Consider the following 55,515-nt stretch of genomic DNA (forward strand, 5'->3'; position numbering starts at 1 on the left):
AGCCCGGAGCCCGGAGCCCGGAGCCCGGAGCCCGGAGCCCGGAGCCCGGAGCCCGGAGCCCGGAGCCCGGAGCCCGGAGCCCGGAGCCCGGAGCCCGGAGCCGTCATCCCTTGGAGGCTCCCAGCGTCAGACCCCGGACGAACTGTTTCTGGAGCAGGAAGAAGATCACCAGAGTGGGGATCGCGACCAGCACCGAGCCGGCCGAGACGAGGTTGTTGTCGGTGAAGAACTGGCCGCGCAGGTTGTTCAGCGAGCTGGTCACCGGGAACTTGTCGCCGGTACGCATCAGCACGGTGGCCCAGAAGAACTCGTTGTAGATCCAGGTCACCTCCAGCGTGGCAAGCGCGGCCAGGGCCGGCCGGCACAGCGGCATGGTCACCTGCCAGTACTGCCGCCACACGCTGGCCCCGTCGACCATCGCCGCCTCGTACAGCTCGTGCGGCAGCGCCTTCATGTAGTTGCTCAGCACGAAGACGCAGAAGCCGCACTGGAACGCGACGTTGACCAGGATCAGCCCCCAGTAGCTGTCGTAGAGCAGCTCCGAGTCGCTCATCCAGGCCGGCAGCGGGACCTCGGTGAACATCCGGAACAGCGGGATCAGCAGGGACTGCTGCGGGAGCAGGTTCGCGGCGGTGAAGAGCCCCAGCAGCGCGATGTTGAGCTTCCAGCTGAACCGGGCGATCACGAACGCCACGCACGAGGCGAGGAAGAGCGTGAGCAGCACCGCCGGCACGGTGATGTAGATCGAGTTGAGGAAGTGCTTGCCGAACTCGGCGGTCCGCCACGCGGTGACGTAGTTGTCGATCGTCCAGCCGCCGAACGAGACGTAGCCGTGGACGGCGGTGTACTGGTAGGAGCGGAACGAGGTGAGCACCGCCCAGAACAGCGGGAACAGCCAGCCGACGGCGACCGTACCCAGGAAGAGGTGCAGCACCACCCGGGCCGGCCGCAGCGGCCGGCGGCGGCCGGGGGAGACGGCGGCGGTCATCGCTTGTCCTCCCGCATGACGGTCCAGAGGTAGACGGTGATGAAGATCAGGGAGACGGCCAGCATGATGGTGGCCAGCGCGGAGCCGAAGCCGATCCGGCTCGCCTCGCCGACCACGTTCTGGGTGACCAGGGCGGAGATCAGCTCCAGCCCGTTGCGGCCCTTGTTGATCACCCAGACCAGGTCGAACGCGCGCAGCGACTCGATCACGGTGACCACCAGCACGATGATGTTGATCGGGCGCATCACCGGGAAGACGACCCGGAAGAACGTGCTGGTCTCCGAGGAGCCGTCCACGGCGGCGGCCTCCCGCAGCGACGGGTCGACGCCCTTCAGCCCGGCCAGGTAGAGCAGCATGATGTAGCCGACGTGCCGCCACCCGGCGGCGACCAGCACCGCCCAGATGTTGACGTTCGGGTCGCCGTACCAGTCGGTGTCGCCGCCGAACACGCCGTTGAGCAGGCCCTGGTCCCGGCTGTAGATGAGCTGCCAGATGAAACCGACCAGCGCCAGCGAGAGCACCACGGGTAGGTAGAGCGCGGTCTGGTAGAACCGGCTGCCGCGCAGTTCCTTGTCCAGCAGCACGGCGAGGAACATGCCGAACGGGGTGGCCACCACGAAGAGCGCGGCCAGCCAGAGCAGGTTGTTCTGCACCGCGGGGACGAACGGCGGGTAGTTGTTGACCACGTCGTCGTAGTTCCGCCACCCGACCCAGTCGATCTCGCCGAGCGGGCCGATGCCGTCCCAGTCCGTGCCGGAGAGCAGCACGGTCGCCGCCGCCGGCAGCCAGACCAGGGCGAGGACGAGCAGCAGGGGTACCAGCACCATCAGCGTGATCACCACGCGGTCGGTGCCGGACAGGAGCCGTAGCCGGCGACCGCGACCACCGGTGGTGGTCGCGGCCGGTGGCGGCACGGCGCGATCCGCGTGGATCAGGGGCAGGTCGGACATGGTGTCCTTCCCCCTTCCGCCGTCAGCTGGTGAAGATCGACTTCTTCTGGTTCTCAACGCTGGTGAGCATTCCGCTGATGTCCTTCGGGTCCTTGATGAACTGCTGAAGGGCTGGGATCATCACGGTGGAGGCGAAGTCCGGCCGGGTGTCCCGGTCCAGGAACTGCGCGATCTCGGTGGCCGAGCCGACCAGTTCGGCGGCCTTCTTCTGGAGCGCGGTGTAACCGGCGGTGTCCGCGCCGCTGTTGGCGACCAGCGTGCTCGGGTCGTTCTTGACCGTGACGTTCGCGGCGTCCTTCGAGCCCAGGTACGTCAGCAGCTTGGTGGCGGCGTCCTTGGACTTCGGCTTGCGGGCCATCATGTAGCCGTCGATCGGCGCGTCCAGGGCCTTCGCCCCGATCGTGGAGTCGATCTCGGGGAACGTGAAGAAGTCCAGGTCCTCCAGGTCCGCGCCGCTGAACTGCTGGGCGACGAAGAGGCCGAGCAGGTACATGCCGCTCTTCTTCTGCTGCACCGACTGGGCGGCCTCCTGCCAGGTGCGGCCCAGCGAGTCGGGCTGGTGCAGGGGGAGCAGGCCGGCCCAGGTGTCGAAGACCTTCTTGACCCTGTCGGAGGTCCACGCCTCCTTGCCGGCCATCAGGTCGACGTGGAACTGGTAGCCGTTGATGCGCAGGTTGAGGATGTCGAACGTGCCCATCGCCGGCCAGCCGTCCTTGTCGGCGAAGGCGATCGGGTTCAGGCCGTCCTTCTTCATCTGCGCGCCGAGCGTGGTGAGCTGGTCCAGCGTGGTGGGCACCTGGTAGCCGCGCTGCTGCCAGACCGACTTGCGGTAGAAGACCGCCCACGGGTAGTACGACGCCGGCACGAAGTACTGCTTGCCGTCGTCGCCGGTGGACGCCTTCTTGAACGCGTCGGAGTAGCCGTCGAGCTTGCCCCACACGTCGCTGAGGTCACCGGCCAGGCCCTTGGCCGCGAAGAACCGCATCCGGTAGCCGGCGAACCAGGTGAACACGTCGTCCGGCTTGCCCTGCAGGTAGTTGTTGATGTTCTCCTGGAACGTGTTGTGGTCGACCGTGTTGACGTTGACGGTGACCCCGGAGGACGTCTTGAAGCCGTCCATCACCTTGGCGATGACGTCCTTGGGCTTCGGGTCCGACTGGTTCGAGCCGAGCGTGACGCTCTTCGCGTCCGCGCCGGAGTCGGAGTCGGAGTCGCCGCAACCGGCGAGCAGGCCGGTGCCGAGCAGCGCGCCCGCGCCGGCCGCGCCGGCCAGCAGCGAGCGCCGGGGCAGGCCGGCGACGGACGAGGGGACGAGCCGGGCGAGGTACTCGGCTTGCGAGCGGGGACGGGACATGGTGCCTCCTGCGGGGACGAGGTGCGCTACGAGATCCACCGAGAATCCACACGTCCGAACAGAAATAGCCGGTGGCGGTTGAAGCTACCCCTTGGTTCGACGCTGTCAAGAGGGCAAAAGGACGGCGACAACCGTGCTGTGGCAGGGGAAAGGCGCGGTAAACGTTGTAATTGCTGTCGATGTTGGAAAGTGTTGACTTGGTCGCCGTTCAGGGGCACCCTCAGCTCTCATGCGGAACTGGCACGGCGAGGGCATCTGGTACGGCGCCGACTACAACCCGGAACAGTGGCCCGAGGACGTGTGGCCCGAGGACGTCGAGCTGATGCGCCGCGCCGGGGTCAACCTGGTCTCGGTCGGCATCTTCTCCTGGGCCCTGCTGGAGCCGGCCCCCGGCGAGTACGAGTTCGGCTGGCTGGACCGGGCGCTCGACCTGCTGCACGACGGCGGCATCAGCGTCGACCTGGCCACCGCCACCGCCAGCCCGCCGCCCTGGCTGGCCCACCGGCACCCGGAGACGCTGCCCCGCCGCGCCGACGGCACCGTGCTGTGGCCCGGCGGCCGGCAGGCCTACTGCCCCAGCTCGCCGGTCTTTCGGGACCGCTCGCTCGCCTTGGTCGAGGCCGTCGCGACGCGGTACGCCGCCCACCCGGCCGTCGTGCTCTGGCACGTCTCCAACGAGCTGGGCTGCCACAACGTGCACTGCTACTGCGACGTCAGCGCCGAGGCGTTCCGGCGCTGGCTGCGCGAGCGCTACGGCGACCTGGACGCGCTCAACGCCGCCTGGGGCACCGCGTTCTGGAGCCAGCGCTACCACGCCTGGGCCCAGGTGAACCCGCCGCGCACCGCGCCGACCTTCGCCAACCCGACCCAGCAGCTCGACTTCCTGCGCTTCTCCTCCGACGAGCAGCGCGCCCAGCTCCGCGCCGAGCGGGAGCTGCTGAACCGGCTCGTCACCCAGCCGGTCACCACCAACTTCATGGTCGGCACCGGCATCAAGCACATGGACTACCACTCCTGGGCGGACGACGTGGACGTGGTCGCCAACGACCACTACCTGAACGCCGCCCACCCGCATCCCGAGGTCGACCTCGCGTTCGCCGCCGACCACACCCGTGGCGTGGCCGGCGGCGCGCCCTGGCTGCTCATGGAGCACTCCACCAGCGCGGTCAACTGGCAGCCCCGCAACGTGGCCAAGACGCCCGGCCAGCTCCGCCGCAACAGCCTCGCCCACGTGGCGCGCGGCGCCGACGGGGTGCTCTTCTTCCAGTGGCGGGCGTCCCGGGCCGGCGCGGAGAAGTTCCACTCCGCGCTGCTGCCGCACGCCGGGCCGGACACGAAGGTGTTCCGCGAGGTCTGCCGGCTCGGCGCCGACCTGCGCGCGCTCGCCGAGGTACGCGGCAGCCGCGTCGACGCCGACGTCGCCGTGCTCTTCGACTACGAGGCGTGGTGGGGCGTGGAACTCGACTCCCACCCCAGCGTCGACGTCACCTACCCCGACCGGGTGACCGCGTTGCACGGCGCGCTCTGGCGGGCGGGCGTCACCGCCGACGTGGTGCACCCGAACGCCGACCTGTCCCGCTACCGGCTCGTCCTCGTGCCGACGCTCTACCTGACCCGTGACGCGGACACCGACGCGCTGCGCCGCTTCGTCTCCGCCGGCGGCACCGTGCTGGTCACCTACTTCAGCGGCATCGTCGACGAGCACGACCACATCCGGCTCGGCGGCTACCCGGGCGCGTTCCGCGACCTGCTCGGCGTACGCGTGGAGGAGTTCTTCCCGCTGCGCGCCGGCGAGACGGTCCGCCTCGACGACGACTCGTGCGCCGACGTGTGGACCGAGTGGCTGCACGCCGAGGGTGCCGAGGTGCTCGCCGCGTACACCGACGGGCCCTTGCCGGGCGTGCCGGCGCTGACCCGCAACGTCGTCGGCGCGGGCGCCGCCTGGTACGTCGGGACCCGGTTCGACGACGCGGCCACCGACCGGCTGGTGGCCCGGCTGCTCACCGAGGCCGGCGTCCGCCCGCCGGTGCCCGCGCCGACCGGCGTGGAGGTGGTCCGCCGCCGTTCGGCGGACCGGAGCTGGTTGTTCGTGGTCAACCACACGGACGAGCCGGCCCGGCTGCCGGTCTCCGGCGCCGAGCTGCTCACCGGCGACCGGTGCGACGGTGACCTGGTGGTGCCGGCGGGGGAGGTGGCGGTGGTCCGCGAGGGGCCGGTCTGATGCTCGCCCAGCAACGGCAGAGCGCCATCCTGGAGCTGATCCGCCAGCGCGGCGGCGTCCGGGTCAGCCACCTGGTCGACCGCTTCGGCGTGTCCGACATGACCATCCGGCGCGACCTGGAGGTGCTGGCCGAGCGCGGGCTGATCGACAAGGTGCACGGCGGCGCGACGCTGGCCGGCCCCGGCTCGACCGAGGAACCCGGCTTCGCCGCCAAGTCGGTGCGGCAGCGGGCCGAGAAGCGGGCCATCGTGGAGCGGGCCGCCGGGCTGGTCGAGCCGGGCATGGCGGTGGCGCTCTCCGCCGGCACCACCACCGCCGCGCTGGCCGCCCGCCTTGCCGAGGTACGCGGGCTGACCGTGGTCACCAACTCGATCCCGGTCGCCGACGCGCTCTACCAGAATCCCCGCGCCGACCAGAGCGTGGTGCTCACCGGCGGCATGCGTACCCCGTCCGACGCGTTGACCGGCCCGGTCGCCGAGGCGGCCATCGCCGCGCTCAACGTGGACCTGCTCTTCCTCGGCGTGCACGGGATGAGCCGGCGCACCGGCTTCACCACGCCCAACCTGCTGGAGGCAGCGGTGAACCGGCGGCTGATCGGCGCCGCCCGCCGGCTGGTCGTGCTCGCCGACCACACCAAGTGGGAGACGATCGGCATCGCCACCATCGCGCCGCTGGACGAGGCCGACGTGCTGATCACCGACGCCGGCCTGCCCGAGGCGGCCCGCCGCGAACTCGCCGAGCAGGTCGGCGAACTGCTCGTGGTGGCGGTCGGCTGACCCCGCCCCCGCACGGCGATCATGACGTTGGCGGGGGCAAAAGGGACGGACCGTGCGGTCAACGTCATGATCGACGATCCGGCGCAGGAGGTCCGGGCGTGCCTCTCAGACACTTCTCAGCGACGACGGTTAGGGTCCCCTCACCAAGCGTCCGACGGTCCATGTCGGAGCGCCGTCCCCGCGGGAGTGACCGATGGTCTTCAAGAAGATGTTGAGCGCGTTCGGCGTGGGCGGCCCCAGCGTCGACACCGTGCTCGCCAACCCGAACACCCGGCCGGGCCTGGCCTTGGACGGGCACGTCAACCTGGTCGGCGGCGACGCGCCGGCGCGCATCGAGCAGATCACCGTCGGCCTGGTCACCCGGGTCGAGATCGAGGGCGGCGACAGCGAGTACGCCGGCATCATGGAGTTCCACCGGATGCCGGTCAGTGGCGCGTTCGAGCTGGCGCCCAAGCAGCAGCTCGCCATCCCGTTCCAGATGCCGGTGCCGTGGGAGACCCCGGTCACCGACGTCTTCGGCCAGCGGCTGCACGGCATGACCATGGGCCTGCGGACCGAGCTGGCGGTGGCGCGGGCGGTCGACAAGTCCGACCTGGACCAGGTGTCGGTGCACCCGCTGCCGATCCACGAGCGGATCCTCGACGCGTTCCAGGCGTTGGGGTTCCGGTTCAAGCACGCGGACCTGGAGCGCGGCCACATCTACGGCGTGCCGCAGACGCTGCCGTTCTACCAGGAGATCGAGTTCTTCGCCGCGCCGCAGTACGCGCAGACCGTCACCGAGGTCGAACTGACGTTCGTGACCAGCCAGCAGGGCGTCGAGGTGATCCTGGAGTGCGACAAGCGCGGCGGCTTCTTCAGCGCCGGGCACGACGTCTACGGCCGGTACGCCGTCCCGCACAGTGACGCCGCGCGCACCGACTGGGCGCAGGTCGTCGACGGATGGCTGCGGGAGACCACGTCTCGGTACGGCGGCCTGCGCGCCCAGGGCTTCGGCGCCCCGCACGGTGCCCCCGGTCACTACGGTCCGCAGGGTCACCACGGCCGTCGTGGCGGCGGCATGGGCGGCATGATGGCGGGCGCCGCGCTGGGCGTCGCCGGCGGTCTGGTGGCCGGCGAGATGATCGAGGACGCCTTCGAGGGCGACGACGGCGGGGACTTCGGCGAGGAGTGACGGCACAGGGCGACGCCCCCGGGACGGATCCCGGGGGCGTCGCCGGTCGCGCGGCGCGGGTCAGTGCCGGCCTCGACGCTCCTTGCCGGAGCGGCGCGCGCTGCCCGCCTTGGACAGACCGCGGCTGATCAGGTACGCGCCGGTCAGCGCGGTCAGGTACCACCAGGCCTGGTTCGGGTTGTTGATGTTCAGGCCGTTGGCGGTGGTGCCCTTCCAGAACGCGGCGATCACGACCACCGCGGCGGCGGCGGCGTACACCCAGAACTCGGTGGTGAGGAACGCCTGCTTCGTCTCGGTGCCGGGAGCGGGCATCTCCTCCCGGTGGCCGTCGTGCATCGACGGCATCGGACGGGTCGGCGACTCCATCATGCTCGACCGGTTCTGGACGTCCGACATCGGCCGGTTCATCGGCCTGGTGGATGCGGCCTGCGTGCTCATCTGGTCCTCCTCAGGATTTGATGAGTCGTACGGCACCCTCGCCCCGCTGCCGCAGGTCGGCCACGGCACGGTTCGCACACTGTGGCGGGGGCACCCTCCGTCTACCCGCCCCCCGAGACAAGCTAACCGCCGGCCCCGGCCGTATCCCCGGCCCGCACCCGCACCGCGCCCGCGCCCGCACCTTCTGCGCCGATCTTGGACTTGTGGTGCCATAGTTTGACCGTTTTGCCGGTTATTGAGGGTGCCACAACTCCAAGATCGGCGAACGGGGCGCGCGGCGGGGCGGGACGGTTTCAGCCGTCGGGGGTCGGGCACGCCACACCGATAACCACAACACGAGCTGCGAGGTGGTTGACGTGCGTGAGGACGACATCCGGCAGGACGCCGCCCGGCAGGCCGAACAGCGGGTCGCCGGCGGCGTGTACGGCGAGGGCGCGCTGGACGAGGTCACGGTGCCGCCGACCGACGAACAGCGGGTGATCCAGGAGTCGGATCCGGACGACCCGGCGCACGTGGCGGTCGACCCGGCCGTGCTGCGTGACGGCGGGCCGACCCGGGGCCAGGGCGCGGTGACCACGACCGGCGGCACGGCCGGCCCGGCCAGCGTGCGTCGGGTGGCCCGGCAACCGGAACGGCACCGGGGCAAGGTGGCGCCGACCACCACCGGGGACGCCACCACCGGCGGGCTGAGCACCCCGGCCGGCGGGTCGACGAGTGACGCCTCGGCCTCCGGCGCCCAGGTCGGCAACTTCACCGACGAGGGCGCCAACCCCGGCTGAGCGGATTGTTAAGAAGGGGCCCCTCCTCTACCGAATGCGTTAAGGAGGGGCCCCTCCTTACGCCCGGAGGATGCCGAGGCGCTGGGTGGCTCGGGTGAGGGCCACGTAGAGGTCGCTGTGGCCGCGCGGGGACTCGGCGACGATCCGGTCCGGGTCCACCACCAGCACCGAGTCGAACTCCAGGCCCTTGGCCTGCTCGGTGGTGAGCACCACCACCCGGTTCGCCAGTTCCGGCTGCTCGCCGACGGTCGCCTCGGGCAGCGCCGCCACCACCGCCGCACCCAGTTCGGCCACCCGCCCGGTCGGCACGATCACGCCGAGCCGGCCGTCGACCAGGTCGGCCGCCTCGCGGGCGCTCGCCTCGACCAGTTCGGCGACGAGCCGGTCCGCCGTGACGGTGCGGTCCCACGGCGGTACGCCGGTGGCGCGTACCGAGCGGGGCGGGCGCAGCGCCGGGTCGATCTCGGCGAGCACGTCGGCGGCGACCGCCATGATCTCGGCCGGCGTGCGGTAGCTGACGGTCAGCTCCGCCAGCCGCCACCGGTCCGCCACGTACGGGGCGAGCGCCTCGCCCCAGGACGGCGTGCCGGCCAGCGCGCCGGTCTGCGCCACGTCCCCGACGATCGTCATGGACCGGCTCGGGCAGCGGCGCATCAGCAGCCGCCAGGCCATCGGTGACAGTTCCTGTGCCTCGTCCACGATGACGTGCCCGAACGCCCAGGTGCGGTCCGCGGCGGCGCGTTGGGCGGTGGTGAGCCGGTCGGACTCCTCCTGCCGTTCGGAGAGCCGGGCGGCGTCGATCAGGTCGGTCACGCCGAGGATCTCGCCGCCGTCGGCCTCGTCCTCCACGTCGATCGAGCGGGAGCCGCGCCAGATCTCCAGCACGCCCTCGGCGTACTCGCGTTCCATCGCGCGGATCCGGTCCCGGCGGGCGGCGGCGGCGCGTTCGTCCTCGCCGAGCAGCTCGGCGGCCTCGTCCAGCAGCGGCACGTCGGCCGGCGTCCAGCCGCCGGGCTCCCGGCGCAGGGCGGTCCGCTCGGCGTCGGTGAGCATCGGCGCGGCGGTGGCGAGCCGCTCCGGCGACGCGAACAGGTCGGCCAGCAGGCGTTGCGGGGTGAGCACCGGCCACAGCTCGTCCAGCGCGGCAGCGATCTCCGGCTCGTCGCGCAGCTCGCGCCGGATCTCCGCCCGGTCGGCCTCGGAGAGCAGGTTGTCGCCGCCGAGCGGGTCGGCGCCGATCCGCTCGGCCACCTGGTCGGCGAGCGCGTGCACGATCTCGATGTCGAACAGCGCGCGGGCCAGGTTGTGCGGGCGGCCGGCGCGGCGGACCCGGTCGCGGGCCTGGCGGACCGTCTCCGGGTCGAGCGTGAGCACCTCCCGCTGGGGCAGCTCGACGGTGATCGGCTCGGCCGGCACCCACTGCCGGTCCCGGACCGCGCCGGCGAGCACCTCGGTGAGCACCGCGCGACCCTTGAGCGCCGCGGTGGTGGCCGGCTCGGTGCGGCGGGCGTGCACGCCGGGGAACAGGTCGGCCTGGGTACGCAGCAGCACGCCGGTCTCGGCCAGCGCCGGCAGCACCTGGGAGATGTAGCGCAGGAACGTGGCGTTCGGGCCGACCAGCAGCACACCCCGGGTGGAGAGCTGCTGGCGGTGGGTGTAGAGCAGGTACGCGGCCCGGTGCAACGCCACAGCGGTCTTGCCGGTGCCGGGCCCGCCCTGCACCACCATGACGCCGGGCAGGTCGGCGCGGATGATGCCGTCCTGCTCGACCTGGATCGTCTCGACGATGTCGCGCATCCGGCCGGTGCGCCCGGCGTTGAGCGCGGCGAGCAGCGACGCCTCGCCGGTGACCTCCTCGTGCGCGGTGGGGGAGGCGGCGGTGATGTCCAGCACCTCGTCGTTGAGGCCGGTGACCTTGCGGTCGCGGGTACGCAGGTGCCGACGTCGGCGTACGCCCTGCGGGTTGGCGGCGGTGGCCAGGTAGAACGGGCGGGCGGCCGGGGCGCGCCAGTCCATCAGCAGCGGGTCGTAGTCGCCGGAGGTGTCGAAGATGCCGATCCGGCCGATGTAGCGGGCGGCGCCGTCGTCCGCGTCGAGGCGGCCGAAGCAGAGACCGGACTCGACGGCCGAGTACTGCTCGACCTGGTCGGCGTACATCGCGACGGTGGAGTCGCGCTGCGAGCGGGCCTGCTGGGTGCCGCCGGTGAGGCGCAACTCCTCGTCGAGCCGGCGGGCGGCCTGCTCCCGCAGCCCGTCCAGCCGGTCGTAGAGCATCGAGACGTACTCCTGCTCGCGACCGATCTCGTCGTCCTGGTGCAGCTCACCCGACACGTCGGAGTGCGTTGACAAGCGGGCTCCTCATTGACTAAAATTGCCGCAGGAATGGCATTCAGAAGCCATTCCTTTTTTGTGTCTGAACTGAGAAAGATAGCGCGTCGCCCGCCACCCGACCAAGCCCGGACACGGCTCGGGGCCCGGCCGGCGCACGCCGACCGGGCCCCGGGCCCACCTCGATCTCAGCCCTTCGCGGCCTGGTAGAGCCGCTCCGGCGTGACCAGACCGGCCACCACCCGACCGTCGTCGGTCAGCAGCACGCTGAACAGCTTGCCGCTGAGCAGCCGGCCCCTGCCCCAGTCGCCGCTCACCTTCGGCAGGTCGCCGAGCACCCGGGCCAGCATGTCGGCGTCCGGCGCGTCCGCGCCGGCCTTCGCGCCGCCGGCCTTGGCCGCGCCGTCGAGCCCGGCCGCGCCGCCGAGCTTGGCGACCACCACCGTGGTCCAGCCGGTGCCGACGGTACGCACGTCCGGCCGCTCCGCGTCCGCCTTGCCGGGCATCCGGCCCCCGGCCGGGCCGGGGCGCGCGTCGGCCGACTCCTCGGTGACCGTGACGCCGGGCGGCGGGTTGAACCGGAACTGGTCGGCGTCCGGCGTACGGAAGTCGACCTGGGTGAACGCCACCTCGAACGCCGGCTCGTCCTGGCCGTCGGCGAGCACCTCGAAGCGCAGCGGCACGTGCTCCTTCGCGTCGAGCGCGATCCGCACCTGGTGCACCAGCGACGTCTCGTCGCGTGGCGTGAGCACCAGCTCGTACGCGTCCCGCCCGGCCACCGTGGCGGTCCGGCCGACGGTCACCGCGGTGGTCGGGTCGATCGCGGCCAGCGCCTGCTGGGCGGCGTCGGCCGGGGTGGCCGGTGCGGACGGCAGCTCCTTGCCGTCGGCCGGCAGCTTCCGGTGGCTGGCGGTGTTCTCCCGGCTGCGCCAGGTCCAGACGTCGCGACCGTTGCGCAGCACGTCCTGCTCGCCGAGCGTGTCGACCAGGGCGATCCGCTGCCGGTCCTCGCCGCCGTACCAGACGCGCAGCGTGTGCGTGCCGCTGACCAGGCCGGCCAGTTCGTTGCCGGTGGCCCGGCCGGCGAGCGCGGCGATCGGCGGCAGGCCGAGGTCGGCGCGCTGCACGACGGTGCCGGAGAGCCCGTCCAGGCGGGACGTCCGCAGGTCGTCGAGCAGTTGGGCGGCGCTGCGCGGCGGCAGGGCCGGGTCGGCGCCGGCGGCGAACGTGCCGACGGCGGCGCCGCCCCCGATCACGGCGACCCCCGCGGTCACCGGGACCAGCCAGCGCAGCACGGCGCGGTTCTTCATCACGGACATAAGTGTGCACCTCCTGCGCTCCATGCTGCGGGATCGTCGCTGTGACGACGCTGAGGAGATCCCCTACGGGTGACCCGGTGGTGGCACCCTGGACCGGTGCGGTTGCTGGTGGTGGAGGACGAGACGCGGCTCGCCGCGGCGTTGCGCCGGGGCCTGTCCGCGGAGGGCTTCGTGGTGGACGTGGCGGCCACCGGCCCGGCCGGGCTGGACGCGGCCCGGCACGGCGACTACGACGCGATGATCCTCGACGTGATGCTGCCCGGCCTCTCCGGCTACGAGGTGGTGCGCCGGTTGCGCGCCGAGCAGCGCTGGCTGCCGGTGCTGATGCTGTCCGCCAAGGACGGCGAGTACGACCAGGCCGACGGCCTGGACTGCGGCGCCGACGACTACCTCACCAAGCCGTTCTCGTACGTGGTGCTGCTGGCCCGGCTCCGGGCGTTGCTGCGCCGGGGCGCGCCCCGCCGGCCGGCCGTGCTCACGGTCGGCGACCTGCGGCTGGACCCGGCCCGGCGGCGGGTCACCCGGGCCGACGCCGAGGTGGTGCTGACCAGCCGCGAGTACGCGCTGCTCGACTACCTGATGCGCCGCCCCGGCGAGGTGGTGTCCAAGACCGAGCTGCTGGACCACGTCTGGGACGCCTCGGTGGACACCGCTCCGAACGCGGTGGAGGTCTACGTCGGCTACCTGCGCCGCAAGATCGGCCGGGAGCGGTTGGAGACGGTCCGCGGCGCCGGCTACCGGCTGGCCACGTGATCCGCCGCCGGCCGCGTCTCGGCCTGCGGGCCCGGCTGCTCGCGCTGGGCGTGCTCGGCCTGGTGCTCGGGTTCGCGCTCGGCGGCGCGCTGCTGCTCGGCGCGCTCGGCTGGACGCTGCAACGCTCGGTCGACGCGGAGGCGCTGCGCACCGCGGACGCGGTCGCGTTGCTCGCCGCCGAGGACGCGTTGCCGGACCCGCTGCCGGTGGCCGGCGGCCAGTTGCGGGTGCAGGTGGTGGACGCGCAGGGCCGGATCCGGGCCGCCTCGATGGACGCGGACCGGCTGGTGCCGATGCTCGGGCCGGACCGGCTGCGTCCCGGGCAGCGGCAGCGGCTGGTGGTGGACGGGCAGCGGGTCGGCCTGTCCGGGCCGGTCCGGGTGGTGACGGTGCCGGCCGGCACGCCGGCCGAGCCGCGTACGGTGCTGGTGGCCAAGTCGCTGTCGGACGTGCGGCACAGCCTGCACGTGGTGCGCAACCTGCTGCTGGTCGGCTTCCCGCTGCTGGTGGCGGGGCTGGCGGTGGTGGCCTGGCGGGTGGTGGGCGCGACGCTGCGCCCGGTGGAGGAGCTGCGCAGCGGCGCCGCCGAGATCACCGGGCGGGCCGGGGCGGAGCGGCTGCCGGTGCCGGCCGGGCAGGACGAGATACACCGGCTCGCGGTCACGCTCAACGACATGCTGGACCGGCTGGCCGCGTCCCGGGACCGGCAGCGGGCGTTCGTGGCCGACGCCGCGCACGAGCTACGCAGCCCGTTGACCAACATGCGGACCGAGCTGGAGGTGGCCCGGCGGCTCGGTGCCGGCACCGACTGGCCGGCGGTCGCCGACGACCTGCTCGCCGACACCGAGCGGCTGAGCCGGCTGGTCGACGACCTGCTGCTGCTGGCCCGCCTCGACGAGGACGACGTGCGTCCCGCGCGGCCGGCGGCGGTGGGCCCGGTGGAGCTGGGTGAGCTGCTGCGCGACGTGGCGGCCCGCTACCCGTCGCCGCCGGTGCGGCTGGCGGTGCCGGCCGGGGCGTGGTGGACCGAGGGGGATCCGGGGGAGCTGCGCCGGGTGCTGGTCAACCTGGTGGAGAACGCGCTGCGGCACGCGCACGCCGAGGTGCGGCTGGCGGTCACCGGCCCGGAGGGTGCGTACCACCTGGTGACGGTGACCGACGACGGGCCGGGCATCCCGGCGGCGGACCGGGAGCGGGTGTTCGCCCGGTTCACCCGGCTGGACGACGCGCGGGCCCGCGACGCCGGCGGCGCCGGCCTCGGCCTGGCCATCGTGCGCGAGCTGGTGCGCCGGGCCGGCGGCGCGGTGGAGCTGGCGGACGCGACGCCGGGCGCCGCCGCGCCGGGGCTGCGGGCGACGGTACGGCTGCCGACGCTGGCCGAGCCGGACCCGGAGTGAGGGGTCAGCGGCGTCGTTTCGTGCAGACCGGGGCGGCGCGGGCGACCGTGTCGGTCGACCAGACCAGCGCCACCGTGAAGCAGTAGTCGGTGGTGCGGTCGAGCCCGTAGGCGATGTAGTCGCCCGAGCCGGCGGGCAGCGTCGCGAACGTGTGCTGCGGCTGACCGGCGCGGCCCCCGGCGACCACCACCGGCCCTTCCGCGCCGGTCGGGTACGTCCAGCTCAGCACGATGCTGTCACGTCGGTCGGTGAGCGCGAACCGGCCCGGCGGGGTGCCCGGTGAGGCGGCCGGCCGGGCGCTGGCGGTGGGGCGCGCGGAGGCCGGCGGCGCCCCGCTCGACGGCGCTCCGCTCGCCGGCGCGGCCGGGGTGTCGCGGCCGCCGCCCACCCTCGACACGCCGGCGATCACCGCGATGGTGCCGAGCAGCAGCGCCACCACCACGCCGAGCACCGCCAGCGGCAGCCACTGCCGTTCGCGCCGGGGCGTGACGGGTGGCCGGGGCACGTGCACCGGCAGGTAGCGCGACGGCGGCTCGGGGGCCGGCGGCACCCGGCGTACGCCGGGCGGCGCGTCGGCGGTGAGCCCGACCACGGTCGGCGGCACCGCGTCCTCGGCCGGCGGCCAGGGCTGCTCGGCCGACTCGCCGACCCGCCAGGGCTGCTCCGCCGGTTCGCCGACGCGCCAGGGCTGCTCCGCCGGCTCGCCGGCCCGCCAGGGCTCGTCGGCCGGCTGCCGGCGCGGGTCGGCCGGCTCGTCCGGTCGCCAGGGGTGCTCGTGCTCCGGCGGCCACGGATAGTCGTCGAACGTCTCGGCGTCGGCCTCGGGCGGGGTGCGGGGCGTGGGCACGTGCCCGGCGTCGGTGGCCCGGCCCGGCGGGTGGTAGAGCGGCGTCTGCACCGGCTCGTCGAGCGCGGGCGGCGTGTAGGGCGGCAGGTCGGGCGGGCCCTCGACGGGCGGGGCGACCCGGGCGGCGGGCACCACCGGCGCCCGCGGCGCGGGCGGTTCGGGCGCGGCGCAGACATGGTCCGGGTCGGCGGCGGCTCGGGCCAGGCCGGCCACCTGCACGGCGAGCGGGTCGTCCACGGCCAGGTGCTGGCGGCACAGGTCCTCGGCGAGCGCCAGGTGCTCGTGCGCCTCGGCGTACCGGCCGCAGTCGCGTTCCATCGCGCCGAGCTTGGCCAGCATCTTGATGCCGCTGGGATGGTCGTCGCCGTAGACCTCGCGGTGCAGCTCCCAGGCGTCGGAGAGGCGGTCGCGGGCCACCTCGCACTGGCCGCGCGCGTATTCCACGGTGGCCAGGTCGGCGTGCGCGGCCAGCACCCGCTGCGACTCGGGCCCGTCGCGGGCGGTCAGCTCGATGATGACGTCGGAGTAGAGCCGGGCGGCGCGGGCGTCGCTGCCCACCCGGTGCAGCACCGCGGCCAGCGTCGCGGCGGCGGTGACTGTGCGCTCGTCGGAGCGTCCGAACAGGCGGGTGGTCGCCGCGTACGCGAATGCGGCCCAGCCGCGCGCGGAGTGCGGCTCGCCGAGCGCGACGAGCAGCCGCGCCTGGAGGCCGGCCGCCTCGGCCAGCTCGGGGGAGGCGTTGCCGGGGCGCGGGTCGGCGTCGCTGAGCGCGTCGGCGAGCAGCCGTTGCGCACCGGTGAGGTCGCCTTCGGACACCAGATGGTGCGCCTGGACGGTCAGGTCAGCGAAGCCGGAGGACACGCCCCATCGTGCTCATCCGGCGACGGTAAGTACAACCCCCGGAGTGGATCAGTTTGGTGCCGATTGGGTCAAGTGGTCGGCGAGCGTCTCGCTGATCCGGCGGAGCTGGTCGACCTGGGCCGGGCTGAGCGCGTCGAACAGGTGCCGGCGTACCCCTTCGACGTGGCCGGGCGCGGCGGCGGCCAGCGTGGCGAAGCCGTCGTCGGTGAGCACGGCGAGCTGGCCGCGCCGGTCGGTGGGGCAGTCCTCCCGGCGGATCCAGCCGGCGGCCTCCAGCCGGGCGGCGGCGTGCGAGAGCCGGCTGCGGGAGGAGCCGGTGGCGTCGGCCAGCTCGCTCATCCGCAGCCGCCGGCCGGGGGCCTCGGAGAGTCGGACCAGAAGCTCGTAGTACGCGTGCGGCATGCCGGCGTCACGTTGCAGCTCGCGGTCGAGCGTGTCCATCAGCGCGCGGGAGGCGGCGAGGAAGGCCCGCCAGGTCCGCTGCTCGTCGGGGTCCAGCCACCGGGTCATGACGCCCATCATAGCGCCAATGGTTGAACGCTCAACCAAAACCGGGTACCGTCGACGGCATGGGAATCCACCGGCTCAACCACGCCGTCCTCTACGTCAGTGACCTGGAGCGCAGCGTCGCCTTCTACCGCGACGTGCTGGGCTTCCGTCGGGTCCCGATGACGCCGGACGGCTTCCGCGGCGCCGCCTTCCTCCAGGCGCCCGACTCCACCAACGACCACGACCTCGGGCTGTTCGAGATCGGCGCGGCGGCCGGGGCGTCCACGGCCGGACGCGGCACCGTCGGCCTCTACCACCTCGCCTGGGAGCTGGACACGCTCGACGAGCTGGCCGCCACCGCCGAGCGGCTGGCCGCCGCCGGCGCGCTGGCCGGCGCGTCCGACCACGGCACCACCAAGAGCCTCTACGGCCGTGACCCCGACGGGCTGGAGTTCGAGATCGTCTGGATCGTCCCGGCGGACCTGCTGGACGACGCCGCGCTCGCCGCCCGCAAGCGGATCGGCCGCCTCGACCTCGACCGCGAGCGGCAGCGCTACGGCGGCCAGACCCGGGGCGGCGTGGGCGTCTCCGTCCCGGCCTGACCGGGGTTCCCGGCCGGCCGCGGGGTCGGGTGCGGTAGAAACGGCACCATGTCGACCGACGCCGTCCTGCGCGAGCTGCTCGTCCGCCAGCTCGACCACTGGCTCCCCGCGGCGCTGCACCGCGCGCGGCGGGCCACGCTCGCCCTGGCGTACGCCGGGGGAGACGCCGGTGGCGCGGAGGCGGCGCTGCGGGTGGTGGCCGAGTTCGCCGACCGGCTGCGCGGGCGGCGGCTGACCGTGCTGGTGCTGGCCGACGGCGACGCGGAGCTGCCGACGCGGCTCGGCGCCGTCGAGGCGGCCCTGCCGGCGGACGTCGCCGTGCACCTGGTGCCCGGCCGGCCGGACCGGCTGCCGGTGGCGCTCAAGGCGGCCGGCGCGGCCGGCGCACCGCTGCTGGCCGTGGTCGACGGCGGCGAGCCCGACCCGGCCCTGCTGGCCGCCGTGGCGTCCGGCCGTCCGGCCGAGCTGCTGCTGGTCACCGCGCCCGGCCGGACGTTGCGGCCGGCGCTGACCGCGGCCGGCTTCCCGCTGGTCACCGAGGTCGAGCTGGTGCCCGAGGACGGGCCGGCCCGGCTGCTCGGCTACGCCACCGGCTCCGACCGCGGCCTGGAGACGGTGAAGGACGCGCTGTGGGCGGTCGACGAGGACGCCGGCGTGCGCTACCGCGACCCGGCCGACCCGGCGGGGCGGCTGCTGGACATCACGCTCGACCCGGAACCCGGCCCGCTGCGCCGCGAGTTGCTGGCCGAGCTGGCCCGCTCCGGCCCGCGTACGGTGACCGAGCTGCGCCGGTTCGCGGCCACCGCCACTGTCTACCGGGCCGCCGACGCGAACCGGGCGCTCACCTCGCTGCTCACCGCCGGCGCGGTGACCCGCGACCCGGAGCCCGGCCGGCTCGGCGGGGACGTGGTGATCAGCGCCGGGACGACCGCTGGGTCATCTGCCTGACCACCACCGACGCGCCGGTGGCGATCACGCCGATGCTGAACACCATCTGCGCGCAGACCGCCACCCGGGCGATCTGCCCCTGCGCGTGCACGTCGCCGTAGCCGATCGTGGTGAGCGTGGCCAGCGCGAAGTAGAGCGCGTCGATCCGGGTGCGCAACCCGACGAACTCACCGGGGCGGGTGTTCGCCACCACGTAGTCGGCCAGCGCGAAGATCAGCAGCCCGGCGATCAACGCGATGGCGAGCCGGGTGAGGGCGCGGTCCTCCGCGTCGCCGGTCGGCTGGTCGCGGGTGAGCTGGCGGCGGACCTGGCCGGTCACCAGGAACGCGACCGCCGCCACCAGCAGCACCGTGGCGACGGAGCGCAGGGCCAGCCGCAACCCGTTCGGGTCCGCCTCGACCGGCACCAGGAAGTAGCCGGCCAGCATCAGCGCGCAGGCCGCCACGGCCCGCCGCCGCATCCGCCGCAGAGTCAGGTCCACCATGTCGCGATTGTGCGCCTTGGACCCGATCCCGTCGGCGGAACGCCGGACCGGACGACGAACGGGGTGCCGACGAACCGTCGGCACCCCGTTCCTCGCCCGGGATCAGGCCTTGTCCTGCTTCCAGGACAGCGGCCCCGGAAGGTCCACGCGGTGGGCGCGGGTGTTCGAGTTCCAGGACCAGCGGCCGATCTTGATGCTCCACGAGGAGAACCCGTTCTGGGTGAAGTGGAGGATCAGCGGCCCGTACTTCTTGCGCTTGCGGAACTGGACGCCCATCGGGGGTGCCTCCTTCGATCTCCCTGCTTCTGCAAGGGGGAACATGCCCGGATCGACGAAACGCGAAACCCGGTGCGGTCCGGTCTGGACGGTGGGCGTCGCGCCCGGCACAATCTCTATTCATCGGGTAGGTGTTAAGGGGTGGTAAATGCTGGTGGAGGCGGGTCGTAACAAAGCCAGCGATGAAAGTCTCACTGATTGGAAGAGCGTTGACCGGCGGGGACGACGGTCGGCAGCATGAGGGCATGTCGCAGCGGGACGAGCTTCTCCTCACCGCTCGCGTGCACGTCGACCTGGTCCGGCACGCGAGCGCGCTCTGTTGAGCCGAGCGCTCGTCGTTCCCTCTTCTCCGCCCGTCCGTTCCCGCCGCCGGCGCATCGTGGCCCGGCGCGGTACGGCGTGCGCTCCGCCCCCACGTGGGCCCCCTCCACCGCATCGTGGACAGATCAGGAGACACCGCCATGCCCTCGACCCGATCACTCCGACGTGCCCTCGCCGCCGCCGTCGCCCTGCTCGCCCTCACCGCCGCCACCGGATGCGGCGCCGACGCCGACGCCGCCGGCAACCAGACCAGGGAGCTGCGCTACCAGGGCTCGGTCGGTCAGGTGACGCTTCCCGAACTCGCCGCCGACCTCGGCTACCTCGGCGACGTGACGCTCAACTGGATCGGCAACGTCACCGGCGGCCCGGCCGACATCCAGGCCACCGCCACCGGCCAGAGCGACTTCGGTGGCGCGTTCAACGGCGCCATCGTCAAGCTCCAGACCGCGAACGCGCCGATCACGGCAGTGGTCAGCTACTACGGCTCCGACGCGCAGACCTTCCAGGGCTACTACGTGCTCGACGGCAGCCCGATCCGCGGCCCACGCGACCTGATCGGCAAGCGGGTCGGCATGAACACGCTCGGCGCGCACGCCGAGGCCGTGCTGCGGACCTGGCTCGCCAAGGGCGGCCTGACCGCCGACGAGATCGGCCGCGTCGAACTGGTCGCGCTGCCGCCGGTCAACACCGAACAGTCGCTGCGCGCCAAGCAGATCGACGTCGCGGTGCTCGGCGGCGTGATCCGCGACAAGGCGGTCGCCAACGGCGGCATCCGCACCGTGTTCACCGACTACGAGCTGCTCGGCGCGTTCAGCGCCGGCAGCTACGTCTTCCGCGACGACTTCATCGCCCGCAACCCGGACACCGTCCGCGCGTTCGTCACCGGTGTGGGCAAGGCCATCGAGTGGGCGCGCACCCAGCCGCGCGAGACCGTGGTGGCCCGGCTCAAGGCCATCATCGGCAAGCGCGGCCGCAACGAGGACGCCACGCTCGTCGACTACTGGAAGTCCAGCGGCGTCGCCGAGACCGGCGGCGTCATCACCGACCGGGAGTTCGCCACCTGGATCGACTGGCTGGCCGACGCCGGCGAACTCAAGGGCGCCCGGCCCAAGCCGGCCGACCTCTACACCAACCGGTTCAACGCGTTCGCCAACCCCGGCGGTGGCGCATGAGCACCGACAAGATCCGCTTCGACCGGGTGCGCAAGGTCTTCCCGGGCCGGCGTGGCGGCGGCGGCGCGGTCACCGCGCTCGACGACCTCACCCTCGGCGTACGCCCCGGCGAGTTCCTGGTCGTCGTCGGCCCCAGCGGCTGCGGCAAGTCCACACTGCTCGACCTGCTCGGCGGGCTGGCCACCCCCACCGACGGGCAGGTGCTCGTCGACGGCCGCCCGGTCACCGGGCCCGGCCTGGACCGGGGCATCGTCTTCCAGCAGTACGCGCTGCTGCCCTGGCGCACCGCCGCCGGCAACGTCGCGTTCGGCCTGGAGGCCAAGGGCCTGCCCCGCGCCGACCGCGCCGACCTGGTCGCCCACCACCTGGAGCTGGTCGGGCTGACCGGCTTCGCCGACCGCTACCCGCACGAGCTGTCCGGCGGCATGAAGCAACGCGTCGCCATCGCCCGCAGCCTCGCGTACGACCCGGACGTGCTGCTGATGGACGAGCCGTTCGCCGCGCTCGACGCGCAGACCCGCGACTCGCTCCAGGACGAGCTGGTGCGGATCTGGCAGGCCACCGGCAAGACCATCGTGTTCATCACGCACGGCATCGACGAGGCCGTGCACCTGGGCCAACGGGTCGCGGTGATGACGTCGCGCCCCGGCCGGATCAAGCAGGTCATCGACATCGAGCTGGGGGACCGGGAGGCGGAGGAGGACGTCCGCTCCACCGACGCGTTCCGGCACCACCGGCACCAGATCTGGACGCTGCTGCGCGACGAGGTACGCGCCGCCCAGTCCGCCGTCCGCGAGGAGGCCCGCGTTGGTTGACGTCGCCGCACGACCCGCCGCCGCGGCGGCCCGGGCCGCCGAGTCCCCGGTGGCCGCCGCGCCCGCCCGGTCCGGCCGGCTGCTCACGCTCGGCGGCCGGGCCCTGCACCGCAGCGTCGCGCTGCTGGCGCTGGCCGCGATCTGGGAGACCGTGCCCCGCACCGGGCTGGTCGACCGGGTCTTCCTGCCCCCGCTCTCCGAGGTGCTCGTCGCCTGGTGGGAGCTGCTGCGCAGCGGGCAGCTCGCCGACCATGTCGGCGCCAGCCTGACCCGCTCGCTGACCGGGCTGGCGCTGGCCGTGGTCACCGCCATCCCGCTCGGCCTGCTGATCGGTTGGTACCGGCCGCTCGCGGACCTGCTCAGCCCGCTGCTGGAGGTGTTCCGCAACACCGCCGCGCTGGCGCTGCTGCCGGTCTTCGTGCTCATCCTCGGCCTCGGCGAGACCTCCAAGATCGCGCTGGTGGTCTACGCCTGCTCCTGGCCGATCCTGCTGAACACCATCGCCGGCGTGAAGGGTGTCGACCCGCTGCTGATCCGCTCGGCCCGCTCGATGGGCCTCAACCACCTGCGGCTGTTCCAGAAGGTGATCCTGCCGGCGTCCGTGCCGACCATCTTCACCGGCGTCCGGCTGGCCGGGGCGTACTCGATCCTGGTGCTGGTCGCCGCCGAGATGGTCGGCGCGAAGGCGGGGCTCGGCTACCTCGTCAACTACGCGCAGTACAACTTCGCGATCCCCGACATGTACGCCGGGATCATCACCATCTCCGCCATCGGGCTGGTGGTCAACCAGCTCCTCGTCGCCGGGGAGCGCCGCTTCTCCACCTGGCGCATCGACGTCACCACCGCCTGAGAGGAACCGCCATGACCCGCACCCTGCACCTGAACGCCTTCCTGATGGGGGTCGGCCACCACGAGGCCGCCTGGCGGCACCCGCGTACCGACCCCGGCCGCCTCGCCGACGTGCGGCACTTCCAGGAGCTGGCCCGCATCGCCGAGCGGGGCACGCTCGACTCGGTCTTCCTCGCCGACGGGCTGGCCGTCGGCCCGGCCGTCCGGCACAACATCCAGGCCGTCTTCGAGCCGCTCACGCTGCTCGCCGCGCTGGCCACCGTCACCGAGCGCATCGGCCTGATCGCCACCGCCTCGACCACCTACACCGAACCGTTCAACCTGGCCCGCGCGTTCGCCTCGCTCGACCACCTCAGCGGCGGCCGGGCCGGCTGGAACATCGTCACCTCCGCGCAGGCCCGCGAGGCGCGCAACTTCAACCTGGACGACCACCCCGCGCACGCCGACCGCTACCGCCGCGCCGCCGAACACGTCGACGTGGCGATCAAGCTCTGGGACAGCTGGGAGGACGACGCGCTGGTGCTCGACACCGCCGCCGGCGTCTTCGCCGACACCGACCGGGTGCACGAGATCGCGCACACCGGCGAGCGGTTCCGGGTGGCCGGGCCGCTCAACACGCCCCGCCCGCCGCAGGGCCGCCCGCTGCTGGTGCAGGCCGGCTCGTCCGCCGACGGCATCGCCTTCGCCGCCCGCTACGCCGAGGCCGTCTTCACCGCCCAGCAGACGCTCGCCGACGGCCAGGCGTTCTACGCCGCGCTCAAGCGGGCCACCGCCGACGCCGGCCGCGACCCGGAACTGATCAAGGTGCTGCCCGGTATCGCACCGGTCATCGGGGGTACCGAAGCGGAGGCCCGTGCCCTCGCCGACGAACTGGAGGCGCTGATCGTGCCCGAGCACGCGCTGGCCCAGCTCTCCGGCATGACCGGGCTGGACCTCACCGGTCGACCGCTGGACGGGCCGCTGCCGGACCTGCCCGACGCCACCACCGTCCAGTCCCACCAGAGCCGCTACCAGCTCGTCGTCGACCTGGCCCGCCGGGAACGGCTCACCCTCCGGCAGCTCATCGGCCGGCTCGGCGGCGGGCGCGGGCACCGCGTCGTGGTCGGCACGCCGGAGCAGATCGCCGACCAGATCGAGCTCTGGTTCACCCAGGGCGCCGCCGACGGCTTCAACGTCATGCCACCGCTGCTACCCCACGGACTGGAGGCCTTCGTGGACCACGTCGTACCCCTGCTGCGCCGGCGCGGGCTGTTCCGGTCCGAGTACACCGGACGCACCCTGCGCGAGCACTACGGCCTGCCCCGGCCGGCCAGCGTCCACGCCGTCCGAGAGCTGGTGGCGTCGTGACCACCGTGGACCGGCCGGCCGCCGGCACCGTCGAGCTGCGCCCGGTCGACGTCGACTCGTTCCGCGGCCTGCTGCGCCGCCAGGCGTCCACCGTCACCGTGGTCACCACGCCCGGCCTGCGCGGCGACCGGCTCCTGCCGACGCTGCCGCCGGCCGGCTTCACCGCCACCTCGTTCACCTCGGTGTCGCTGGACCCGCCGCTGGTCTCGGTCTGCCTCGGCCGCGCGTCGTCGAGCTGGCCGACCGTCGCGCAGGCCGAGCACGTGGCCGTGCACCTGCTCGCCTCCGGCCAGCAGGAGATCGCGCAGATCTTCGCCACCAGCGGCATCGACCGGTTCACCGCCCACCCCGGCTGGACCACCGGCCCGTTCGGGGTGCCGCTGATCGGCGACGCGCTGGCCGTGCTGCTCTGCCGGGTGGTCCGGCGGATCGAGGCCGGCGACCACACCATCGTGCTCGGCGAGCCGCTCGCGCTCGGCGCCGGCGAGGACGGCGACCCGCTGCTGCACCACCGGGGCCGCTACACCACCACCCTCGAGGACTGGTCCGAGTCGTGGTGACCGCGCCCGCCGACGAGCTGCTCGCGCTCGACCGGGCCGCCCAGGACCTGCTGTTCCGGGCGGCCCGCACGGCCACCGCGTTCACCGCCGAGCCGGTCGACGAGGCGCAGGTCCGGGCCGTGCACGACCTGGTCCGCAACGGCCCCACCGCGATGAACGCGCAGCCGCTGCGGGTCCTGCTGCTGCGCTCGTCGGCGGCCCGGGCGCGGCTGCTGCCGCACGTCAGCGCCGGCAACCGCGACAAGACGGCGAGCGCGCCGCTGACCGCGGTACTCGCCGCCGACGTGGACTGGCACGACCGGCTGCCCGAACTGTTCCCGCACCGCCCCGGCGCGCGCGACTGGTTCACCGGCGACCCGGCCGGCCGGGAGGCGCAGGCCCGCCTCAACGCCGCGCTCCAGATCGGCTACCTGGTGGTCGGGGTACGCGCCGCCGGGCTGGCCGCCGGCCCGATGGCCGGGTTCGACCCGGCCGGCGTGGAACGCGAGTTCTTCCCCGACGGGCGGCACCGGGTGCTGCTGCTGATGAACATCGGCCGCCCGGCGCCGGAGGTCGGGCGGGCCCGGCTGCCGCGGCTGCCGTACGACGAGGTGGTCACCACCCTGTGATCAGCGCGGCTCCCACGCGTCCGGCTGGGTGGTCAGCTTCCGCACGTGGGCCGGCAGCCGGCCGCTGACCAGCTCGTCCAGGCTCACCTCGTCGACCACCCGCCGCACCGAGGCGCGCACCGCCACCCAGAGCCGGGGCAGGTTCTCCGCCGCGCCCTCGTACCGGGTCTCCTCGGGACGCAGCCCGCGTACCCCGGCGAGCGGGCCGTCGACGGCGCGCAACACCTGCCCGATGGTGACGTCGCGCGGTGGCCGGGACAGCGTGTAGCCACCCTCGGCGCCGCGCTGGGCCCGGACGATCCCGGACCGGCGCAGGTCGGCCAGGACCGCCTCGAGGAACTTGCGGGGCATGTCCTGCTCCGCCGCGATGGCCTGGGTGGACAGCAGGGTGGGGTACGCGGTGGCCAGGCTCAGGGCTGCCCGGACCGCGTAGTCGCCGCGCGCGGAGATCTGCACAGTGCCATCATGCCCGGCCGGCCGGCGCGGGGGAGTCGGCGGGCGGGCGCGGACGCACCAGACGGACGGGCAGCGGCTGGTCCCGGGCCGCCCGGAAGGCCCCCGGGCTCACCCCGACCTCCCGGGTGAAGAAGCGGCCGAAGTTGGTCGGCTCGGGAAAACCGAGCAGCCGGCCGATCCGGGCGATCGGGTCGTCGGTGGCGGCCAGCAGCCGGCACGCCTGCAACGCCACCCGCTCGTCGATGACCTGCTTGGCGCTGCGACCGGTCACCGCCAGGCAGGCCCGGGTCAGGGTACGCACGGAGCAGCCGAGCCGGGCGGCGTAGTCCTCGACCCGGCGGGTGTGCCGGTAGCCGCGTTCCACCTCCCGGCACAGCCGTCGGAACGTCACCGCCTCGGCCCCCGGCGCCGGCCCCTGCTCGCCGTGCGGCAGCAGGCTCAGCCGCAGCAGCAGCACGGCGAGCTGGTGACGCAGCAGCGCCGCGGCGGCGGGGACCAGCGCGTGTCGGTCGGCGTCCACGGCCAGTTGGGTCACCTCGCTGATCACCGCGTCCTCGTCCTCGCCGGCGAGCTGGCGGTGGGTGGGCACCGCGTCCGGGTCGACGTCGAGGCCGCGCAGCACGTTCGGCCCCCAGCTCACCACCGTGGCGTCGAGCTGCTGGCCGAGGCATCGCAGCGCCTGGCCGGGGCGGGCGCGCAGCAGTGTGCCCGGCCGGCAGGGCACGGCCCGGAAGTCCAGCTCGGCGGTGCCGTGGCCGTGGGTGACCAGGATCAGCAGGTCGCGGCCGAGCAGGATCGGCCGGTGCCAGCCGGCGGCGGGGGTGAGCTCGTCGAGCGCGCCGGTGACGATCTCGTCGGTGTCGAGGCGGGTGTCCGAGAGGCCGGTGCGGGTGGCCGGGGAGGGCTGACCGGTAGTGACCATCATCCTTGACGGTAACCGGCCTGGCCGCACGTTGCATCTCGACGGTTTCGTCCCGCTCGGACGCCCTTGTCGGAGCACACCACCGACGGTTAGGTTACCGATCGGTAAGGCCCGGGTCGGGTGACCGGCCCGCGGCCCCGGCGAAGACGGCGATGGGATGGGCATGACGGATCTGTTCTCGGTCGACGGCAAGACGGTCCTGGTCACCGGCGGCTCGCGGGGGATCGGGCTGATGATCGCGCGCGGTTTCGTGCGGGCCGGCGCCCGGGTGATCATCTCCTCGCGCAAGGCCGACGTGTGCGAGGCGGTGGCGAAGGAACTCTCCGCCGAAGGGCACTGCGAGGCCATCCCGGCGGACCTGGGCAGCGACGCCGGCGCACTGGCGCTGGCCGAGGCCGTCCGGCAGCGCCACGACCGGCTCCACGTGCTGGTCAACAACGCGGGCGCCACCTGGGGCGCCCCGCTGGAGGACTATCCGGAGAGCGCGTTCGACAAGCTCTGGGCCGTCAACGTCAAGGCCGTGTTCCGGCTCACCACCGCGCTGCTGCCGGCGCTGCGCGCCGCCGCCGGCGCCGACGACCCGGCCCGCGTGATCAACATCGGCTCGATCGACGGGATCCGCGTGCCGTGGATGGAGGTGTACGCCTACTCCGCCACCAAGGCCGCCGTGCACATGCTCACCCGCGGCCTCGCCCACCAGCTCGCCGGCGAGGCGATCACCGTCAACGCGATCGCGCCCGGCCCGTTCGAGAGCAAGATGATGGCGTTCGCGCTGGACGACCCGGAGTCGCGCGCCGCCATCGAGCAGCAGGTGCCGCTGGGCCGCATCGGCCGGCCCGACGACATGGCCGGCACCGCGATCTACCTCGCCTCGCGCGCCGGCGCGTACCTCACCGGAGCGGTCATCCCGGTCGACGGCGGGATCACCACGCGCGGCTGACCCGCGTACCCCGGGTGTGCAGACGGCCCGGGGCCGCGCGGACTCGGCAGATCCGCGCGGCCCCGGGGTTCGCCGTGGTCAGCGACCGGCGAGCAGCCGGTTCACCGCGGTGTCGACGTCCAGGTGCTCGGCCTCCCGGCCGCGCGGGACGACGACGTAGGTCCGGCGCAGGAAGCGCACCAGCACGCTGCGCGGGACCTCGAACAGGGCGTTGCCGTCCGGGGACGACAGCGCCAGCGCGACGAAGTCGCCGCGCGGGGTGGCCCACGGCCAGACCCGCACATCACCGATGCCGGCCGGCTCGTCGAGCCCGGTGACCAGCAGTTCGCGTGCGAACGACCAGCTCACCGCCTCGCCGCCGGCAGACTCGGCATGGAACAGGACATGGACCGCATACGGGTCAGCAGGGTCGTAACGCAGGCTGGCACGCACCGGCAAGGCGGTGGCGTCAGGCGCGACGAGCCTTAGCGACGTCTCGACCTCTACGGTCGTCGGTCGGATGACACTCATGGACGTTCTCCCCCCGGCACCGCTGCGGAACGCGCGTGTCCCGCTTTTCCCATACTCAGGTGCTGCTCCTGGCTACGCTCCGCCATACGCTGACTTCACCCAGTGGTGGGAAGGGGGTCGGAAAGCCTTCGGGGCCGGGAGACCCCGAGTAGGATTTCCGGTTCCGCCCACTCCGTCGTCCCGCCCGGCAACGGGTGGTTCAGTCGTCGACTTACTCCGGTAACGTCCAGTCCTCAGCAGGGGTGACGGTCCCGCGCGACACTGGGGGTGGAAATGGTCACGAGGGGATCCTCGGTGGCGTCGCGGGCCGCGGGCGATTCGCCGGAGGATGCGGCCCGAACAGCCAGAAATCGGGGGTACGAAGTGCCGGTCGACGGGCGTTCCCCAGCCGCTCCCACCGCGCCGCCGCGGCGGGGCTGGCGGGGCCGGCTGCACACCACGCTCGACCTCATCCGCGCCAACCCCACCGGGCGGGTCGCCCTCAAGATCTTCATCGGCATCCTCGGCGCCATCGTGGTCACCGTCGGCATCGCGCTCATCCCGCTGCCCGGCCCCGGCTGGCTGCTGGTCATCGCCGGCCTCGGCGTCTGGGCGGTCGAGTTCCACTGGGCCCGCCGACTGCTCGCGTTCACCCGCCGACACGTCAACGCCTGGACGCGTTGGGTGACCAGCCGGTCGCTGCCGGTGCGCTTCGTGCTCGGCCTGGTCGGGCTGGTCTTCGTGTCGGTGGTGGTGTGGCTGTCGCTGAAGTACAGCCTCGGCATCGACGTGGTGGCGCGGGCGCTGCACTACCTCGCGACGCACTGAGGCCCGGTTTTTGGTCCGGTCGCTCGATCGGGTAGAGTCATAGGCGCTGAGGGCGATTAGCTCAGCGGGAGAGCGCTTCGTTCACACCGAAGAGGTCACTGGTTCGATCCCAGTATCGCCCACGCAGGTCAAAGGCCACTTCCCGGCTTCGGGAGGTGGCCTTTCTGCTTGCGTACAGCAGCTTTGTACAGCAGTTCTCGTCGCCGGCTCAGGGAGTCGCCGAGGCGCTTGAGTGCTTCTCTGGTCTTTGTCGATGTGACCTGCGTGTAGATCTCCCTCGTTACCGAGAAGCGGGCGTGCCTGAGCACCTGCATGGCGACTCTGGGGTGGACGTCGAGGTCAGCCAGGAGGGGTGGCGCAGGTTCGCCTGGCGTCGTGGACGGTGATCGGCGTGACGCCGGCTTTCTCGCACCTCGCCTGCCAGGAGCGTTGGAAGTTGCGCGGCTCGATCGGTGTGCCATATCGGGTGGTCAGGACGAGTCCGCTTTCGTGCCATGCCTTGCCGGCGGCTGCTTCAGCCTCGTCGCGTTGCTGCTGTCTGAGCTGGAGGGCGGTCAGGCAGATGTCGGGCAGGAGGAGCGTGGCGTCGGACGCCTGGGTTTTGGTGTCGCGGTGCAGGAGTTGCCCGCGTACGCGTTGGAGATGGCGGCCGATGGTCAGCTCTCCGGCGTCGAGGTCGACGTCCTCCCATGTCAGTCCGAGGGCTTCGCCCTTGCGGAGGCCGGTGACGAGGACCAGGGCGTAGGCGGCGTAGAGCGGATCATCGTCTGCTCTTGCGGACTCCAGGAACTTCCGGGCCTCGTCGCTCGACCAGGACTTGCCCCGGCGGCGGCGGACGGTGGCGAGGGTGACTGGCACTGCGGGGTTCTTAGTGATGAGGTCTTCGGCCTGGGCGTGGGTGAGGGCGGCCCGCAGCGCGGCACGGATATCGCTGACCGTCCGGGCCGACGGGATGGCCTGGCAGCAGCGGCCGAGCGCGCAGCAGCGGCGCTTGTGCCTCGGGTGGCGGCGTCCTTGCCCTGGGCGCAGCACTGGCAGGCGCGGGCCACCTGGTTGATCCAGGTCTGTACGTCGCGGGCTTGCAGCCGGTCGAGCCGCTTCGTGCCGAGGCCGGGGGCAATGTAGCGGCGGACGAACGTCTCGTAGGTGGCGTAGGTCAACGGTGCCCGGTTCGGCTGGATGATCTCGGCCAGCCAGTAGGTGAGGAAGCTGCCGACCGTAGGGACGCTTGTCGCCACCGGACCCTGCTTCGCCTGCTGGTGCAGTTTGATCCACTTGTCGTGGACTGCCTCGCGGGTCTTGCCGTAGACGTACTTGCGGGTGCGCCGGCCGTCGGGCTTGGTGACCCAGACGTAGGCGGCGTAGCCGTTGCGGTAGGGGAAGATCGAGCCTTCGCCGTTGGCTCGGGCGCGTCCGGGCATCAGGCGGCCTCCTGGCGCTCGACCTGTTCGTGGATGTAGTCGTCGACCCATTCGGGGAGGACGCGGCGGTACTTGCCGTCCTTGATGGAGCGCAGCTCGCCGGTGGCGATCTTCATCTTGACCTTGGAGATGCCGAAGCCGAGCAGGACGGCGACCTCGGCGGGGGAGTACCAGCGCGGGGTGAGGTGTCGGCTCATGCGGCCACCCCCAGCCACGCCTCGTGGGCGAGTTCTTCTCGACCGATGCGTCTGCTCTCGCGTCGCTGTTGAGCGGTGGTGTTGGCGAGCAGGGCGTCGCCTTCGGTCAGCCAGCCGGACCCGATGTAGGTGAGGGTCCCGACGGTGATGGTGTCGGTGGGTTCGTCGTTCTCTCCGCGCCGGTAGGTCGCGCGGGTGTCGCGGAGTTGGCCGAAGGTGACGGAGTAGCGGCGGGCTTTGGTGAGGAAGTGGCCGCCGAAGCCGAGCACGTGTGCCCATCGGCGCAGCCTGGCGTAGGCGTTCGGTTTGGTGTCAAGGCTGTCTTGACGGTCGCCGGCTGTTACGGCGCCACCGCTCCCGTCGGTCTGGGTGGGGCGGCCGAGGTGCCAGCAGGCGTCGATGAGACGGGCGACGTGGTCGCCTCCGGGGTCGGCGTAGTCGTCGACCGTGGCCGAGGTGAGCCGGGTGGAGGAGTGGCCGATGGCCTCGGTCGCTTTGGTGGCGTACTTGGCGAGGTAGGCGGAGACCTTGCCGTCAGGCAGCTCACCGCTCGCGGTGTTGATGCGCCGGACGTCGACCTGCTCGCCCCAGCCGATCAGCCATCCCTGTGGCTGGTCGGGGTGCGGGGGTGTGGTGACGGTGATCTGGCGGGTAGCGGCGTGGACGGCGGCCTCCAGGTCGTCGACGGTGATGCCGGCCGGTGGTGGCACGAGCGCGTCCGGGTCGTTGGGGTCGACGCCGTCGAGGCGCAGCAGGCAGTGGAAGTGCACCGCTGCTCGGCGCTGTATCTCGGCGACCTTGCTGTGCGACACCCGCACGGGGGGCACCCAACGGACCTTGCCCGAGGCCGTGACGACCCGGACGAAGGGGATGCCTCGTCGGCGGCAGAAGGCGGCGAGGTGCCGTTCGATCGCCTGCTTGGTGCGCCGCCGCAGCTCACCGGAGAACCCGTTCCAGACCACGTGGTAGTCATGGTCGTAGCAGTCCAGGCACAACGGCTGGCCGAGCCGCGGATCGTTGGCCTCGTGCCGAGCGAAGCACGCCGCGGGCTGCCCATGCCGGCAGGTGCCGGCGGCTCTACGGGCGAGGCAGGGAGCGGGGCGGCAGTCGCAGCGATGCCGGTTACGGCAGGTGTGGCGAGGGACGTGCCGGTGGTGGACCGGGCCGAAGGACGGGGCGGTGAAGGTGGCGAAGACGACCGGGTGCCGGCTAACCGAGGCGGGGACGCCCTTGCCGCCGGTCAGGCCGCGACAAACGACCTGGTAGGCGTCGCCCTGGTAGACCCAGGCGCAGTCCGGGCAGGCCGATTCACGGCGGTTGCCGCACGCCTTGTAGAGCGTGCGGTCGGGCAGCTCGTCGGTGTGTAGCTGGCCGGTGATGCGGCCGGTGTTCCGGTCGACGGCGGTGATGGTGCCGGTGAGGCGGATCGGTCGGGCGCAGCCGCCAGCGGGGCGGGTGTGCTCCAGCCAGCCGGAGAACTCCGGCGAGGCGGCGCGGTGCAGAACCTGGGCGTCACGGCCGGCGGCGAGGCCGGGGCGGTAGGTGGTGAAGATGGCTGTCTCCTCTTCAGGGGGTGGCAGGGACGGGAGGCGAAGCACCACCAGCCGTGAACTGGTGTCCGCTGGTGGTGTTCGTCGTGTCTCCTGGCACCGCCGAGAGGGCGGCTGACGCCGGAGGGCGGAATTGTGGCGTTGCCACTTCCCGCCGATGGGTCATGTCTTTTCACGCTCGTGGACTTAGTGATGAGGGCCGGCACGGGTGGGGAGCCTGGGATGTCGGCATTCGGCAGGTTGCCGCAGGCTGCCCCGCCCGTGGAGGTAAGCGAATCCGGGCCATCGTGGACGGCAGGAGGACCGTGCTGGGCCCGATCAGCGGATTCGGGGACCGGCATAGCGGCCGGTGCGATCGAGAGCCGGCGAGAACGTGGCCCGCATTAGCGGCAGTAAGGCCGCTCGGCATCTCCGACGTCGAGTCTAGCGATCCGGCGGGAAGGCCGCGCTGGCGTGCTCGACGAGCGCCAGAGTAGCACCGTGTACCGACACGTCAACGTAACGCGAAACTGACGTCGAGTCAGTCAGGTTCGGTGCTGCCTACAGCGCGATGCGGTTGACGACCGCTCGCTGAACCGGACCGGTGTACTCAGTGAGGCTGAAGCGGCGATGCCCATCCGTGGGTTGCACGGTGACGGCGAGAACACTTCCGTCTTCGAATCGCAGCGTGAAGACCGGATCGAGTTCGCAGAGGAACGCAAACGCCTCGCAGTCCTCGTCGCTCGCGCTGACCAGACGACCGTCGGCCTCCCAGTCGCCGGTCACGGCGGCAATCACGATGGCCACCTCGACGCTGCCGAGGACGGTGGATGAGTTCGCCCACCAGTCCAGCCAGCACCGGCCCTCGAAGCGGTCCACGCCGTTATCTTTGCAGGGCGGCGGCGAAACGGTGGGGTGGCCTATGCGACCCGGATCCCGTTGTCGTGCGAGGCCGGGGCTGGCTGCCGGCTTGTGTGGGAGGACTTTCTGTACGTCTATCAAGGCGGCCCGCAACGGGCCGCACGCGCCGCCGCCTGGGCGCGCGTCCGTCGCTCCGCTGGCGCTCCGACTCCGGCCACGCAACACGCCCGGCGGCTGGCGCGGAGAGCGGAAAGCCCGGAGTGGCCGCCGTATGACGACCGCAGCGTTGATCGGGTGAGGGTTAGCCGGCAGCCGGCCGGGGCCGCGCGGCCACGAGCCCGCGCGGCGCAGGGAAGCGACGCCGGCCGCGTCGGCAAACTGGCGGCGGGTACAGGGTTGCGGTTACTGCGCCTCCGGCGGGGGCGCTCCGGCTCCAGGATCGCCGGGAGGCCGTCGGCGGCTTGCGGTCCGTGGGTGGTTACGGGGCGAGCCCATCCCGCCTGCCATCGACCCGGGCGAGCCGAGCAGACCACCGCCCGACCCGCCAGCGTCCGCCCGTGCGTCAAGGCCGTCTTGACGTGGCGGGCCGGGCGGCGGTCCGCTCCCCAGGAGGGCGGGTCGATGGCAGACAGGGATGGGCGGTGTGGTTTCTCCTAGGTAAAGTCGCTGCTACTCGAACGTCGGATTAGGACGGAGCGCGTCGGCGTGCTTACAAAAATATCTCAGCTGCTGATGCAGCGCGGGCACGAAGTTACGAAGCAGGGGTCCGATCGAGATATTCTTCTGCCTGACTGTGACGACGCGAATGTCGTGCGCGCGTTGAAGGACATCCTTTACTTTGAAATGTCGAAAGACTCATTTCGAAAAACGCTTCGCGACATGGCTTTCGGCAACACCGAGTTAGAGGGGTCAAGTGTTGACGCGGTGAATGGCTACCTAGCCATTTGTCGAAGCATTGGGGCTCGTCGCGGAAAGCGCCTTCAGCTGACGCAAGGCTTGTATGCCAATACCTTCGAATGGTATATCAGTCAGCTATTCGTTCGTGAATTCGCTGCGCGTGCATCGGGGTTTGGGATCAGACTAAAGGACGCTGACCCGGGTGACGAATTCGATTGCGTAGCGCTACTTGATGAGGGATTAGTGTTTGTAGAATGCAAGACGGGAAAGGGTAGCCTATACCCCGAGGTGGGCAAATTTGTGCGTCGAGACAGGGAGGTGATGGCCAAGTACTCATTTTTCCTCTATGATCGGGACTACACCTTTAACAAGGGGCCGGAAGACCTCCCTGAGCTAGAGAAGGCGTCCGCCGTGAAGCTGGGAATCGACAGCATTGCGCGTGTAGAGAAGGGTGGGTGCGCCTTTTTCGAAGTTACCGGAATCCCGAATGAGCATGGCGAAACTAGGTTTTTTCTCGCATCCTCTGCTTTCAATGGTCTGCGGTCTCGCATGAGGTACATGTTGAGATACACGGACCATGTCCGCGAATTCGAGAACCCGACTCTCGACTTCGTGCATATTCCGTTGGGCTTTGCCTGACGAGTGACGGTCCGGACCGTGCAAGCCGTGCCCGATATAGCAGTTAACTGAGGCATACAGCGGCACTGCCGACAGTTGAAAGCCGAACGTTCCGTGCCTGGATCTTCGTTGGAACGACCAAACACCGCGTGGATCAACGCGGTCCCCAAACTGACCGTCACCAGGGCCGAAGGCCCAGCTTCGGTGACTAACTACGTGACGATCGGTGCGAACAGCGACGGACATGCCTGGATGGACGTGGATCTTGCAGCAGGCCGAAGGGCGTGCGGAGCCAGCTTCGTGCCCCGTGATCATTCCTTCGGGACAGAGAGGTCAACCTCGGCCCAGGACGGGAGTCGGCTGATCTTTGTATCAGAGGAGTGCCGGGATGACTCTTAGTCGGCCTCTCGGATGAGCCTTTCGATGATCCGCTCGCGGTCAGGCTTGCTTACATCCAGATCTAAGTGCATCACGGCTACAGTGCGTGACAAGTAAGCATTTATCTCGGAGAAATCGCCACTTACGAAATACCCGTGCAGGGCGGAGTTTGTCTGACTTGCGAGGCTACCAATCAAGGGTCCGCCAATTACGGCAATCTCTGCACGCAATGCGGCCAACTCTCTATCATGAGAATCGGACTGTTCATGCTCCGCTTCGGCCAGCTTCCGAAGTTGGACGAGTTCCTCGGACTCCTGGGTTTCCGACGGATTTGACTTCAGATTTTGAAGCTTCTCTACCAATCTCTTAAGGCGATCGGTAGAGTCAATGGACATCTCGGCGCAGCGCAAATATTTGGCGTAGATGACGCGCTTCTCGGCAGTCAGTGCATGAGTCCTCTGTGATTCGCCTTGAATTCGCATAGCCTCCAACTGCGCAGTCCGGCTCCGTCCAGCCGTCCACACGGTCCCTGCAACGCCTGCAACGCCAACCACGCATGTGGTGACCGGCCCGACCCACTCCCATGCCATCGGAACATCCTGCCTCGCTGCCAGCCGTGCCCGCTACGTGTCCGATACAAGGGTCAACACCGACGAGCGGGGGTCCACCGTAGAGTGTGGCTGTGCTGGCCGTGTCGCCACGCGCAGCTCGCACCACGCGCCAGAGTTGCCACTCAATCCGATTCCCAAGCTGACAGTCCGGCGAGGTCCCAGGCGCGATGGCCCCGTAGTTCTCGACAGCAACGGTGACAGCAACCAGGCTGGACGACGGAGACCAGCGACGGAGGGCTACGAATCAGCGCCCGACGTCAGAGACGTGCGCGGACACGCCCGGACGGAGCGCCCAGAACCTACAAGCGAGTGGTCGGGCGGCCGGGGTGGTGCGGCCAGTAGGCGTTGCCTGTCGAGCACCGGGAGGGGGTCGTGCGGATACTGGCAGGGTGGTGGAGAAGCAGGCGACGGAGCTGACCCGGTGGACCATTCACAGCGAGCGGGTCGTGGACGACACCAGGCGGGCGCGGCTGAGCATCGCCGAGGTCGAGCTGCCCGACGGGGTTCGCTTTGAGCAGTACGTGATCCGGGCTCCCCGGTCGGCCATGGTCGCCTTGCTCGACGACCAGGAGCGCCTGCTGTTGATGCGGCGGCACCGTTTCGTGTTCGACCGATGGGTGTGGGAGCTGCCCGGCGGTTACGTCGACGGCGAGGAGCAGCCGGCGGCGTGTGCGGTGCGGGAGGTTGAGGAGGAGACCGGCTGGCGCCCTCAAGGCGTCGAGCCGTTGCTGTCCTTCCAGCCGTGGGTCGGTACGGCCGACGCCGAGAATCTGCTGTTCCTGGCCCGGCAGGCCGAGCACATCGGCACGCCGGTGGACGTTAACGAGGCTGAGCAGGTCGCCTGGATCCCGCTCGACGAGGCTTACCGGCTTGTGGCTCGGGGCGAGATCGTCGGTGCCGGCACGGTGATCGCGGTGCTGGAGCTGGTCGCGCGTAAGGCCCGTGAGGAGCTGTGACGGTCAGCGTCGAGCGCCGAGGGTGGCGTCAACGCGGCCGGTAAAGACCCGGACGGCGGGCAGTCGCCGGTGTGGGACGAGTTGGCTTTGCAGGTCTCGGAGGTAGCGGACGGCTCTGGCGGAGCGTAGCTGCGTGGTCAAATTCAACGCCTCCCCGCCGGTGGTGCATGCCCGCTCGGCTTCGCCCTGTTGGGCGTGGATGCTGGCGAGTAGGGCGAGGTTGAAGGCTTTGCCGCGTACGTAGCGGTTATCCATGCGTAGGGATCGGGCGGCGAAGCGTTCGGCGTGGGTGTTGCGGCCGAGGGCGTGGAAGCAGTGGCCGAACTTGGCCGACAGGTATGCCTCGTCGAAGTAGCTGAGCCATTGCGGGTCGGTGCTGCGGTCGGCCCGGTCGAGGGCTTGTTCGGCCTTGTGCAGCGCGGCGGCGCAGGCTCGTTCGTCACGGGCCTCGGCCAGGGCGTGGGCTTCCATGACGTGGGCCTCGGCGGCCAGGACGGGGACCCCGGCGCGTCGGGCGGCCTGGCCGGCGGCGCGGGCGAGGTCGAGGCCGGTGGTGGTGTGGCCCAGGTAGGTGGCCTGGTGGCTCATCGCCGCGAGGATTTCCGCGCCGAGCCCGTTGTCTCCGGCGGCGTGGGCGAAGTCCAGGGCGAGGGTGAGGTACCGCTGGGCGATGCCGTGTTCTGCTATGTCGTACGCCTGCCATCCGGCGAGTTGGGCCAGTTCGGCAGCGGCGCTGAGCAGCCGTTGGCCGGTGGGGTGGTCGTAGCGCCCATCGGTGAGCAGCGGGGTCACCTCCTGGTGGAGGTAGCGGGCGACGGTGTCACGGGCGTGCCCGCCGCCGTACTGGTTGTCCAGCCCGCGGTAGGTCGCGGTCATCGCGCGGATGGTGTCAATCTGCGGTTGACCGACGGTATTGCGGCCGGGCTGGGTCACCGGGGCCGAATCGGGAGCCGTGAACCAGCGCAACGCCGGCAGGGTGTAGCCGGCGGAACTGAAGGCCACCTGCCGGAGTACGTCTCGACGGTTCACGTCACCTCGCCAAAGCTCTGTGGCACTGCGTACGTCGTCTTGCCAGGTCCGAGTAGCTGGCGGTTCGCTGGGCCGATTGGGAGAAAGCCGGCCCGGTTCGGCCGTCAACGCGGTCTGTCGGGGTGCCAAGCCCATCGCGATTCGCGCATGGTCGGGCATCCGGCATCCGTCGGCGATCCGCTCCAACACGTCTATCGAGGTGACCTTGCGGCCGGCGATGATCCGGCTGACGTAGCCCTGCTCCAGCCCCACGGTGGCCCCGATCCGGCTCTGGCTCGCGCCGGTGAGGCTGGTGATCCAGCGGAACAGCCCGCCGATGTCGCGGGCGGCCAAGGCGGTCAGCACCTCGCCGTGTGACCATGCGTCCTCTGGTATTCGAAGCGGATCGAGCAGCACGGCGGCTCCCAGCGTCGCATTCCGACTACCCATGGTGTTCAAGCCAAGAGCGTATGGCGACCACTCGCACTGGTCGAGCCGTCCCATGTCACGGTGACATGTCCGCTGGCCATGGGGCCCGTCCATAGCCTTCCGTAGCTTCTCCGTCACCTGAGGTGGCGGAGGGTGAGAGATGGCAGGTATGGGCGATGAGTCGGCGGTTAGCCGGGGTGAGCAGATTCAGGCGGCCGAGCGGGAGGCGGCGAAGCGGCGGCTTCTCGCCCAGGCGGAGGCGGATCGGATTCCGGTGGAGGAGACCACCCGGGCGGTACCGGATCGGCGGTGGCGTCGTGGGCAGCGTTGAGGTGTTGCCGGTCGGTCGGCGGGTGGCGTACTGGCGGGGCCGGCGAAGGTTGTCGCAGCAGGTGTTCGCCGATCGGCTCGGCAAGTCGAAGAGCTGGGTGGACAAGGTCGAGCGGGGCGTGCGGCGGCTGGACAAGCTGTCGACACTTCAGGAGATCGCCCGTGTGCTCCGTATCGACACCGCCGCGCTTGTCGGCCAGGACGCCGCGCCGGTGCAGGCGAAGGGTCGCGGCGACGGCGTCGAGCGGATCAGAGCGGCGTTGTCCCGCTACGAGATCCCGTTGGGCAAGCCGGCAGGCGGCCCGGTGGTGTCGGTGGATCGGATGTTGCGGGATGTGGGGTACGCGTGGACGACGTTTCAATACGCCCGCTATCCGCAGGTGGTCGACCTGGCCCCGGACCTGCTCACCAATGCGCAGCGCACTAACGCCGGGGCCCCGGAAGCGGGCCGGGCGTCGTTGGTGGAGGCGTACCGGATCGTCACCGCGCTGCTGGTCAAGCTCGGTGACGCTGAGCTGGCGTGGTTGGCCGTGGATCGGGCGATGCTCGCCGCCACCGGCGACCGGGAGCTGGTGGCCGCCGCAGCCGTCCAGCTCGGCCAAGTGTTACGCGCGCTCGGGAGGGCGCGGGAGGCGAGGTCGGTGATGCTCGCTGCCGCGTACCGGATGGCTCCATCCGTAATCGAGTACGGCGGACCGGTGGAGTTGTCGCTGTGCGGGACGTTGCTCATCCAGGCCAGTCTGGCGGCGGCGCAGGACGGTAAGGAGTCTGTCGCCGGCGAGCTGCTCGACGAGGCCGCCGGTATGTCGGAGCAGATCGGTGACGGCTGCGACCATCACCGCACCGGGTTCGGGCCCACCGCCGTCGACCTGGCGCGCGCCGCCGTAGCCGTCGAGGCCGGCGACGCTCATGCGGCGATTGGCTGGCACGAGAAGGCCACAGCGCGTTCCGGCTGGCGGTGGCTGCCCGCCGAACACCGAGCCGCGCACCTGCTCGACATCGCCCGCGCCCACCTGCACGCTGGGGACGCGGGCAACGCGGCTCGCCTGCTGACCGAGGCCGAGCGCACAGCGCCGGCCGAGATCACGTGCCGGCCTGTCGCCCGGGACATCCTGGCCGAGGTTGCTCGCGACCCGCGCGCCCCGACCACGATCGCGAAGCTCGCCGCCACGCTCGGGATCGGCTGAGCGGCGCTACACGCGGATGAGAAGTACAGCAGAGAAGTACAGCAACCGCGCCAGCCGAACCAGACCGAGAAGCGCGTCAGCAGGCCTTTGACCTCGTGTCGAGCCCGATCCGACCGGCTCGCCGAGAGTTCACACCGAAGAGGTCACTGGTTCGATCCCAGTATCGCCCACGCAGGCCACAGGCCACTTCCCGGCTTCGGGAGGTGGCCTTTCTGCTGTCGTCCAGCAGCTTTGGTCAGCAGTTCTCGTCAGCGGCTCAGGGAGTCGCCGAGGCGCTTGAGTGCGACTCTGGGGTGGACGTCGAGGTCAGCCAGGAGGGGTGGCGCAGGTTCGCCTGGCGTCGTGGACGGTGATCGGCGTGACGCCGGCTTTCTCGCACCTCGCCTGCCAGGAGCGTTGGAAGTTGCGCGGCTCGATCGGTGTGCCATATCGGGTGGTCAGGACGAGTCCGCTTTCGTGCCATGCCTTGCCGGCGGCTGCTTCGGCCTCGTCGCGTTGTTGCTGTCTGAGCTTGAGCTCCGTCAGGCAGATGTCGGGCAAGCGGAGGGTGGCGTCGGACGCCTGGGTCTTGGTGTCGCGGTGCAGGAGTTGGCCGCGTACGCGTTGGAGTTGGCGGCCGATGGTCAGTTCTCCGGCGTCGAGGTCGATGTCCTCCCATGTCAGTCCGAGGGCTTCGCCCTTGCGGAGGCCGGTGACGAGGACCAGGGCGTAGGCGGCGTAGAGCGGATCATCGTCTGCTCTCGCGGACTCCAGGAACTTCCGGGCCTCATCGCTCGACCACGACTTGCCCCGGCGGCGGCGGACGGCGGCGAGGTTGACCGTCACGGCCGGGTTCTTAGTGATGAGGTCTTCGGCCTGGGCGTGGGTCAGGGCGGCCCGCAGCGGCCGACCGCGCAGCAGCGGCGCTTGTGCTTTGGGCGGGCGGCATCCTTGCCCTGGGCGCAGCACTGGCAGGTCCGGGCCACGTGGTTGATCCAGGTCTGCACGTCGCGGGACTGGAGCCGGTCGAGCCGCTTCGCCCCGAGGCCGGGGGAGATGTAGCGGCGGACGAACGTCTCGTAGGTGGCGTAGGTCAGGGGTGCCCGGTTCGGCTGGATGATCTACGGCCAGCCAGTAGGTGAGGAAGCTGCCGACCGTCGGCACGCTCGTTGCTACTGGTCCTTCGTTCGCCTGCTGGTGGAGTTCGTAGCCAGTTGCGGTGGATGGGTGTTTGACTCTTGCTGGTGATCGATAACGGGAAGCTGCGTGCGTGTCTCGCGGCCCATTGGGGACTGGCGAACGCGGCGGTTCAGGTGCACAACGGCGGCATGAACTCGGCGACGTGGTTCGTCTCCGAGGGCGGTGAACGGTGGGTAGCCAAGGCAGTTGCGCCGGGATCGCGCCGGTCCTTCATGGGCGGCCTTGAGGTCGCGGCTCACGTCGAGGCGGCAGGCGTTCCGGCGGGCACCCCGGTAGTGACGAGGCACGGAAGCCTCGTCGCCGATGTCGACGGAGTGCCGCTCGGGTTGTTGAACTGGGTCCCAGGGAGCGGGCTGCTTGGCAGGAGCCCGGACGAGCAACGGCTGATCGGGGCAACCCTGGCGCGAGTGCACGCAGCACTTAGAAGCGTGACGATCAAGGATGCCGGCCAGTTTCACTGGGTCGATGCGCGGGCAGCACATCTGGCAGTTCGCCCTTGGGTTCAACCCTCAGTGGCGGCCGCCCTTGCGGGGTACGAGGCGCTTGATGTCGGGTCTTTGTCGTGGGGCCTGCTACACACCGATCCGGCTCCAGAGGCATTCCGGCTCGACCGCATGACGGGAGAGTGCGGACTGATCGACTGGAGTATCGCGATGAGCGGTCCGCTGTTGTACGACCTCGCGTCGGCAGTGATGTATGTCGGAGGTATCGATAACGCCGACTACCTGGTGGAGGCATACCTAGAGAGCAAGACGATGACGCGCGCCGAGGTGGAACACGGCTTGCTGGCCATGCTGCGGTTTCGCGGTGCGGTGCAGGCTGACTACTTCGCCCGCCGCATTGTTGACGACGATCTGACCGGAATCACGAGCGCAGCCGACAACGAAGTGGGCTTGGAGCATGCGCGCCGATGGCTCGGCCGCTTGGGGGCCAAAAAGCCTTCCGGGGCACACCCGGGGCACAAGACAGCGTGAAACGTCGGCAACCAGCCACTAACAGCGTAAGCCCAAGATACGGCGCGACCAGCCAGCCGACCGGGGCGCCGCAGGTTGAGCGGCGAAGTTCGCAAGGCTGCGGTCCCTGGCGTGTGGGCCTTATGGGGTGACCGCTGGCTCGGTAGCGTGGACTGACGCAGCCGGCAGGCCGGCGGTGCGTCCGCGCTACGAGGAGGTCCGGGATGGATTCCTTGCCGGAGTTGACGTTCGGGCAGCGGCTCAAGGTCTACCGGGAGCGGTCCGGGAAGACGAGGGCGGTGCTCGGCGGGCTGGTGGGTCGGAGCGCCGAGTGGATCAAGGCGGTGGAGACGGATCGGATCCTGCCGCCGCGGGTGCACATGCTGGACCGCATCGCGCGGGCGCTCAAGGTCGACGTGTCCGCGCTGGTCGGGGAGTTGAGCGACCGGTCAGCCGTGGTCAACGGGCCGGAGCACCCGGCGTTGGCGTCGGTGCGGGACGCGGTGAATCGCTTTCCCCGCTCCGCCGACGTGCCGCCCGAACCGCTGTCCAGCCTCAGGGCGCGCCTCGACGCGGCGTGGCGGGCACGCCATCAGGCGTCGGACCATCGAACGGTGCTGGGCGGTCTGCTGCCGGGGCTGCTGCGGGATGCGCAACGCGCCGCCCTGGCGTACGAGGCCGGCGACCGTCGGCAGGCGCAGGCCCTGCTTGCGGAGACGCTCGGGCTGGCCCAGATGTTCCTCGCCTACCAGCCCGCCGCCGAGCTGCTGTGGCGGGTCGCGGACCGGGCGATGGTAGCGGCGCAGGAATCCGGGGACCCGGAGGCGGTGGCGGGTGCGGGGTGGTTCCTGTGCCAGGTGCACCGGGACGCGGGGGACTGGGACACTGCCATGGCCGTGACGCTGGACATCCTGTCGGGCCTGGAGCCACGCATCGCCGATGCCAACACCAATCTGCTGGCGTTGTGGGGCGCGGTGAACTTCGAGGCCGCCTACACCGCCGCCCGTGCCGGCGAGGAGGGCCGGGCGTGGCGATTCTGGGACCGCGCGGACGCGGTGGCGAGTCACCTGCCGGCAGGCTTCTACCAGCCGCAGACGTCGTTCTCACGGGTCGTCATGGGCGCTCACGCGGTGACGGTGGCGGTGGAGTTGCAGAAGTCCGGCGAGGCGGTGCGGCAGGCGCGTCGCCATGACGCGGCGGCGATTCCGTCGCGGCCACGACGGGCGCGCCATCTCATCGAGGTCGCGCGGGCGCACTACGGCAAGAACGACAAGGAAGCGGCCGTGGCGTTCCTGGGGCAGGCGTACGAGTCGGCGCCGGAGACGATCCGCTTCAACGGGTACGCCCGCCAGATCACGCTGGACCTGCTCGACGGCCCGCGTTCCACCCGCGACGAGGCTCGTGACCTCGCGATGAAGGTTGGCCTCGTCTCGTGATGTAGGGGTACGAACCCTACCCTTTCCGCACCGTAGCCTTCCGTAGCTTTCTGTCACCTGAGGTGGCGGAGGCGGAGATGCCGGATAAGGGCGGCGAACCGGCGATCAGCCGGGGTGAGCAGATTCAGGCGGCCGAGCGGGAGGCGGCGAAGCGACGGCTTCTCGCCGAGGCGGAGGCCGACCGGATCCCGGTGGAAGAGACGACCCGGGCGGTGCCGGATCGGCGGTGGCGTCGTGGGCAGCGTTGAGTTGTTGCCGGTGGGGCGGCGGGTGGCTTACTGGCGGGGTCGGCGGAAGCTGTCACAGCAGGTGTTCGCCGACCGGCTCGGCAAGTCGAAGAGTTGGGTCGACAAGGTCGAGCGGGGCGTCCGGCGGCTGGACAAGCTGTCCACGCTTCAGGAGATCGCCCGGGTGCTCCGCGTCGACACCGCCGCGCTGGTCGGCCAGGACGCTGCACCGGTCAAGGCGGCGAATCGCGGCGATGGCGTCGAGCGAATCAGGGCGGCGCTGTCCCGCTACGAGATCCCGTTGGGTAAGCCGGTGGGCCGCCGTCCGGTGGTGCCGGTGGACCGGATGCTGCGAGATGTGGGGTACGCGTGGACGACGTTCCAGTACGCCCGCTACCCGCAGGTGGTGGACCTGGTGCCGGACCTGCTCACCGACGCGCAGCACACCCACGCTGAGGATCCGGTGACGGGCCGGGTGCCGCTCGTCGAGGCGTACCGGATCACCGCTTCTCTGTTGCTCAAGCTCGGCGACGCCGAGCTGGCGTGGTTGGCGGTGGATCGGGCGATGCTCGCCGCCGCCGGCGACCGGGAGTTGGTGGCCGCCGCGGCCGTGCAGCTCGGTCAGGTGTTGCGTGCGCTCGGCCGGGCGCGGGAGGCGAAGGCGGTGACGCTCGGTGCCGCGTACCGGATTGCCCCGCCCGCGGTCGAGCACGGCACGCCGGCGGAGCTGTCCCTGTGCGGAGCCTTGCTCGTTCAAGCCGGCGCGGCGGCGGCGCAGGACGGGAACGAGGCCGCCGCCGGGGAGCTGCTCGACGAGGCCGCCGGCATGGCGGAACAGGTCGGCGACGGGTACGACCACCACCGCACCGGATTCGGTCCCACCGCCGTCGACCTGGCCCGCGTCACCGCAGCCGTTGAAGCCGGCGACACCCAGGAGGCGATCGCCTGGCATGAGAAGGCCACCGCGCGAGCCGGCTGGCGGTGGCTGCCCGCCGAACACCGCGCCGCGCACCTGCTTGACGTCGCCCGCGCCTATCTGCATGCCGGGGACGCGGGCAACGCGGCACGGGTGCTGGTCGAGGCCGAGCGCACCGCACCGGCTGAGATCACGCACCGGCCTGTCGCCCGGGACATCCTTGCCGAGGTTGCCCGCGACCCGCGCGCCCCGACCACGATCGCCCGGTGAGCACCGGGTACGCCACCGAAGCCGCCCGGGCCCTCATCGAGCGGGAGCGGGCGCACACCGGCACCGAGGTGATCCACGCGGTGCTGGCTCCGGGGAACGAGGCGTCGCCCGGCGACTCGGCGGGACCCACGTGGGCCGGCGCACCGACTGGTACGGCCGCGCCGAGCCGGAAACCTTCGTCCTGCGTCGCCCCGGCTGAGAGTGCCGCCCCGGCTGGAGCTCAGGGCAGCCGGGCGAGCAGGTCGGTGACGTCCGCCCGGGTGGGGAGGCCGCCCTGCGCGCCGACGGCGCGGGTGGAGAGCGCGGCGGCGGTCGCCGCGAACCGGGCGGCCTCGGCCAGCGGGGTCCCGTCCACCAGGGCCGCGGTGAGCGCGCCGCAGAAGCAGTCGCCCGCCCCGGTGGTGTCGATCACCGGCACCGTCGGGGCGGGCACCAGGTCGTACCGGTGCCCGTCGCGGACCAGCGCGCCGGCCGCGCCGAGGGTGACCACCACCTGTCGTACCGGCAGCGTCGCGAGGGCCCGTCGGGCGTCGTCGACGTCGTCGACCGACAGCCCGGTGAGTTGGGCCAGCTCGATCCGGTTCGGCACCAGCACGTCCACCTGGTCGAGCAGGGCCGCGTCGACCGACCCGGCCGGGGCCGGGTTGAGCACGCGGAGCGGTCCGGTGACGGCGAGGGCGGCGCGCACCGCCGCCGTCGGGATCTCGCACTGGACCAGCACGGCCGCGGGTGCCGGGTGGGCGGGGGCGACATCGGCCGGCGCGAGCCGCCGGTTGGCGCCGTCGAGCACCACGATGGAGTTCTCGCCGGTGGGGTCGAGCAGGATCAGTGCCTCCCCGGTCGGGGCGTCGTCGACGCGGCGTACCCGGGAGACGTCGACCCCGGCGGAGCGCAGGGCGGCCAGCAGGGTCTCGCCGCCGGCGTCCCGGCCGACGGCGGCGCGGAGCGCGACCCGGCGGCCGAGCCGGGCCAGCGCGACCGCCTGGTTGGCGCCCTTGCCGCCGGCACCGGTCTCGGCGTCGCCGGTCAGCACCGTCTCGCCGGGGCGGGGCAACCGGTCGAGCCGGATCACCCGGTCGAGGTTGGCGCTGCCGACCACCAGCACCTCGACCGGGTCGTCCGCCGCCGGTCCCGGGACCGTCACCGGGCCGCCAGCCAGGTGAGCAGGCGGGCCCACAGCTCGGGGTAGCCGGGCCAGGCCAGGAAGGACGGCGGGGCCCAGTGCGGGGCGAGGTCGGAGGTGAAGACTCCGGTACGCCCCGCGCCGACTTGCCGGACGGCGATCAGCGGGTCCGGGCCGACGGTGACCAGCACCTCGCCGTCGTCGCGGGCGGTGGTGCGGTTGTAGCCGAGCAGCGCCGGCCACTCCGTCTGCTGGTCGGGCAGGGCCGGGTGACTGGTCAGCACCTTCGGCTGGACCCCCTCGGGGGCCTCTACCCGGTCGTCGCCGCCGCACAGGTCGACCGGGAGCAGGTCGGCCAGCGGGCTCTGCCCGTACCGGGCCTTGCCGTCGATGCCGGAGAAGGAGAGGTAGCCGCCGACCATCAGCAGCGCGCCGCCGGTGCGGACGTACTCTCGGATGGTGGCGAGCCGGTTCGGCTCGCTGGCGGAGGTCCGGAAGACCGCCGGGGTGAGCAGGAAGGTGTTCGCCCCGACGTCGCTGATCACCACGCAGTCGTACCGGCGGAGGTCCTCGACGGTGGTGGGCAGGTCGTCGGCGATGCGGTGGGCGGGGATGTGCTCCACCTCCCAGCCCCGGGCCCGCAGGACGGCCTTGAACTCCGCGCCGCCCTCCTGGTATTCGCTGTTGGTGAAGCTGTCGAAGCCCTTCTGGTGGATCAGGTGGATGAACCACGACTCTCCGAGCAGCAGAATTCTCACGGCCGGACTCCTTATTCGATGGTGCCGCTCGGGAAGTGTTCGCGGAACTGCCAGTCGTGTTCGGGGACGATGACGTCCGCCTCGCGGTGCAGGCGGGCGTAGCCCCGCATCAGCTCGGGCAGGTTCCAGAACGAACCCATCGGCCAGTTGAGCTCAAGATTGCGGTAGTTGTACATGACGTCGCTGGTCAGGCAGACGGTGCCGAGCGCGGTCTCGACCATGACCACCATGCAGCCGGGGGTGTGACCGCCGATCTTGATCAGGCGGACCCCGTCGGCGATGTCGACGTCGCCGTCGATCACGTCCAGCCGGTCTCGGATGGCGGTGATCTTGTAGGAGTAGTCGGGGTAGTAGAACATGCAGAACGACGGTGGGGCGATCGCCTGCGGCAGCTCGTCGCGTTGCACGACGAACCGCGCCCGGGGGAAGAGCTCGTTGTTGCCGACGTGGTCGAAGTGGAGGTGGGTCAGGACGACCACGTCCACGTCCTCGGGACGGACCCCGTGCCGGGCCAGCCCGGCCACGAGGTCCTGGTCCTCCGCGCGGGAGGCGACGAAGTCGACCCCGTAGCGGCTTTGCATCGCCGACACTTCGTCGATGGCCCCCAGGCCGGTGTCGATGAGGATGGTCTTGTCGGTGCCCTCGATCAGCCAGACCGGCACCGGCACCATCACCCCCTCGGTGACCTGCCCGTTGCGCCGCCGGATGTCGTTCCGGAAGCCGTACGGCAGGACCCGCGACCGGTCCAGGTCAGGGTGTGCGCCACTGTTGAGCAGGCTGACCGAGAGGGAACTCTCCAGCTCACCGGTGACGATCTGGTGGATCCGCAGCATCGCAGCTCTCCCGTCCGTTGCTCGGTGCCGTCAGAAGCCGGTCTCGTCCGCGCCGAACTTCTCGACGTACTTGTTCCAGGTCTGCTCGACCAGGAAGTGCTTGCCGGCGTCGGCCGCCTTGGGGATGGAGCCGTTCGAGGTCAGGTAGGAGTTGTCGCCGTCCCAGGTCTTCTTCCAGTAGGAGACCCCACCCGGGTCGAGGATCAGCTCCTTGGTCGCCTTGGCGTTCGGCGCGTACAGCTCGAACTTCTGCCAGAAGTCCTGGAAGCCCTGCACGGTCAGGTTCGCGCCGGTGTCCTTGTTCAGCCGGTCAGTAATGATCTTGCCGCACTCGGCGGTGTTGGCGTCGCAGTAGCGGACGATCCGGTGGAAGGTGTTCACCAGCTTGAGCAGCGCCTCCTCGTTCGCCGTGGCGAAGTCGGTGGTGGTGACCAGGCCGTTGATCGGCGGCGGGGCGAGGTCCGGGCCGGAGGCGAGCACCGGCATCCCCTCGGCGGTCGCCCGCACCCGCTGCGGGATGCCCCCGAGGTAGGCGTCCCCGGTGCCGCTGAGGAACGCGGCCAGCCCCTGGTCCGGGTCCAGGTCGACGATCTTGACGTCCTTCTGGGAGAGCCCGACCGACTCCAGCGCGGCGACCACCTGCTTGCCCATGTCGGTCGACATGGTGGTGACGATGGTCCGCCCCTTGAGCTGTTTGAACGTCTCGGCGCGGGCGTCGGCCTCGGAGAGGCCATCGGCGACGTACTCGTCCAGGGGCTTCAGGCCGGAGCCCTTCTTGCCCATCAGCGCCGAGCCCTCGGTGAACGGGTTCCAGGCGTACCAGTAGACGACGTTGGGGGCCTTGTTGGCGACCGAGACCACGCCGGTGGTGTTGTTGATCGCGGCGTCCACGCCGTCGGAGGCGACCGCCGGCATGATGGCGTCCCAGGCGAGCGACTTCAGCTCGACGTTGAGCCCGGCTGCCTTGAACCACCCCTTCTCCTCGGCGATGATCGGGATCATCGTGTCCTGGAACGGGGAGATGCCCAGCCGGATCGTGGTGGTGCCGTCCTCGGCAGGGCCGGAGTCGGCGTCGGAGTTGCAGGCGGTGGCAGCCAGGGCGAGCGCGGCGACGGTGAGACCGAGGGCCAGCTTCCGGCTTGTTCGGGAGGCCGAGTGGGGGAATGACATAGTCGTGCTCCTTCTCAGAAGAGCTTCCAGACCGACGTTCAGGAAGAGCTTTCGGACCAACGGGTGATGCGGGCGCTGACGATCTTGATGAGCCGGTCGACCAGGACCGCCTCGACGGCGATGACGATGGTGCCGATCAGCACCACGGGGGTGTTCAACGTCCGGCTGGCCTGCATGATCAGGCGGCCGATGCCCTGTTCGGCGCCGAGGAACTCGGCGGCGACGACCACCGCGAAGGCGAGCGCGCTGCCGATCCGCAGCCCGGAGACGAGTTCGGGGACGATGGCGGGCAGGATCACGGTCCGGTAGACCTGCCCCTCGCGGGCACCGAGCGAGCGGGCCGCGCGACCGTAGACCGGGCTGACGTTGTTCGCCGACACGATCGTGTTGACCACCATGACCATGAAGCAGGCCAGGGAGCCGAGGAAGAGCTTGCCGCTGTCACCGATGCCGAACCACAGGATGACGAACGGAATCAGGGCCACCGGCGGCACCGGCCGCAGCGCCTCGATCAACGGGGTCAGGGTGAAGAGCAGCACCCGGGAGCGGACCATCAGCAGCCCGACCAAGACCCCGATGGTCGAGCCGAGCAGCCAGGAGAAGAGGACCCGCAACAGGGTGGCGGCGGCGTCCGGGAGCATGCTGCGCCAGATCTGTTGTACGGCGGCGAGCACCTCGCTCGGGGCGGGGAAGTAGAGCGGCTTCACCGTGCCGGTGAGGTCGGTCAACGCCCACCAGAGCAGCAGCAGCGCCACGATCACCCCAGCGCCGAGCCCGATCCCGACCAGAGCGGACCGGTCGCCGGAGCGGGGACGGGGCAGTCGTGCCTCGGTCGTGGTCACGCCGACACCTCCCGCAGGCTCCGGGAGATCTGGATTCGCAGGTCCTGGAAGGCCGAACTGCCCCGCAGGTCCAGGTCGGCGCGGCGGTCGAACGGCACGGTGATGTCCTGGTGGACCCGGGCCGGTCGGGGCGTCATCACGATCACGCGTTCGCCCACGAAGAGCGCCTCCTCGATGTCGTGCGTGACGAAGACGATGGTCTTCGGCTCGGCGACGTTGACCGCGTGCAGCGCCAGCCACATCGCCTCGCGGGTGAAGATGTCCAGCGCCCCGAACGGCTCGTCCAGCAGCAGGACCTCTGGGCCGGAGGCATACGCGCGGGCGATGTCGACCCGCTTGCGCATGCCGCCGGAGAGCTCCTTGGGGTACGCCTCGGCGAAGTCGGCCAGCCCGACCAGCTCCAGGTAGCGGTCTACCCGCTCGCGTCGGGTCGCCCGGTCCACCCCGCGCAGCCGCAGCCCGTACTCGACGTTGCGGCGTACCGTCAGCCACGGGAAGACCGCGTCGGACTGGAAGACCACCGCCCGGGAGCTGTCCGGCCCGGTGACGGGTCGACCGTCCACCAGCAGCCGGCCGGCGCTCGGGCGCAGGAAACCGGCGATCAGGTTCAGCAGCGTCGTCTTGCCGCATCCGCTCGGCCCAACCACACAGACGACCTGGTGCTTCTCGATCTGCAACGTCGTACGGGACAGCGCCAGCACGTCGCCCCGACGGGCCCGGAACTCCTTGCTGACGTCCTCGATCTCAATGACCGTCACGGTCGTCACCTCCTGTCGTGGCCGGCGGCGGGGCGGTGGTGCCCCGCTCGGTCAGGCTGACCGGCAGCACGTGCCGGCCGGGCTCGGCGTCCGACCCGGGGTGCCCGAGCACCCGGAGGAGGACGGTCGTGGCGAGTGATCCCATGCCGACCGCGTCCTGCCGGACGGTGGTCAGGCCGGGGGTGACGTGCCGGGCGGCCCAGATGTCGTCGAAGCCGACCACCGAACAGTCGACCGGCACGGTCAGACCGACCTCCCGCAGCGCCCGCAACGCGCCCAGCGCCACCAGGTCGTTGAGGGCGAAGATGGCGGTGACCTCGCCGGCGCGGATCAGGGTGGTCAGCTCGACGGCGGCCTGGTAGCCGGACTCCTCCTCGAAGGAGCCCTTGACCACGGTCGGCGCCCGCCCCACCAGCTCGATCCAGGTGGCGACGAAGCCGTCGACCCGCTGGATGCTGCTGACCAGATCCGGGCTGGCCCCGATCACCGCCGCCCGGCGGTGCCCGAGCCCGGCCAGGTGGTGGGCGGTGAGCACGCCGCCGGCCCGGTTGTCCGACACGACGGTGGCGGCGGCCAGCTCGCCCAGCTCCTCGTCCACCGCCACCATCGGGATGCCGGCGAGTAGCTCGGCGAGGTGCGGGGTCGGGGCCGGGGCGCCGGCCGCGTAGACCACCCCGTCGACGGCCTGCGACTTCAAGGTCTCCAGGTAGAACAGCTCGCGCTCGGAGGTCCAGCCGGTATTGCCGAGCAGCACGTTGAAGCCCCGCTCGATCGCGGTCTGCTCGACTCCCTTGGCCAGCTCGGCGAAGAAGCTGTTGCCGATGTCTGGCACCAGCAGCCCGATGGCGCGGGTGGTGCCCCGGGCCAGGTTCTGCGCGGTGCGGCTCGGCACGTAACCGAGGTCGCGCATGGCTTCCCGGACGAGATCCTGGACCCGTTGACTGACCGGCCGGTTGCCGCTCAGAACGTGGGACACGGTCGCTCGGCTGACTCCGGCCCGAGCGGCCACGTCACTGATCGAGACCGACATTCCACCTCCTACGCAAACCGGTTTGTCAAACCGGTTTGCGCCACTGTAGGGGTCGGTATAACAGCACGTCAAGAGGTAGTTCCAGGGATGTCCGGCGGGTTCGGTTGCGGTCGATGGATCCGGGTGTCGGGGTTCTCGCTGCGCAGCCCGTCGTCTCGCATTGTGGGAGCCGCGAGTGGGGTGAGTCGCGATGTCCTGCCGGGGATCTCCGATGCCACCTTTCGATACACCGGCGAAGGGTGGGGGCTCCTCCAGTTGCACCACGGCGGAGTCCGCGAGACGGTCCGCCTGGCGAGGGCGGCGCCGGCTGCCGGGGATGCGCGATGCCTCGACGGCGGGTCGCTGATGTTCCGCGGTGTCCACGGCGAGGTCCCGCCGGAGGAAGAGGCCGTCGTCCGTGGGAAGCACGGCCTCCAGCGTCGCGGTCGTGGACTGGCTCCCAGAGACCTCGGGTCCCCCACCGGATCGGCGGGAGAACCCGAGGCTGGATCAGCGGCCGATCCAACGAGAAGAGGCGCCGCAGGTCATGCCGTCGGCCTGGCTTGGTGCAGGATCTGGGCCAGCTCGACCGGTCGGCTGAGCATCGGCCAGTGCCACGTCGGCAGTTCCTCGTACCGCCACGAGGTGCCGGCCATGTGCTGGCAGAGCGGCATGGTGGCGGCCATCTGGCGTACCTGCTCGACGGTGAAGCTCGACAGCACGCCGAGGCGGGGCAGCTTCTCCCACGCCCCGGTGAGCCGTACCGGGGTGGTGGCGGTCGCCCACGGTTGGGCCGTCGACCGCTCACCGAGCAGCGCGACGACCGACTCGTCCACGTCTGCTGCGGTCGCCGCTAGTTGGGCCCACGGCGGGGGCGGCAGTCGCCAGCCGTCGCCGTGTTCGGCGACCGCCGCCGCGTTGCGTTCACGCTCCTGGGGTGGGTTGAAGTCGTCGTTCGCGGCTCCGTCGGGGAGCGGGCCGGTGTCGACGAACACCAGTTGCGCTATGCGGTCGGTCATGCGGTCGGCGGCGGCGGTGGTCACGACCGCGCCGGCGTAGCTGTGCCCGACGAGGACCACGTCGTGTAGGTCCTCGTAGCGCAGCAGGTTGACCACGTCGGTGACGTGGACGCCGAGGTCGGTGTCCGGTCGGGCCAGGTGGGCGCGCTCGCCCAGGCCGGTCAGACTCAGCGGGTACACCTCGTGGCCGTGCTCACGCAGCGCGGCGGTGACTGGGCGCCAGGCCCACGCGCCGAGCCAGAACCCGGGAACCAGTACGAATGTCGTCATGCCTGACACGCTACGATCAATACTGGACAGATTCCGCCCGGATTAGGAGTCAGACTATTGGCCCGGCCCACCGCGCGAGTGCTGGCGTTGCTGGAGATCCTGCAGGCCGGTGGCGACTTCACTGTCGCCGACCTGGCCGGGCGGCTGGGCGTCGACGAGCGCACGGTCCGCCGCTACGCCGCGCACCTCGCCGACCTCGGCATCCCGGTCGAGGCCCGGCGCGGTCGCTACGGCGGGTACCGGCTCGCGCCCGGGTACAAGCTGCCGCCACTCATGCTCACCGACGAGGAGGCGGTCGCCGTCATGCTCGGGCTCGTCGCCGCTACCCGGGCGGGGCTGGTCACCGCCGAAGGCGCGGCCGCCGAGAGCGCGACCGCGAAGATCCGCCGGGTACTGCCGGCCGTCCTCGCCCGGCGGATCGATTCGCTGCTGGACACCGTGGACTTCACCGCTCCGGCCCGCAAGTCCGCCCCGCCCGGCATCGAGGTGCTGCTGGTGCTCGCCGAAGCGGCCCGACATCAGCAACCGGTGAGCATCACCTACACCACCTGGCGCGGCCGGTCCGGCGAGCGGCAGCTCGACCCGTACGGGCTGGTCTTCCACGCTGGCCGGTGGTACGTCACCGGGCACGACCACAACCGCCAGGCCGTACGGACGTTCCGGCTCGACCGCATCGGGGCAGCCCGCCCCGCCCAGGGCGGGTTCGACATCCCGGCCGGCTTCGATCCCACCACGCAGGTACTTGCCGGTCTGGCAGCCGTGCCTTACGCGCACGACATTTCCGTGGTGCTTCACACCAGCATGGGGCAGGCGCGGCGACGTATCCCGCCCTCGGTCGGCACGCTCACCGAGGTGCCCGACGGAGTGCGCCTCACCACCCGAGCCGAACGGCTCGACGGGGCGGCACAGATGCTCGCCGGGCTCGGCTGGCCATTCACGATCGACCGGCCGGACAACCTCAAGGACGAGATACGCGCCCTGGCCGCCCGACTGCTCACCGACGCCAACGCCGGCGGGTGAGCAGCAGCCGGGCCCCCCCGAAACGCCCTGGGAACCTTCTGTCGCACCGGCTCCGTATGCGGCGCCGATCAGGTGCCGACGCGGCGTGTCTCGTAGGCCCACATGACGATCTCGACGCGGTTGCGGGCGTTGAGTTTGCGCATCAGGGCGGCGATGTGGGTCTTGACGGTGCTGAGGCTGATGGCCAGCTCATCGCCGATCTCGCTGTTGGTCCGCCCGCGAGCGGCAGCCAACAGGACCTGTTCCTCGCGAGCGGTCAGCGGCTCGACAGGCTCGGGTGGCACCGAGCGCGGGCGGCTGTTCGCGAAGGAGGACAGGAGCCTCGCGGTGATGTTCGGTGCGATCAGGGCGTCGCCGCGGGCGGCGGCATGGACGGCCTGGGTGAGCATCTCGGCGCCGGCGTCCTTGAGGAGGAAGCCTCGGGCGCCTGCCTTCAGCGCGCCGTAGACGTACTCGTCGAGGTCGAAGGTGGTGATGACGACGACGGGCAGCGGGTCGGCGACGTCGGCGCCGGCGAGCCGGCGGGTGGCTTCGATCCCGTCGACCTCGGGCATGCGGATGTCCAGCAGGCACACATCGGGACGCAGCGAACGGGCCATGGCGATCGCCCGGCGGCCGTCGGCGGCCTCGCCGACGACGGCGATGCCCGGCTGGGCGTCCAAGATCATGCAGAGCCCTGCCCTGACGATGTCCTGGTCGTCAGCGACCAGCACGCGGATGGTCATGACGCCCGCGCCGTCCGAGGCAGCGAGGCGTCGACGCTCCAGCCGCCGTCCGGGTCAGGTCCCGCCCGGAGGGTGCCGCCGAGCAGGCTCGCCCGCTCGGCCATGCCGCGCAGCCCGTAGCCGGCGTGCGGGGAGCTGGTCGTGCTCGCCTCGCCGTCATCGCGCACTCGCAGGTGCACCTGGCTGCGGGATGCGGTGAGGTCGACGGTGACTCCGGTGGCGCCGGAGGCGTGGCGGGTCGCGTTGGTGACCGCCTCGGCGGCGATCAGGTAGAGGGCGGTGCCGACTGCTGGCTCAACGGCCTCGACGTCACCGGAGACCCGCACGCGGACGCCCAGCACCTCGCCGCCGGTACGAGCGAGTCGTTCGACGTCCATCACCCCCCGCCGCGGGGCGAGATCGGCGTCCGTTCCGTCGCGCAGCACCCCCACGAGGGCTCGCATCTCCTTGAGCGTCCGGGACGCCTCTTCCTCGATCGTGACCAGGGTGGCCAGCGCGCGCTCCGGATCTGCGGCGGACAGCGCGCGACCTGCCTGTGCCTGGACGGCGATGGCCGAGACGCGGTGGCCGACCGTGTCGTGCAGCTCGCGGGCGAGTTCGTTGCGCTGGTGAAGCCGCACCTGCTCGATGTCGCGGTCGCGGCTTCTGGTGCGGTAGCGCACTGCCGCGCCGAGCGCGGCCGAGAACAGGAAGAAGCCGTAACCGGCGACCTTCTCCGCGGGTGAGGTCGGTTCCGCGATGAGGGTGACGGGTAGCCAGATGAGGATGATGCCGAGCCCGAGAGCAGCCTCGCGACCTGCCCCCCAGCGCAGCAGGGCGTACGGCAGCACAAGCAGCCCGGCGATGCCCAGCGGACCGGTGGCATCAATGACCGCGATCCTCGCGATGTCGAACGCGAGAACGGCTCCGAAGGCAACGGCGACCGCGGCCAGCGGTCGCGTGCGTCGCCACAGCAGGCACGCCGCGACCACGACGCTGACCCCGACCAGCAGCGGCGCCCATGCCCTGTCGTCGCGTAGCAGTACCTCGACGAGCGAGATAGCGACGAGAGCCGAGGACAGCGCCCAGTCCCGCCAGACCCGCACCGGCGGGCGTGCGGGGCGAGGCTCAGCCCAGATCGCAGCAAGCATGCTTCCCCCTCCCGGACAACCGTAAGGGGGCCGCCGCTCGGTCGGATCAGTCGAAAGTACGGCGAATGTCCCGTGCCGGCGGCCAGGACAACGCGAGCCCGCAAGCGGATGTGGCGGCCGTCAATGCTGGTCATGGTTGAGACATCGAGTGAGCCGACCTGGCTGACGCCAGCACACAGGAGACGTGATGACCAGATCCACCACATCAGCCGCTGCGCTCCAGGAGCCGCACATCCCGGTCCAGGCGAAGCTCGCCGCGGCCTGGGCCAGCTTCATGTTCCTCTACATCTACGTCGACTACCTCGCCCTGTACAAGCCCGGCTTCATCGACGAAATCCGGGGCGGCGTCGTCCACGAGTTCGACACCGGCCCCACCTTCGTCGCCCTTGCGCTCACGCTCATGGCCATCCCGATCCTCATGATCCTGCTCTCCGCGACGCTCCCCGCCCGTGCCAACCGGGCCACCAACCTCGTCGTGGCGACGCTCTACATCCCCGTCTCGGTCTACAACGCGGACGGCGAGCCCTGGTCCTACACCTACTTCTACGGCCTCTCCATCGGGCTCGAGGTGCTGCTCCTGGCCTTCATCCTGCGCGCCGCGTGGACCTGGCCCCGGAGAAGTCGCGCCACCACCGGCCGCGACCTCGCCCAGGCCCGGGTGTGACGCTGGCGGCAGGCCCGGTGTGCGGGGTCGGTGACAGCGGCTCCGGCAACAGCGACCACGAGCGAGGCCGGTCCCCGGCGAGGTGAGGGAGCGGCCGCGGCGATCCCGGCAGATGGTCCGCTGAAGAGGCACCTGGCAGCAGAGCCACCCTTGCGAGAGGGTGGCTCTGCTGATTCCATCGTCAGTTGTCGTTGGTGGTCAGCGGCCCGTCACCGCCGGGAGAACTCATGTCAACCCTCATGCCGCAGGCCTGGGCACAGGTGACCGCCGGCCTCCATGCCGATGGCTGGTCGGTGACCTCTGACGACGAGGCGCCGACGTTCACCCGAGAGGCCCATGGCGAGCTGCGGTATCAGCTGCAGGTGAGTCTGACCGAGAGGCGGGCCGGCCTGTCCATGCTTCCGTCGGTAGGCGTCGAGCACCAGACCGAGGCCCGGCTGTTCAGCAGATTCCTCGGCCTCGCCGAGGAGGCGGAAGCCGGCGTGTGCATGGTCGGACGCACC

Annotated in this window: 55 protein-coding genes, 1 tRNA gene and 2 pseudogenes (1 of these 58 running past the window's edge); 28 read left to right on the forward strand and 30 right to left on the reverse strand. The window is 71.3% G+C overall.

Annotated features, from left to right (window positions below; translation table 11 throughout):
* Window positions 1–103: 103 nt before the first annotated feature.
* From ACH495_RS13785 to ACH495_RS13795, 3 genes are read right to left on the reverse strand one after another with little or no spacing between them, the layout of a single operon-like run.
* Window positions 104–988, reverse strand: coding sequence for a carbohydrate ABC transporter permease (locus ACH495_RS13785; RefSeq protein WP_396858079.1), 885 nt, complete (start codon window positions 986–988; stop codon window positions 104–106).
* Window positions 985–1,938 (reverse strand): carbohydrate ABC transporter permease, encoded by a 954-nt coding sequence (locus tag ACH495_RS13790; RefSeq protein WP_396858080.1) that lies wholly within the window; start codon window positions 1,936–1,938, stop codon window positions 985–987. Before ACH495_RS13790 ends, ACH495_RS13785 begins: the two co-directional genes overlap by 4 nt.
* 22 nt (window positions 1,939–1,960) lie before the next feature.
* Complete coding sequence (locus tag ACH495_RS13795; protein ID WP_396858081.1) at window positions 1,961–3,292, reverse strand: ABC transporter substrate-binding protein; 1,332 nt, start codon at window positions 3,290–3,292, stop codon at window positions 1,961–1,963.
* A 229-nt stretch (window positions 3,293–3,521) separates the two neighbouring features.
* On the opposite strand from ACH495_RS13795, the gene ACH495_RS13800 reads away from it, so the two are divergent.
* From ACH495_RS13800 to ACH495_RS13810, 3 genes are all read left to right on the forward strand, one after another.
* Entirely contained in the window at window positions 3,522–5,513 is a 1,992-nt protein-coding gene (locus tag ACH495_RS13800; protein WP_396858082.1) for a beta-galactosidase, read from the forward strand.
* Entirely contained in the window at window positions 5,513–6,289 is a 777-nt protein-coding gene (locus tag ACH495_RS13805; RefSeq protein ID WP_396858083.1) for a DeoR/GlpR family DNA-binding transcription regulator, read from the forward strand. The genes ACH495_RS13800 and ACH495_RS13805 overlap by 1 nt, the downstream gene beginning before the upstream one ends.
* A gap of 193 nt (window positions 6,290–6,482) precedes the next feature.
* Window positions 6,483–7,460: a sporulation protein gene (locus ACH495_RS13810; protein WP_396858084.1), complete on the forward strand. Its 978-nt coding sequence runs from the start codon at window positions 6,483–6,485 to the stop codon at window positions 7,458–7,460.
* A 60-nt stretch (window positions 7,461–7,520) separates the two neighbouring features.
* Here ACH495_RS13810 and ACH495_RS13815 read toward each other — a convergent pair whose 3' ends face one another.
* Window positions 7,521–7,898: a hypothetical protein gene (locus ACH495_RS13815; protein ID WP_107159342.1), complete on the reverse strand. Its 378-nt coding sequence runs from the start codon at window positions 7,896–7,898 to the stop codon at window positions 7,521–7,523.
* Between the two features lie 356 nt (window positions 7,899–8,254).
* Between ACH495_RS13815 and ACH495_RS13820 the strand changes: the two genes are divergently transcribed.
* A complete protein-coding gene (locus ACH495_RS13820; RefSeq protein ID WP_396858085.1) occupies window positions 8,255–8,677 on the forward strand; it encodes a hypothetical protein in 423 nt (140 codons plus the stop codon).
* Between the two features lie 57 nt (window positions 8,678–8,734).
* Here ACH495_RS13820 and ACH495_RS13825 read toward each other — a convergent pair whose 3' ends face one another.
* Together ACH495_RS13825 and ACH495_RS13830 are read right to left on the reverse strand one after the other, a co-directional pair.
* Window positions 8,735–10,951 carry a HelD family protein gene (locus ACH495_RS13825; protein WP_396858560.1) on the reverse strand — a complete coding sequence of 739 codons (2,217 nt, stop codon included), beginning with the start codon at window positions 10,949–10,951 and terminating at the stop codon, window positions 8,735–8,737.
* A gap of 242 nt (window positions 10,952–11,193) precedes the next feature.
* A complete protein-coding gene (locus tag ACH495_RS13830; RefSeq protein WP_396858086.1) occupies window positions 11,194–12,324 on the reverse strand; it encodes an outer membrane lipoprotein carrier protein LolA in 1,131 nt (376 codons plus the stop codon).
* Window positions 12,325–12,420: 96 nt separating this feature from the next.
* On the opposite strand from ACH495_RS13830, the gene ACH495_RS13835 reads away from it, so the two are divergent.
* Window positions 12,421–13,077, forward strand: a complete 657-nt coding sequence (locus ACH495_RS13835) for a response regulator transcription factor (RefSeq protein ID WP_396858087.1) — start codon at window positions 12,421–12,423, stop codon at window positions 13,075–13,077.
* Entirely contained in the window at window positions 13,074–14,474 is a 1,401-nt protein-coding gene (locus ACH495_RS13840; RefSeq protein WP_396858088.1) for a sensor histidine kinase, read from the forward strand. The genes ACH495_RS13835 and ACH495_RS13840 overlap by 4 nt, the downstream gene beginning before the upstream one ends.
* Window positions 14,475–14,478: 4 nt before the next feature.
* Here ACH495_RS13840 and ACH495_RS13845 read toward each other — a convergent pair whose 3' ends face one another.
* Together ACH495_RS13845 and ACH495_RS13850 are read right to left on the reverse strand one after the other, a co-directional pair.
* On the reverse strand, window positions 14,479–16,182 hold the full coding sequence (locus ACH495_RS13845; RefSeq protein ID WP_396858089.1) for a tetratricopeptide repeat protein: 1,704 nt from the start codon (window positions 16,180–16,182) through the stop codon (window positions 14,479–14,481).
* A gap of 48 nt (window positions 16,183–16,230) precedes the next feature.
* Window positions 16,231–16,701 (reverse strand): MarR family winged helix-turn-helix transcriptional regulator, encoded by a 471-nt coding sequence (locus ACH495_RS13850; protein ID WP_396858561.1) that lies wholly within the window; start codon window positions 16,699–16,701, stop codon window positions 16,231–16,233.
* 50 nt (window positions 16,702–16,751) lie between these two features.
* On the opposite strand from ACH495_RS13850, the gene ACH495_RS13855 reads away from it, so the two are divergent.
* Both ACH495_RS13855 and ACH495_RS13860 read left to right on the forward strand, forming a co-directional pair.
* Window positions 16,752–17,273 (forward strand): VOC family protein, encoded by a 522-nt coding sequence (locus ACH495_RS13855; RefSeq protein ID WP_396858090.1) that lies wholly within the window; start codon window positions 16,752–16,754, stop codon window positions 17,271–17,273.
* 48 nt (window positions 17,274–17,321) lie between these two features.
* Complete coding sequence (locus ACH495_RS13860; protein ID WP_396858091.1) at window positions 17,322–18,221, forward strand: hypothetical protein; 900 nt, start codon at window positions 17,322–17,324, stop codon at window positions 18,219–18,221.
* On the opposite strand, the gene ACH495_RS13865 is transcribed toward ACH495_RS13860, so the two are convergent.
* Both ACH495_RS13865 and ACH495_RS13870 read right to left on the reverse strand, forming a co-directional pair.
* Complete coding sequence (locus tag ACH495_RS13865) at window positions 18,187–18,705, reverse strand: potassium channel family protein (RefSeq protein WP_396858092.1); 519 nt, start codon at window positions 18,703–18,705, stop codon at window positions 18,187–18,189. The genes ACH495_RS13860 and ACH495_RS13865 overlap by 35 nt on opposite strands.
* A gap of 102 nt (window positions 18,706–18,807) precedes the next feature.
* On the reverse strand, window positions 18,808–18,981 hold the full coding sequence (locus tag ACH495_RS13870; protein WP_064498970.1) for a DUF4236 domain-containing protein: 174 nt from the start codon (window positions 18,979–18,981) through the stop codon (window positions 18,808–18,810).
* Window positions 18,982–19,163: 182 nt separating this feature from the next.
* On the opposite strand from ACH495_RS13870, the gene ACH495_RS13875 reads away from it, so the two are divergent.
* The 7 genes from ACH495_RS13875 to ACH495_RS13905 all read left to right on the forward strand — a co-directional run bounded on the left by ACH495_RS13875 (window position 19,164) and on the right by ACH495_RS13905 (window position 24,653).
* Complete coding sequence (locus ACH495_RS13875) at window positions 19,164–19,304, forward strand: putative leader peptide (protein ID WP_396858093.1); 141 nt, start codon at window positions 19,164–19,166, stop codon at window positions 19,302–19,304.
* 138 nt (window positions 19,305–19,442) lie between these two features.
* Entirely contained in the window at window positions 19,443–20,474 is a 1,032-nt protein-coding gene (locus ACH495_RS13880) for an ABC transporter substrate-binding protein (protein WP_396858094.1), read from the forward strand.
* Window positions 20,471–21,289: an ABC transporter ATP-binding protein gene (locus tag ACH495_RS13885; RefSeq protein ID WP_396858095.1), complete on the forward strand. Its 819-nt coding sequence runs from the start codon at window positions 20,471–20,473 to the stop codon at window positions 21,287–21,289. Before ACH495_RS13880 ends, ACH495_RS13885 begins: the two co-directional genes overlap by 4 nt.
* Window positions 21,282–22,139: an ABC transporter permease gene (locus ACH495_RS13890; RefSeq protein ID WP_396858096.1), complete on the forward strand. Its 858-nt coding sequence runs from the start codon at window positions 21,282–21,284 to the stop codon at window positions 22,137–22,139. The genes ACH495_RS13885 and ACH495_RS13890 overlap by 8 nt, the downstream gene beginning before the upstream one ends.
* Window positions 22,140–22,150: 11 nt before the next feature.
* Window positions 22,151–23,485 (forward strand): LLM class flavin-dependent oxidoreductase, encoded by a 1,335-nt coding sequence (locus ACH495_RS13895; RefSeq protein ID WP_396858097.1) that lies wholly within the window; start codon window positions 22,151–22,153, stop codon window positions 23,483–23,485.
* On the forward strand, window positions 23,482–24,045 hold the full coding sequence (locus ACH495_RS13900) for a flavin reductase family protein (RefSeq protein ID WP_396858098.1): 564 nt from the start codon (window positions 23,482–23,484) through the stop codon (window positions 24,043–24,045). The genes ACH495_RS13895 and ACH495_RS13900 overlap by 4 nt, the downstream gene beginning before the upstream one ends.
* Window positions 24,039–24,653, forward strand: coding sequence for a malonic semialdehyde reductase (locus ACH495_RS13905; RefSeq protein WP_396858099.1), 615 nt, complete (start codon window positions 24,039–24,041; stop codon window positions 24,651–24,653). The genes ACH495_RS13900 and ACH495_RS13905 overlap by 7 nt, the downstream gene beginning before the upstream one ends.
* On the opposite strand, the gene ACH495_RS13910 is transcribed toward ACH495_RS13905, so the two are convergent.
* Both ACH495_RS13910 and ACH495_RS13915 read right to left on the reverse strand, forming a co-directional pair.
* On the reverse strand, window positions 24,654–25,109 hold the full coding sequence (locus tag ACH495_RS13910; RefSeq protein WP_107159310.1) for an Rrf2 family transcriptional regulator: 456 nt from the start codon (window positions 25,107–25,109) through the stop codon (window positions 24,654–24,656).
* Between the two features lie 7 nt (window positions 25,110–25,116).
* Window positions 25,117–26,031 (reverse strand): helix-turn-helix transcriptional regulator, encoded by a 915-nt coding sequence (locus ACH495_RS13915; protein WP_396858100.1) that lies wholly within the window; start codon window positions 26,029–26,031, stop codon window positions 25,117–25,119.
* A gap of 163 nt (window positions 26,032–26,194) precedes the next feature.
* Between ACH495_RS13915 and ACH495_RS13920 the strand changes: the two genes are divergently transcribed.
* Window positions 26,195–26,971, forward strand: coding sequence for a glucose 1-dehydrogenase (locus ACH495_RS13920; RefSeq protein ID WP_396858101.1), 777 nt, complete (start codon window positions 26,195–26,197; stop codon window positions 26,969–26,971).
* Window positions 26,972–27,049: 78 nt separating this feature from the next.
* Here the strand turns inward: ACH495_RS13920 and ACH495_RS13925 are convergent, their stop codons facing one another.
* The gene (locus ACH495_RS13925) at window positions 27,050–27,481 is read right to left on the reverse strand and encodes an SsgA family sporulation/cell division regulator (protein ID WP_007457244.1); all 432 of its coding nucleotides are present in this window, start codon (window positions 27,479–27,481) and stop codon (window positions 27,050–27,052) included.
* 273 nt (window positions 27,482–27,754) lie between these two features.
* Here ACH495_RS13925 and ACH495_RS13930 point away from each other — a divergent pair, with 273 nt between their 5' ends.
* Together ACH495_RS13930 and ACH495_RS13935 are read left to right on the forward strand one after the other, a co-directional pair.
* Window positions 27,755–28,288: a TIGR02611 family protein gene (locus ACH495_RS13930; protein WP_396858562.1), complete on the forward strand. Its 534-nt coding sequence runs from the start codon at window positions 27,755–27,757 to the stop codon at window positions 28,286–28,288.
* Window positions 28,289–28,338: 50 nt separating this feature from the next.
* Window positions 28,339–28,410, forward strand: a tRNA-Val gene (locus ACH495_RS13935).
* Between the two features lie 6 nt (window positions 28,411–28,416).
* Here ACH495_RS13935 and ACH495_RS13940 read toward each other — a convergent pair.
* The 4 genes and pseudogenes from ACH495_RS13940 to ACH495_RS13955 form a co-directional block, all read right to left on the reverse strand.
* Window positions 28,417–29,709 (reverse strand): annotated as a pseudogene (locus tag ACH495_RS13940) (tyrosine-type recombinase/integrase).
* Window positions 29,709–29,906 (reverse strand): excisionase family DNA-binding protein, encoded by a 198-nt coding sequence (locus tag ACH495_RS13945; protein WP_396858102.1) that lies wholly within the window; start codon window positions 29,904–29,906, stop codon window positions 29,709–29,711. The pseudogene ACH495_RS13940 and the gene ACH495_RS13945 overlap by 1 nt, the downstream one beginning before the upstream one ends.
* Window positions 29,903–31,459, reverse strand: coding sequence for a replication initiator (locus ACH495_RS13950; RefSeq protein WP_396858563.1), 1,557 nt, complete (start codon window positions 31,457–31,459; stop codon window positions 29,903–29,905). Before ACH495_RS13950 ends, ACH495_RS13945 begins: the two co-directional genes overlap by 4 nt.
* Window positions 31,460–31,996: 537 nt before the next feature.
* Window positions 31,997–32,314 carry a hypothetical protein gene (locus ACH495_RS13955; RefSeq protein ID WP_396858103.1) on the reverse strand — a complete coding sequence of 106 codons (318 nt, stop codon included), beginning with the start codon at window positions 32,312–32,314 and terminating at the stop codon, window positions 31,997–31,999.
* Window positions 32,315–33,106: 792 nt separating this feature from the next.
* Here ACH495_RS13955 and ACH495_RS13960 point away from each other — a divergent pair.
* Entirely contained in the window at window positions 33,107–33,832 is a 726-nt protein-coding gene (locus ACH495_RS13960; protein ID WP_396858104.1) for a hypothetical protein, read from the forward strand.
* Window positions 33,833–34,206: 374 nt separating this feature from the next.
* Here the strand turns inward: ACH495_RS13960 and ACH495_RS13965 are convergent, their stop codons facing one another.
* Window positions 34,207–34,779 (reverse strand): hypothetical protein, encoded by a 573-nt coding sequence (locus ACH495_RS13965; RefSeq protein ID WP_396858105.1) that lies wholly within the window; start codon window positions 34,777–34,779, stop codon window positions 34,207–34,209.
* A 410-nt stretch (window positions 34,780–35,189) separates the two neighbouring features.
* On the opposite strand from ACH495_RS13965, the gene ACH495_RS13970 reads away from it, so the two are divergent.
* A complete protein-coding gene (locus ACH495_RS13970) occupies window positions 35,190–35,756 on the forward strand; it encodes an NUDIX hydrolase (RefSeq protein WP_396858106.1) in 567 nt (188 codons plus the stop codon).
* A 3-nt stretch (window positions 35,757–35,759) separates the two neighbouring features.
* On the opposite strand, the gene ACH495_RS13975 is transcribed toward ACH495_RS13970, so the two are convergent.
* Window positions 35,760–37,181 carry an XRE family transcriptional regulator gene (locus tag ACH495_RS13975; protein WP_396858564.1) on the reverse strand — a complete coding sequence of 474 codons (1,422 nt, stop codon included), beginning with the start codon at window positions 37,179–37,181 and terminating at the stop codon, window positions 35,760–35,762.
* A gap of 365 nt (window positions 37,182–37,546) precedes the next feature.
* Between ACH495_RS13975 and ACH495_RS13980 the strand changes: the two genes are divergently transcribed.
* Entirely contained in the window at window positions 37,547–38,710 is a 1,164-nt protein-coding gene (locus tag ACH495_RS13980; RefSeq protein WP_396858565.1) for a helix-turn-helix domain-containing protein, read from the forward strand.
* A gap of 269 nt (window positions 38,711–38,979) precedes the next feature.
* Here ACH495_RS13980 and ACH495_RS13985 read toward each other — a convergent pair.
* A pseudogene (locus ACH495_RS13985) lies at window positions 38,980–39,902 on the reverse strand (tyrosine-type recombinase/integrase); the annotation flags it as partial.
* Window positions 39,903–39,933: 31 nt separating this feature from the next.
* On the opposite strand from ACH495_RS13985, the gene ACH495_RS13990 reads away from it, so the two are divergent.
* The 4 genes from ACH495_RS13990 (at window position 39,934) to ACH495_RS14005 (ending at window position 43,691) form a co-directional block, all read left to right on the forward strand.
* Window positions 39,934–40,863 carry a phosphotransferase enzyme family protein gene (locus tag ACH495_RS13990; RefSeq protein WP_396858566.1) on the forward strand — a complete coding sequence of 310 codons (930 nt, stop codon included), beginning with the start codon at window positions 39,934–39,936 and terminating at the stop codon, window positions 40,861–40,863.
* Window positions 40,864–41,066: 203 nt separating this feature from the next.
* The gene (locus ACH495_RS13995) at window positions 41,067–42,278 is read left to right on the forward strand and encodes a helix-turn-helix domain-containing protein (RefSeq protein WP_396858107.1); all 1,212 of its coding nucleotides are present in this window, start codon (window positions 41,067–41,069) and stop codon (window positions 42,276–42,278) included.
* A 62-nt stretch (window positions 42,279–42,340) separates the two neighbouring features.
* Window positions 42,341–42,526 carry a hypothetical protein gene (locus ACH495_RS14000; RefSeq protein WP_396858108.1) on the forward strand — a complete coding sequence of 62 codons (186 nt, stop codon included), beginning with the start codon at window positions 42,341–42,343 and terminating at the stop codon, window positions 42,524–42,526.
* Window positions 42,513–43,691, forward strand: a complete 1,179-nt coding sequence (locus tag ACH495_RS14005; protein ID WP_396858109.1) for a helix-turn-helix domain-containing protein — start codon at window positions 42,513–42,515, stop codon at window positions 43,689–43,691. The genes ACH495_RS14000 and ACH495_RS14005 overlap by 14 nt, the downstream gene beginning before the upstream one ends.
* Window positions 43,692–43,911: 220 nt before the next feature.
* On the opposite strand, the gene ACH495_RS14010 is transcribed toward ACH495_RS14005, so the two are convergent.
* The 8 genes from ACH495_RS14010 to ACH495_RS14045 form a co-directional block, all read right to left on the reverse strand.
* Window positions 43,912–44,835 (reverse strand): ribokinase, encoded by a 924-nt coding sequence (locus tag ACH495_RS14010; RefSeq protein WP_396858110.1) that lies wholly within the window; start codon window positions 44,833–44,835, stop codon window positions 43,912–43,914.
* The gene (locus ACH495_RS14015; RefSeq protein ID WP_343442608.1) at window positions 44,832–45,572 is read right to left on the reverse strand and encodes a glutamine amidotransferase; all 741 of its coding nucleotides are present in this window, start codon (window positions 45,570–45,572) and stop codon (window positions 44,832–44,834) included. The genes ACH495_RS14010 and ACH495_RS14015 overlap by 4 nt, the downstream gene beginning before the upstream one ends.
* An 11-nt stretch (window positions 45,573–45,583) precedes the next feature.
* Window positions 45,584–46,405: an N-acyl homoserine lactonase family protein gene (locus ACH495_RS14020; protein ID WP_343442607.1), complete on the reverse strand. Its 822-nt coding sequence runs from the start codon at window positions 46,403–46,405 to the stop codon at window positions 45,584–45,586.
* Window positions 46,406–46,435: 30 nt separating this feature from the next.
* Window positions 46,436–47,575 carry an ABC transporter substrate-binding protein gene (locus tag ACH495_RS14025; protein ID WP_396858111.1) on the reverse strand — a complete coding sequence of 380 codons (1,140 nt, stop codon included), beginning with the start codon at window positions 47,573–47,575 and terminating at the stop codon, window positions 46,436–46,438.
* Window positions 47,576–47,613: 38 nt separating this feature from the next.
* Window positions 47,614–48,417: an ABC transporter permease gene (locus ACH495_RS14030; protein WP_396858112.1), complete on the reverse strand. Its 804-nt coding sequence runs from the start codon at window positions 48,415–48,417 to the stop codon at window positions 47,614–47,616.
* Complete coding sequence (locus ACH495_RS14035; RefSeq protein WP_396858113.1) at window positions 48,414–49,175, reverse strand: ABC transporter ATP-binding protein; 762 nt, start codon at window positions 49,173–49,175, stop codon at window positions 48,414–48,416. The genes ACH495_RS14030 and ACH495_RS14035 overlap by 4 nt, the downstream gene beginning before the upstream one ends.
* Entirely contained in the window at window positions 49,162–50,205 is a 1,044-nt protein-coding gene (locus ACH495_RS14040) for a LacI family DNA-binding transcriptional regulator (protein WP_396858114.1), read from the reverse strand. The genes ACH495_RS14035 and ACH495_RS14040 overlap by 14 nt, the downstream gene beginning before the upstream one ends.
* A 524-nt stretch (window positions 50,206–50,729) precedes the next feature.
* Window positions 50,730–51,473, reverse strand: coding sequence for an alpha/beta fold hydrolase (locus ACH495_RS14045; protein ID WP_396858115.1), 744 nt, complete (start codon window positions 51,471–51,473; stop codon window positions 50,730–50,732).
* 57 nt (window positions 51,474–51,530) lie between these two features.
* Here ACH495_RS14045 and ACH495_RS14050 point away from each other — a divergent pair, with 57 nt between their 5' ends.
* Window positions 51,531–52,493 carry a helix-turn-helix transcriptional regulator gene (locus ACH495_RS14050; RefSeq protein WP_396858116.1) on the forward strand — a complete coding sequence of 321 codons (963 nt, stop codon included), beginning with the start codon at window positions 51,531–51,533 and terminating at the stop codon, window positions 52,491–52,493.
* A gap of 68 nt (window positions 52,494–52,561) precedes the next feature.
* Here the strand turns inward: ACH495_RS14050 and ACH495_RS14055 are convergent, their stop codons facing one another.
* A complete protein-coding gene (locus ACH495_RS14055; RefSeq protein ID WP_396858117.1) occupies window positions 52,562–53,218 on the reverse strand; it encodes a response regulator in 657 nt (218 codons plus the stop codon).
* Window positions 53,215–54,348: a sensor histidine kinase gene (locus ACH495_RS14060; protein WP_396858118.1), complete on the reverse strand. Its 1,134-nt coding sequence runs from the start codon at window positions 54,346–54,348 to the stop codon at window positions 53,215–53,217. Before ACH495_RS14060 ends, ACH495_RS14055 begins: the two co-directional genes overlap by 4 nt.
* A gap of 187 nt (window positions 54,349–54,535) precedes the next feature.
* Between ACH495_RS14060 and ACH495_RS14065 the strand changes: the two genes are divergently transcribed.
* Window positions 54,536–55,012: a DUF6326 family protein gene (locus tag ACH495_RS14065; protein WP_396858119.1), complete on the forward strand. Its 477-nt coding sequence runs from the start codon at window positions 54,536–54,538 to the stop codon at window positions 55,010–55,012.
* Between the two features lie 227 nt (window positions 55,013–55,239).
* Window positions 55,240–55,515, forward strand: partial view of a hypothetical protein gene (locus ACH495_RS14070; RefSeq protein ID WP_396858120.1) — the beginning only. Its footprint extends 402 nt past the window's final position; 276 of the gene's 678 nt are visible here — the first part of the coding sequence; the start codon lies at window positions 55,240–55,242; the stop codon falls past the right edge of the window.

Source organism: Micromonospora sp. NPDC018662, assembly GCF_044391475.1.
Taxonomy (GTDB): Bacteria; Actinomycetota; Actinomycetes; order Mycobacteriales; family Micromonosporaceae; genus Micromonospora.

Excerpts from the sequence above, each read along its gene's own strand:
- ACH495_RS13930 (WP_396858562.1), top strand. The coding sequence starts at position 27,755 with ATGGTCACGAGGGGATCCTCGGTGGCGTCGCGGGCCGCGGGCGATTCG.
- ACH495_RS13790 (WP_396858080.1), bottom strand. The coding sequence starts at position 1,938 with ATGTCCGACCTGCCCCTGATCCACGCGGATCGCGCCGTGCCGCCACCG.
- ACH495_RS13895 (WP_396858097.1), top strand. The coding sequence starts at position 22,151 with ATGACCCGCACCCTGCACCTGAACGCCTTCCTGATGGGGGTCGGCCAC.
- ACH495_RS13870 (WP_064498970.1), bottom strand. The coding sequence starts at position 18,981 with ATGGGCGTCCAGTTCCGCAAGCGCAAGAAGTACGGGCCGCTGATCCTC.
- ACH495_RS14060 (WP_396858118.1), bottom strand. The coding sequence starts at position 54,348 with ATGCTTGCTGCGATCTGGGCTGAGCCTCGCCCCGCACGCCCGCCGGTG.
- ACH495_RS13850 (WP_396858561.1), bottom strand. The coding sequence starts at position 16,701 with ATGGGCGTCATGACCCGGTGGCTGGACCCCGACGAGCAGCGGACCTGG.
- ACH495_RS13800 (WP_396858082.1), top strand. The coding sequence starts at position 3,522 with ATGCGGAACTGGCACGGCGAGGGCATCTGGTACGGCGCCGACTACAAC.
- ACH495_RS14025 (WP_396858111.1), bottom strand. The coding sequence starts at position 47,575 with ATGTCATTCCCCCACTCGGCCTCCCGAACAAGCCGGAAGCTGGCCCTC.
- ACH495_RS14065 (WP_396858119.1), top strand. The coding sequence starts at position 54,536 with ATGACCAGATCCACCACATCAGCCGCTGCGCTCCAGGAGCCGCACATC.
- ACH495_RS13810 (WP_396858084.1), top strand. The coding sequence starts at position 6,483 with ATGGTCTTCAAGAAGATGTTGAGCGCGTTCGGCGTGGGCGGCCCCAGC.
- ACH495_RS13805 (WP_396858083.1), top strand. The coding sequence starts at position 5,513 with ATGCTCGCCCAGCAACGGCAGAGCGCCATCCTGGAGCTGATCCGCCAG.
- ACH495_RS14055 (WP_396858117.1), bottom strand. The coding sequence starts at position 53,218 with ATGACCATCCGCGTGCTGGTCGCTGACGACCAGGACATCGTCAGGGCA.
- ACH495_RS13920 (WP_396858101.1), top strand. The coding sequence starts at position 26,195 with ATGACGGATCTGTTCTCGGTCGACGGCAAGACGGTCCTGGTCACCGGC.
- ACH495_RS13925 (WP_007457244.1), bottom strand. The coding sequence starts at position 27,481 with ATGAGTGTCATCCGACCGACGACCGTAGAGGTCGAGACGTCGCTAAGG.
- ACH495_RS14040 (WP_396858114.1), bottom strand. The coding sequence starts at position 50,205 with ATGTCGGTCTCGATCAGTGACGTGGCCGCTCGGGCCGGAGTCAGCCGA.
- ACH495_RS13915 (WP_396858100.1), bottom strand. The coding sequence starts at position 26,031 with ATGGTCACTACCGGTCAGCCCTCCCCGGCCACCCGCACCGGCCTCTCG.
- ACH495_RS13885 (WP_396858095.1), top strand. The coding sequence starts at position 20,471 with ATGAGCACCGACAAGATCCGCTTCGACCGGGTGCGCAAGGTCTTCCCG.
- ACH495_RS13995 (WP_396858107.1), top strand. The coding sequence starts at position 41,067 with ATGGATTCCTTGCCGGAGTTGACGTTCGGGCAGCGGCTCAAGGTCTAC.
- ACH495_RS13815 (WP_107159342.1), bottom strand. The coding sequence starts at position 7,898 with ATGAGCACGCAGGCCGCATCCACCAGGCCGATGAACCGGCCGATGTCG.
- ACH495_RS14020 (WP_343442607.1), bottom strand. The coding sequence starts at position 46,405 with ATGCTGCGGATCCACCAGATCGTCACCGGTGAGCTGGAGAGTTCCCTC.
- ACH495_RS13855 (WP_396858090.1), top strand. The coding sequence starts at position 16,752 with ATGGGAATCCACCGGCTCAACCACGCCGTCCTCTACGTCAGTGACCTG.
- ACH495_RS13945 (WP_396858102.1), bottom strand. The coding sequence starts at position 29,906 with ATGAGCCGACACCTCACCCCGCGCTGGTACTCCCCCGCCGAGGTCGCC.
- ACH495_RS13825 (WP_396858560.1), bottom strand. The coding sequence starts at position 10,951 with ATGCTCTACGACCGGCTGGACGGGCTGCGGGAGCAGGCCGCCCGCCGG.
- ACH495_RS13860 (WP_396858091.1), top strand. The coding sequence starts at position 17,322 with ATGTCGACCGACGCCGTCCTGCGCGAGCTGCTCGTCCGCCAGCTCGAC.
- ACH495_RS13785 (WP_396858079.1), bottom strand. The coding sequence starts at position 988 with ATGACCGCCGCCGTCTCCCCCGGCCGCCGCCGGCCGCTGCGGCCGGCC.
- ACH495_RS13875 (WP_396858093.1), top strand. The coding sequence starts at position 19,164 with ATGAAAGTCTCACTGATTGGAAGAGCGTTGACCGGCGGGGACGACGGT.
- ACH495_RS13830 (WP_396858086.1), bottom strand. The coding sequence starts at position 12,324 with ATGTCCGTGATGAAGAACCGCGCCGTGCTGCGCTGGCTGGTCCCGGTG.
- ACH495_RS13965 (WP_396858105.1), bottom strand. The coding sequence starts at position 34,779 with ATGGCATGGGAGTGGGTCGGGCCGGTCACCACATGCGTGGTTGGCGTT.
- ACH495_RS14045 (WP_396858115.1), bottom strand. The coding sequence starts at position 51,473 with ATGACGACATTCGTACTGGTTCCCGGGTTCTGGCTCGGCGCGTGGGCC.
- ACH495_RS13865 (WP_396858092.1), bottom strand. The coding sequence starts at position 18,705 with ATGGTGGACCTGACTCTGCGGCGGATGCGGCGGCGGGCCGTGGCGGCC.
- ACH495_RS13795 (WP_396858081.1), bottom strand. The coding sequence starts at position 3,292 with ATGTCCCGTCCCCGCTCGCAAGCCGAGTACCTCGCCCGGCTCGTCCCC.
- ACH495_RS13880 (WP_396858094.1), top strand. The coding sequence starts at position 19,443 with ATGCCCTCGACCCGATCACTCCGACGTGCCCTCGCCGCCGCCGTCGCC.